General features: G+C 47.6%; 47 protein-coding genes and 2 tRNA genes (1 of these 49 cut by a window edge). 9 read left to right on the forward strand and 40 right to left on the reverse strand.

From position 1 onward, the window contains the following. The 5 genes from ispG to MKY42_RS26290 all read right to left on the reverse strand — a co-directional run. On the reverse strand, positions 1-650 hold the 5' portion of the coding sequence (gene ispG / locus MKY42_RS26270) for a flavodoxin-dependent (E)-4-hydroxy-3-methylbut-2-enyl-diphosphate synthase (RefSeq protein ID WP_090904393.1). Its footprint begins 448 nt before the window's first position; only the first 650 of its 1,098 coding nucleotides appear in the window; its start codon is at positions 648-650; the stop codon falls past the left edge of the window. Between the two features lie 123 nt (positions 651-773). Then, positions 774-2,027 (reverse strand): ATP-dependent protease ATP-binding subunit ClpX, encoded by a 1,254-nt coding sequence (gene clpX / locus MKY42_RS26275; RefSeq protein WP_063566713.1) that lies wholly within the window; start codon positions 2,025-2,027, stop codon positions 774-776. Positions 2,028-2,039: 12 nt separating this feature from the next. Then, positions 2,040-2,630 (reverse strand): ATP-dependent Clp endopeptidase proteolytic subunit ClpP, encoded by a 591-nt coding sequence (gene clpP / locus MKY42_RS26280; protein WP_024633993.1) that lies wholly within the window; start codon positions 2,628-2,630, stop codon positions 2,040-2,042. Between the two features lie 377 nt (positions 2,631-3,007). Further along, complete coding sequence (gene tig, locus MKY42_RS26285; protein ID WP_090904394.1) at positions 3,008-4,348, reverse strand: trigger factor; 1,341 nt, start codon at positions 4,346-4,348, stop codon at positions 3,008-3,010. 135 nt (positions 4,349-4,483) lie between these two features. Next, positions 4,484-5,326: a hypothetical protein gene (locus MKY42_RS26290; RefSeq protein WP_090904570.1), complete on the reverse strand. Its 843-nt coding sequence runs from the start codon at positions 5,324-5,326 to the stop codon at positions 4,484-4,486. 325 nt (positions 5,327-5,651) lie between these two features. Between MKY42_RS26290 and MKY42_RS26295 the strand changes: the two genes are divergently transcribed. Both MKY42_RS26295 and MKY42_RS26300 read left to right on the forward strand, forming a co-directional pair. Beyond that, positions 5,652-5,725 (forward strand) — tRNA-Arg (locus MKY42_RS26295). Positions 5,726-6,282: 557 nt separating this feature from the next. Continuing rightward, positions 6,283-7,515 (forward strand): MFS transporter, encoded by a 1,233-nt coding sequence (locus tag MKY42_RS26300; RefSeq protein WP_090904396.1) that lies wholly within the window; start codon positions 6,283-6,285, stop codon positions 7,513-7,515. Between the two features lie 279 nt (positions 7,516-7,794). Here the strand turns inward: MKY42_RS26300 and MKY42_RS26305 are convergent, their stop codons facing one another. The 3 genes from MKY42_RS26305 to MKY42_RS26315 form a co-directional block, all read right to left on the reverse strand. Further along, the gene (locus MKY42_RS26305; protein ID WP_339845904.1) at positions 7,795-11,784 is read right to left on the reverse strand and encodes a S8 family serine peptidase; all 3,990 of its coding nucleotides are present in this window, start codon (positions 11,782-11,784) and stop codon (positions 7,795-7,797) included. Positions 11,785-12,166: 382 nt separating this feature from the next. After that, on the reverse strand, positions 12,167-12,976 hold the full coding sequence (locus MKY42_RS26310) for a methyltransferase domain-containing protein (RefSeq protein WP_339845905.1): 810 nt from the start codon (positions 12,974-12,976) through the stop codon (positions 12,167-12,169). Positions 12,977-13,254: 278 nt separating this feature from the next. Next, positions 13,255-13,328, reverse strand: a tRNA-Arg gene (locus MKY42_RS26315). Positions 13,329-13,611: 283 nt separating this feature from the next. Between MKY42_RS26315 and MKY42_RS26320 the strand changes: the two genes are divergently transcribed. After that, on the forward strand, positions 13,612-13,905 hold the full coding sequence (locus tag MKY42_RS26320; protein ID WP_053783120.1) for a DUF4870 domain-containing protein: 294 nt from the start codon (positions 13,612-13,614) through the stop codon (positions 13,903-13,905). Positions 13,906-13,981: 76 nt separating this feature from the next. On the opposite strand, the gene MKY42_RS26325 is transcribed toward MKY42_RS26320, so the two are convergent. The 3 genes from MKY42_RS26325 to MKY42_RS26335 all read right to left on the reverse strand — a co-directional run bounded on the left by MKY42_RS26325 (position 13,982) and on the right by MKY42_RS26335 (position 14,883). Continuing rightward, positions 13,982-14,110 (reverse strand): hypothetical protein, encoded by a 129-nt coding sequence (locus MKY42_RS26325; protein ID WP_256222456.1) that lies wholly within the window; start codon positions 14,108-14,110, stop codon positions 13,982-13,984. 91 nt (positions 14,111-14,201) lie between these two features. Beyond that, the gene (locus MKY42_RS26330) at positions 14,202-14,558 is read right to left on the reverse strand and encodes a hypothetical protein (protein WP_064635807.1); all 357 of its coding nucleotides are present in this window, start codon (positions 14,556-14,558) and stop codon (positions 14,202-14,204) included. 25 nt (positions 14,559-14,583) lie between these two features. Further along, positions 14,584-14,883 (reverse strand): hypothetical protein, encoded by a 300-nt coding sequence (locus tag MKY42_RS26335; RefSeq protein WP_090904398.1) that lies wholly within the window; start codon positions 14,881-14,883, stop codon positions 14,584-14,586. Between the two features lie 195 nt (positions 14,884-15,078). Between MKY42_RS26335 and asnB the strand changes: the two genes are divergently transcribed. After that, positions 15,079-16,923 carry an asparagine synthase (glutamine-hydrolyzing) gene (asnB, locus tag MKY42_RS26340; protein WP_090904399.1) on the forward strand — a complete coding sequence of 615 codons (1,845 nt, stop codon included), beginning with the start codon at positions 15,079-15,081 and terminating at the stop codon, positions 16,921-16,923. 103 nt (positions 16,924-17,026) lie between these two features. Here the strand turns inward: asnB and MKY42_RS26345 are convergent, their stop codons facing one another. From MKY42_RS26345 to MKY42_RS26385, 9 genes are all read right to left on the reverse strand, one after another. Continuing rightward, entirely contained in the window at positions 17,027-18,724 is a 1,698-nt protein-coding gene (locus MKY42_RS26345; protein ID WP_339845912.1) for a methyl-accepting chemotaxis protein, read from the reverse strand. 256 nt (positions 18,725-18,980) lie between these two features. Next, positions 18,981-19,844, reverse strand: a complete 864-nt coding sequence (locus tag MKY42_RS26350) for an STM4011 family radical SAM protein (RefSeq protein ID WP_339845914.1) — start codon at positions 19,842-19,844, stop codon at positions 18,981-18,983. Further along, a complete protein-coding gene (locus MKY42_RS26355; RefSeq protein WP_339845917.1) occupies positions 19,841-21,238 on the reverse strand; it encodes an STM4012 family radical SAM protein in 1,398 nt (465 codons plus the stop codon). The genes MKY42_RS26350 and MKY42_RS26355 overlap by 4 nt, the downstream gene beginning before the upstream one ends. Before the next feature lie 53 nt (positions 21,239-21,291). Beyond that, positions 21,292-22,077 (reverse strand): STM4013/SEN3800 family hydrolase, encoded by a 786-nt coding sequence (locus MKY42_RS26360; protein WP_090904403.1) that lies wholly within the window; start codon positions 22,075-22,077, stop codon positions 21,292-21,294. After that, positions 22,074-23,423: an STM4014 family protein gene (locus MKY42_RS26365; RefSeq protein WP_257031864.1), complete on the reverse strand. Its 1,350-nt coding sequence runs from the start codon at positions 23,421-23,423 to the stop codon at positions 22,074-22,076. The genes MKY42_RS26360 and MKY42_RS26365 overlap by 4 nt, the downstream gene beginning before the upstream one ends. A gap of 12 nt (positions 23,424-23,435) precedes the next feature. Beyond that, a complete protein-coding gene (locus tag MKY42_RS26370; protein WP_179263230.1) occupies positions 23,436-24,278 on the reverse strand; it encodes an STM4015 family protein in 843 nt (280 codons plus the stop codon). Positions 24,279-24,643: 365 nt separating this feature from the next. Continuing rightward, positions 24,644-25,267, reverse strand: a complete 624-nt coding sequence (locus tag MKY42_RS26375; protein WP_179263228.1) for an XTP/dITP diphosphatase — start codon at positions 25,265-25,267, stop codon at positions 24,644-24,646. Between the two features lies 1 nt (position 25,268). Continuing rightward, complete coding sequence (rph, locus tag MKY42_RS26380) at positions 25,269-26,027, reverse strand: ribonuclease PH (RefSeq protein WP_090904406.1); 759 nt, start codon at positions 26,025-26,027, stop codon at positions 25,269-25,271. Positions 26,028-26,173: 146 nt separating this feature from the next. Beyond that, positions 26,174-27,229 carry a GerMN domain-containing protein gene (locus MKY42_RS26385; RefSeq protein ID WP_063566699.1) on the reverse strand — a complete coding sequence of 352 codons (1,056 nt, stop codon included), beginning with the start codon at positions 27,227-27,229 and terminating at the stop codon, positions 26,174-26,176. 214 nt (positions 27,230-27,443) lie between these two features. Between MKY42_RS26385 and MKY42_RS26390 the strand changes: the two genes are divergently transcribed. Then, complete coding sequence (locus tag MKY42_RS26390; RefSeq protein ID WP_076290808.1) at positions 27,444-28,010, forward strand: phosphatidylglycerophosphatase A; 567 nt, start codon at positions 27,444-27,446, stop codon at positions 28,008-28,010. A 129-nt stretch (positions 28,011-28,139) separates the two neighbouring features. Here MKY42_RS26390 and MKY42_RS26395 read toward each other — a convergent pair whose 3' ends face one another. From MKY42_RS26395 to MKY42_RS26415, 5 genes are all read right to left on the reverse strand, one after another. Further along, positions 28,140-28,793, reverse strand: a complete 654-nt coding sequence (locus MKY42_RS26395; RefSeq protein ID WP_339845930.1) for a ferric reductase-like transmembrane domain-containing protein — start codon at positions 28,791-28,793, stop codon at positions 28,140-28,142. 33 nt (positions 28,794-28,826) lie between these two features. Beyond that, positions 28,827-29,873 carry an FAD:protein FMN transferase gene (locus tag MKY42_RS26400; RefSeq protein ID WP_179263224.1) on the reverse strand — a complete coding sequence of 349 codons (1,047 nt, stop codon included), beginning with the start codon at positions 29,871-29,873 and terminating at the stop codon, positions 28,827-28,829. Further along, positions 29,870-30,265, reverse strand: coding sequence for a hypothetical protein (locus MKY42_RS26405; protein ID WP_179263222.1), 396 nt, complete (start codon positions 30,263-30,265; stop codon positions 29,870-29,872). Before MKY42_RS26405 ends, MKY42_RS26400 begins: the two co-directional genes overlap by 4 nt. A gap of 171 nt (positions 30,266-30,436) precedes the next feature. Beyond that, the gene (locus MKY42_RS26410) at positions 30,437-31,426 is read right to left on the reverse strand and encodes an MBL fold metallo-hydrolase (protein ID WP_090904412.1); all 990 of its coding nucleotides are present in this window, start codon (positions 31,424-31,426) and stop codon (positions 30,437-30,439) included. 18 nt (positions 31,427-31,444) lie between these two features. Continuing rightward, positions 31,445-32,188, reverse strand: a complete 744-nt coding sequence (locus tag MKY42_RS26415; protein ID WP_339845933.1) for a methyltransferase domain-containing protein — start codon at positions 32,186-32,188, stop codon at positions 31,445-31,447. 313 nt (positions 32,189-32,501) lie between these two features. Between MKY42_RS26415 and MKY42_RS26420 the strand changes: the two genes are divergently transcribed. Next, positions 32,502-33,377, forward strand: coding sequence for a DUF72 domain-containing protein (locus tag MKY42_RS26420; RefSeq protein ID WP_110001408.1), 876 nt, complete (start codon positions 32,502-32,504; stop codon positions 33,375-33,377). Positions 33,378-33,502: 125 nt separating this feature from the next. Here MKY42_RS26420 and MKY42_RS26425 read toward each other — a convergent pair whose 3' ends face one another. The 7 genes from MKY42_RS26425 to MKY42_RS26455 all read right to left on the reverse strand — a co-directional run bounded on the left by MKY42_RS26425 (position 33,503) and on the right by MKY42_RS26455 (position 46,429). Further along, positions 33,503-35,680, reverse strand: coding sequence for a glycoside hydrolase family 88 protein (locus MKY42_RS26425; protein ID WP_339845936.1), 2,178 nt, complete (start codon positions 35,678-35,680; stop codon positions 33,503-33,505). Positions 35,681-35,736: 56 nt separating this feature from the next. Further along, entirely contained in the window at positions 35,737-36,561 is an 825-nt protein-coding gene (locus MKY42_RS26430; protein ID WP_339845939.1) for a polysaccharide deacetylase family protein, read from the reverse strand. A 170-nt stretch (positions 36,562-36,731) separates the two neighbouring features. Continuing rightward, entirely contained in the window at positions 36,732-40,082 is a 3,351-nt protein-coding gene (locus MKY42_RS26435; protein ID WP_339845942.1) for a glycosyl hydrolase, read from the reverse strand. Positions 40,083-40,314: 232 nt separating this feature from the next. After that, positions 40,315-41,820, reverse strand: a complete 1,506-nt coding sequence (locus MKY42_RS26440) for an extracellular solute-binding protein (RefSeq protein ID WP_090904418.1) — start codon at positions 41,818-41,820, stop codon at positions 40,315-40,317. Between the two features lie 18 nt (positions 41,821-41,838). After that, positions 41,839-42,726: a carbohydrate ABC transporter permease gene (locus tag MKY42_RS26445; protein ID WP_024632531.1), complete on the reverse strand. Its 888-nt coding sequence runs from the start codon at positions 42,724-42,726 to the stop codon at positions 41,839-41,841. A 38-nt stretch (positions 42,727-42,764) separates the two neighbouring features. After that, positions 42,765-43,694, reverse strand: a complete 930-nt coding sequence (locus tag MKY42_RS26450; protein WP_090904573.1) for a sugar ABC transporter permease — start codon at positions 43,692-43,694, stop codon at positions 42,765-42,767. Positions 43,695-44,026: 332 nt separating this feature from the next. Further along, a complete protein-coding gene (locus MKY42_RS26455; RefSeq protein ID WP_339845944.1) occupies positions 44,027-46,429 on the reverse strand; it encodes an AraC family transcriptional regulator in 2,403 nt (800 codons plus the stop codon). 230 nt (positions 46,430-46,659) lie between these two features. Between MKY42_RS26455 and MKY42_RS26460 the strand changes: the two genes are divergently transcribed. Then, positions 46,660-48,015, forward strand: a complete 1,356-nt coding sequence (locus MKY42_RS26460) for a dipeptidase (RefSeq protein ID WP_339845947.1) — start codon at positions 46,660-46,662, stop codon at positions 48,013-48,015. Between the two features lie 631 nt (positions 48,016-48,646). Here the strand turns inward: MKY42_RS26460 and MKY42_RS26465 are convergent. Further along, complete coding sequence (locus MKY42_RS26465) at positions 48,647-49,018, reverse strand: hypothetical protein (RefSeq protein ID WP_053783145.1); 372 nt, start codon at positions 49,016-49,018, stop codon at positions 48,647-48,649. A 188-nt stretch (positions 49,019-49,206) separates the two neighbouring features. Between MKY42_RS26465 and MKY42_RS26470 the strand changes: the two genes are divergently transcribed. Beyond that, the gene (locus tag MKY42_RS26470) at positions 49,207-49,419 is read left to right on the forward strand and encodes a hypothetical protein (RefSeq protein ID WP_339845954.1); all 213 of its coding nucleotides are present in this window, start codon (positions 49,207-49,209) and stop codon (positions 49,417-49,419) included. Positions 49,420-49,499: 80 nt separating this feature from the next. Here MKY42_RS26470 and MKY42_RS26475 read toward each other — a convergent pair whose 3' ends face one another. The 7 genes from MKY42_RS26475 to MKY42_RS26505 all read right to left on the reverse strand — a co-directional run bounded on the left by MKY42_RS26475 (position 49,500) and on the right by MKY42_RS26505 (position 56,697). Beyond that, positions 49,500-49,718, reverse strand: a complete 219-nt coding sequence (locus MKY42_RS26475) for a hypothetical protein (RefSeq protein WP_090904421.1) — start codon at positions 49,716-49,718, stop codon at positions 49,500-49,502. A 48-nt stretch (positions 49,719-49,766) separates the two neighbouring features. Continuing rightward, positions 49,767-50,942: a Ger(x)C family spore germination protein gene (locus MKY42_RS26480; protein WP_090904422.1), complete on the reverse strand. Its 1,176-nt coding sequence runs from the start codon at positions 50,940-50,942 to the stop codon at positions 49,767-49,769. 18 nt (positions 50,943-50,960) lie between these two features. Continuing rightward, positions 50,961-52,076, reverse strand: coding sequence for an endospore germination permease (locus tag MKY42_RS26485; RefSeq protein ID WP_339845959.1), 1,116 nt, complete (start codon positions 52,074-52,076; stop codon positions 50,961-50,963). 40 nt (positions 52,077-52,116) lie between these two features. Further along, a complete protein-coding gene (locus MKY42_RS26490; protein ID WP_090904424.1) occupies positions 52,117-53,523 on the reverse strand; it encodes a spore germination protein in 1,407 nt (468 codons plus the stop codon). A 363-nt stretch (positions 53,524-53,886) separates the two neighbouring features. Next, on the reverse strand, positions 53,887-55,104 hold the full coding sequence (nagA, locus tag MKY42_RS26495; RefSeq protein ID WP_339845962.1) for an N-acetylglucosamine-6-phosphate deacetylase: 1,218 nt from the start codon (positions 55,102-55,104) through the stop codon (positions 53,887-53,889). Next, complete coding sequence (gene nagB / locus MKY42_RS26500) at positions 55,101-55,829, reverse strand: glucosamine-6-phosphate deaminase (RefSeq protein WP_179263208.1); 729 nt, start codon at positions 55,827-55,829, stop codon at positions 55,101-55,103. Before nagB ends, nagA begins: the two co-directional genes overlap by 4 nt. A 4-nt stretch (positions 55,830-55,833) precedes the next feature. Further along, positions 55,834-56,697, reverse strand: a complete 864-nt coding sequence (locus tag MKY42_RS26505) for a MurR/RpiR family transcriptional regulator (protein WP_090904427.1) — start codon at positions 56,695-56,697, stop codon at positions 55,834-55,836. Between the two features lie 242 nt (positions 56,698-56,939). Between MKY42_RS26505 and MKY42_RS26510 the strand changes: the two genes are divergently transcribed. Beyond that, positions 56,940-57,293, forward strand: coding sequence for a hypothetical protein (locus tag MKY42_RS26510; protein WP_090904428.1), 354 nt, complete (start codon positions 56,940-56,942; stop codon positions 57,291-57,293). Positions 57,294-57,671: the final 378 nt, after the last annotated feature.

Genomic DNA, 57,671 nt, shown 5'->3' on the forward strand with positions numbered 1-57,671 from the left:
GCCGAGCTTTTGATTGTACCAGAGAACAACGTCCCCGCCTCAGTAATGCCCAGATGCAAAGGATATTTGATGATTTGAGCCGCTTTGGTATACGCTTCAATCGCCATCGGTACATCCGAAGCTTTGAGGGATACAATGATATCATGGAAGTCAAGCTCTTCCAGAATACCAATGTGATACAATGCACTTTCTACCATAGCATCAGCCGTTGGATACCCATATTTCTCAAGCAAATGGTTTTCAAGCGAACCCGCATTTACCCCGATGCGAATCGGAATACCTTTCTCTTTACAAGCCTTGACCACTTCTTCCACTTTGGATCGTTTACCGATATTGCCGGGATTAATCCGTACTTTATCGATGCCGTTCTCAATCGCAAGGAGCGCCAGTTTATAATTAAAATGGATATCCGCTACGAGCGGAATATGAATCCGTTTCTTGATTTCCTTGATGGCTGCGGCAGCTTCCTCATTGTTCACCGTTACACGCACTACTTGGCAGCCTGCTTCTTCCAAACGCAAAATCTCTGCCACGGTTGCCTCAACGTCTGCCGTTTTCGTTGTACACATGCTCTGGATGATGACCTCGTTGCTGCCACCAATCGTTAAGTTTCCCACTTTTACGGGTCGTGTATCTTGTCTTAAAAACATGAGTGATTTCTCTCCCCACAACGTCAAAGCTCCACCCTGACAGAGACATGAATTCGCCTTCTGCCAGGAGTGGAGAACTGACAAGTCTATATTTCAGTGTTGAAACGGAATATTACCCTTTAGTTAGGCACTTTCTTCCTGCTTGTCGTCCTTGGATTGGCTCAGTTCAGGCACGACTCTCTTCTCAACGACCTCTTCGGTAATGACACAGTTCGTAACATCATCACGGGAAGGTACTTCATACATAATCTCAAGCATAATGCCCTCGATAATTGCACGCAGTCCACGTGCACCCGTGTTACGTTTAATGGCTTCCTTCGCAATCGCAAGCAATGCTCCTGGTTCGAACACCAGATTTACATTATCCAGCTCAAGCAGTTTTTGGTATTGTTTCGTAAGCGCATTTTTTGGCTCGGAAAGAATCCGTACCAATGTGTCTTCGTCCAGCGGCTCCAAAGTGGAGATAACTGGCAAACGGCCTACAAATTCCGGAATCAGACCGAATTTCAGCAAGTCTTCCGGCAATACCATACCCAGATATTCACCTGGTTTAAGATCTTTTTGTTCCGCAACGGTGTTAAAGCCAATGACTTTTTTACCGATCCGGCGTTTGATCATTTGCTCCAGACCATCGAAGGCACCGCCGCAAATGAAGAGTATGTTCGTAGTATCGATCTGGATGAATTCCTGATGTGGATGCTTACGACCACCTTGTGGTGGTACAGAAGCAACAGTTCCTTCCAGAATTTTCAGGAGCGCCTGTTGAACACCTTCACCCGATACATCACGTGTAATGGATGGGTTCTCGGATTTACGCGCTACTTTATCAATTTCATCGATATAAATAATGCCGCGCTCTGCTTTTTCCACATCATAATCAGCAGCTTGAATCAGCTTGAGCAGAATGTTCTCTACATCTTCGCCGACATAACCTGCTTCCGTCAATGAAGTTGCATCAGCAATAGCAAAAGGAACATTAAGGATTTTGGCCATCGTTTGCGCAAGCAACGTTTTACCAGAACCCGTAGGCCCTAACAGCAAAATGTTACTTTTTTGCAATTCAACGTCCTCAATCTTGCTTTGCGTGTTGATCCGTTTATAGTGATTGTAAACCGCTACAGACAAAGACTTCTTAGCCTGATCCTGTCCAATAACGTACTGGTCAAGAATATCGCGGATTTCTTTCGGTTTTGGAATATCTTTGAGGTCCAGTTCTTCGTCATGACCGAGCTCTTCCTCTACGATTTCAGTGCACAGTTCGATACATTCATCACAAATGTAAACGCCCGGTCCAGCGACCAGCTTGCGCACCTGTTCCTGAGATTTACCGCAAAAAGAGCATTTCAATTGCCCTTTCTCATCGTTAAATTTAAACATGAAACCACCCCTTTAGGAATTGATCGGTCTGCTGAGCACCTGGTCAATAATGCCGTACGTTTTGGCTTCTTCAGCACTCATGAAAAAGTCACGGTCTGTGTCCCGCTCGATTTTCTCAAGGGGTTGACCTGTACGATCGACGTATATTTGATTCAGTTTCTGACGTGTTTTAATAATCCATTCTGCGTGAATTTTGATATCCGCAGCCTGTCCTTGAACGCCGCCAAGCGGCTGATGAATCATCACTTCGCTGTTTGTCAGCGCATATCGTTTGCCAGGAGCACCTGCTGTCAGCAATAACGAGCCCATGCTTGCTGCCATACCTACGCAAATGGTCGATACATCCGGCTTGATATATTGCATCGTATCGTATATACCCATCCCTGCGGTGACAGAACCACCAGGTGAATTAATGTACAAGCTGATATCCTTCTCAGGATCGTCGGCTGCCAAAAACAAAAGCTGAGCTATGACAAGATTGGCTACATCGTCATCAATCGCACTGGTTAGAAAAATAATGCGATCCTTCAGCAAACGCGAATATATATCGTAAGAACGCTCGCCTCGATTGGTTTGTTCTACAACCATTGGCACCAGACTCATGAGACCAACCTCTTTTCTACATGTAATTAGACATAGGCTACCTGTAAAGCAAACCCAAATTCATTCTAACACGTTCCTGTGACAATGTCATTTTTCACAAGTGGTGTCAAGACGGGGTGAGTTTACTTTTTAGCCTGATCATATTTAACCATGTTTTCTATGTATGTGCAAATCGGAGCAATCCTATGCCGTTTCACCTTTTTTTTATTTGCAGGAGAACCATAGCACGTTGGATATGCATAACCAATTCCGCAACAAATCCCATCCATATTATTACTGAATCCTCTATAAAATGGATGCCATAATTTAAAAATAAGGCACGCAATGATTCACGTGCCTTATCGTTTATTCAGCTGTTCATTACATAACAGCTTGTCTTATTTTTCGTCAGCTTCTGCAGCAACTTCTTCAGCTGGAGCTTCAACAGCTTCAACGACTTTGCTGTTCTCAACGAGAACATCGATCGTTTTACGCAGTTTCACTTCATCACGAAGGCTGTCCAGGGAACCATTACCCTCGAGAATGCCACGAATCTCTTCAGCAGGACGCTTGTAAGACTCAGCCATTTTTTCGAGTTCTTGGTTAACTTCTTCGTCAGACACTTCAATGTTCTCCGCTTTACCAACTGCTTCAAGAACCAAGTTGTTACGAACACGTTTGGAAGCATCTTCCTGCATTTGTCCTCTCAGGTCAGCTTGTGTTTGACCAGAGAAGCTCAGGAACATTTCCAGGTTCATACCTTGGTTGCGCAGACGGTTGTCGAAATCACGCATCATGTTTTGTACTTCGCTCTCAACCATTGCAGAAGGAATGTCCACTTCAGCATTTTCAGCCACTTTTTCTACAACAGCATTTTCTTGAGCTGCTTTGGCTTCGTCTGCTTTACGGGATTCCAATTGTTTTTTCAGATCAGCTTTGTACTCTTCAAGCGTATCGAATTCACTAACATCTTTAGCAAATTCATCATCCAGCTCAGGAAGCTGTTTACGTTTGATTTCATGTACTTTCACTTTGAAAACCGCTTGTTTGCCAGCCAGTTCAGCTGCATGGTAGCTCTCTGGGAAAGTCACTTCAACGTCTTTGAAGTCGCCTGTGGACAGACCCACAACCTGCTCTTCAAATCCTGGGATGAACGTGTTGGAACCAAGTTCCAGGGAATAACGTTCAGCTTGTCCGCCTTCGAACGGTACACCATCAACGGAACCGTCAAAGTCGATTACAGCAACGTCGCCGTTTTGTGCAGCACCTTCGTCGATAACAACGAGTTCTGCGTGACGTTGTTGAAGACGCTCGAGCTCTTCAGTCACTTCAACATCAGTTACTTCATGTTTGGCTACAGCAACTTCAACGCCTTTGTAGTCACCCAGTGTAACTTCAGGTTTAACGGTTACTTTCGCTTTGAACTTGAAAACTTGTCCTTTAGCGAATTGTTCGATATCTACATCAGGACGATCAACCGGGAAGATGTCCGTTTGGTCGATTGCTTCTGTGTAAGCTTCAGGAAGCAAAATGTCGATTGCTTCTTGATACAAGCTTTCCACACCAAAACGAGCTTCGAAAATTGGACGTGGAACTTTACCTTTACGGAATCCAGGTACGTTTGCTTGTTTAACTACTTTATTAAAAGCTTTGTCGAGTGCTGCAGTTACACGATCTGCACCCACTTCAACCTCAAGAACCCCAAGGTTCTTCTCTATCTTTTCCCAAGTTGCTTTCATTGTATACTTTCCCCTCCAAAATTCACATGTTCACGTAGGCAATCACGTACAAAATAACCATTTTAGTATAAACAAGATTAGATTCTTTTTCAAGGGGAATCCCTTGATACGGTTTGAGGAAAACGTTTCCGGCTCCTATTGACCGTCCAAACCGGCAGAAACAAACTGCTTCATCGATCGATATGCTTGCTCCAGACGAAAGCGCATCGCCCCTGTCACAGCATACATTGAGCGAGTATCTTCCTCGTCATGCGAACCGCCCAGACTGTCTGCTACGGTCATATGTAGAGCGGCTGCCCAGATATCTGTCATGGAATCATTTTCTTCCAGCATGGACATGTAATCACGGGTTCCGTACACGGCCATGACATATTGAATCCACAGTTCTTGTGCAAAATAAAAGAGCGTAGGTTCATGAACCTCCGTCTGATCTGCCACTCTTTCAAGAATCTGAACGATCTGAATCGGGAAATCCTCAGGTCTAAGCGGAACGGTATCAATTTCCACTTCAACCGGCTCTTCCCCTCGAGTAAACGCAATATTGCCTTGGACACCTCGGCGACGTAATGTTTGAAGCACACGGAACTGAAGCAATGGATGCAGTGTCTTGTCTTTGAGCCAACCGGTAAGCGAATCATCAATTTCTGGTCGTTCGAGATACGCAAGCTGCTCCAGCGCCAGCATCGTTTGTTCAGATAAAGGTTCCTCCATCACGGTACGAAGCAGTTTATCCGCATAGCCGTCATCCTGCTCGAGCTTGGACCGGGCATGTTGGCGTGCCATGTCCTCTTCACTAATGTCCTCTTCCTCACGCTCTTCACGAATCTCGGGCAAATCTTCCCCATAATGAGGGAAAGCAGCTTCAAGCCATTCGAGCAAGGCTCGCCATTCGTCGTAATGTCTTTCTTCCTGCCCTTGGCATTGCAGCAAAAAGCGAAGCAGGTCCATCGCTTCACCATATCGTTCATTTTCTAGCATAACCGTCAATTGAATCTGGTAATAGTCCAGCGTCTTAGGAAACAGCACGATATTGTTACTGTGCTCGGTTTCCGGGGTCGTGGATTCCTTAATAGGAGCACCTCCTCTGTATCCTGAATCTCCAGTCGCAATCAACCATAAATAGATGTATATTAAACGAAAGTCGATCTATTTTTTGAGTTCTTCTGATATTCTAACATAACCTTAATTATAATGAAAAAAACGTTACCGCCGCCAAATATCATATACGAAAAATAGTTTAAAATAAAATGTTTGATATTCATCATTATTTATGATAAAATCAATTTTGCTTGAAAAATTTCATGTCTCAGTAGCTCAGCTGGATAGAGCAACGCCCTTCTAAGGCGTCGGTCGGGGGTTCGAATCCCTCCTGGGACGTATTAAAAAAAGCTTCCTTCGGGAAGCTTTTTTTGCGTTCTGGGGATGAGAACCCCAATGGTTCGTCGGAGCATAAGCTTCGGGAGCACTACTTCGCAGTCTCGACGGCAAGGAGAGTATCCCTCCTGGGACGTATTAAAAAAAGCTTCCTTCGGGAAGCTTTTTTGTGTTCTAGGGATGAGAACCCCAATGGTTCGTCGGAGCATAAGCTTCGGAGGAAGCACTACTTCGCAGTCTCGACGGCAAGGAGAGTATCCCTCCTGGGACGTATTAAAAAAAGCTTCCTTCGGGAAGCTTTTTTTGCGTTCTGGGGATGAGAACCCCATTGGTTCGTCGGAGCATAAGCTTCGGGAGCACTACCTCGCAGTCTCGACGGCAAGGAGAGTATCCCTCCTGGGACGTAAGAAAAAAAGCTTCCTTCGGGAAGCTTTTTTTTGCGTTCTAGGGATGGTTGAATACGTTAATCGCCTGATGTTGACACGGGATGTTATGCTTGTTTATGTATAGGTATGTATCAATGCATACATATTAGACAAATAAACTATAGGAGATTTACCATGCCATCATCTTTACATCAAAACTCACCTGACCGCTCTGCAATCGATAATTCATCGTCAGCATCCATGAAACTTGGGCTTTTGCTGGCAGGCATTATCGTTATCGCAGCAACAATGCGTTCACCTATTACGGCAACAGGTCCAATTGTGGAACTGATCCGTACAGATACAGGAATAAGTCATACAATGGCAGGCTTGCTTACTTCTCTTCCTTTGCTTGCCTTCGCGGCAATTTCTCCGTTCGCTCCACAATTGGCGCGAAGATTCGGACTAGAAACCGCTCTGTTAACCGCCATAATTCTCGTGACCATAGGTGTATCCCTAAGGTTTATGCCCTCTGTTCCCGTTCTCTTTGCAGGAACAGCGATTCTTGGATGTGGCATTGCCCTAAGCAATGTATTGCTGCCAAGTCTAATTAAACGGGATTTCCCATTGCGAGTGGGACTTGTTACCGGTCTCTATTCCGTATCCATGAATATATGGGGCGCCATCGCTTCAGGAATCAGTGTTCCTGCTGCAGGTTTAACTTCCATGGGATGGCACGCTTCACTGGGCATGTGGGCTATACTGTCCATTCTAGCCCTGATTCTCTGGCTGCCTCACGTCCGTTCTGGACGTCGCGGCGAAGTTTATGTGGCTTCGAGAACAGAAGCGAAGCCGGTTCGTCTTATTTCCTCTTCCTTAGCCTGGCATGTTACGTTGTTCATGGGACTGCAATCTTTAATTTTTTACACGACAATTACCTGGCTGCCCGAGGTTCTATCTGATCAGGGTTTCAGTTCCTCTTCAGCGGGCTGGATGTTATCCCTGATGCAAATGGTTAGCGTTCCGGTAACGTTCATCGTTCCCATTCTCGCTGGACGAATGAAGGACCAACGTAAGCTGACAGCAATTACTGGCTCATGTCTGATTCTGGGATATGCATTCCTTTTAAGCGGCATTCCCTCTCTCGTAACCGTCGGTGTTGCTTTGGCCGGCGTTGGAGCCGGGGCTTCGTTCGGGCTTGTAACCATGTTTTTTGTACTGCGTACGTCCGATGCAAGACAGGCTGCTGGTCTCTCAGGTATGGCTCAATCCTTAGGATACATGCTGGCGGCGGTCGGACCTTTGCTGTTCGGCGTGCTTCATGATTGGACACAAGGATGGACCCTTCCCCTGCTGGTACAGGTTATCCTTGCGGTTGTTTTGCTGATCGCAGGTATCAAGGCCAGCAAGAATCGAGTGATCGGTTAGTTTCAATAAAAGGATAACTTCTGATCATATACGAGACTTTTAACTTACGCTCTCCTTATGGTGGTGACAGGCTAACAAAACCTGTCCTCCTCCTAAGGGGAGCGTTTTATTTATGACGCACTTTCATACGAACTATGTTCAATTACAAATTAACAGGACCACGAGCAGTCATCCATCACAAGACAGAAAAACAAAATAAAACGGCCTCCATCCCGTGAGTTCAGGATGAAGACCGCATATACGAAAAACAATTCCTTCAATAAATTAGTGCCGAAGAACTTACTTCACTTTTACCGTGATCTTGTCCGTGCTGGTGACACCAGCTGCGTTGAACAACTCAGCCCGGTACGTATACGTACCCGAAGCGCGCCCAGTCAGCGAAGTAACAGCACTTTGCGCATTAGGCGTAACCGCCTTGAGTGCTTGGGTGTCGATCAACTTATCATTTTCGTAGAGCCGGTATTCCGTGGCATTGGTTCCCCACCACAAGTTCATAGTAACCTTATAATTGCCGTCGCCATCCCAGTTATCTTGAGAGAGAACTGCTTTGCCTGGCGATGCGTTGGTAACCTTGACTGTCAGTGTCTGACTCCGCGTGGTCCCTTTGTCGTTCGTTAGCTCGGCTACGTACGTATAGGTGCCGTTGGCTTTGCCTGTGATCTTCGTTTGGGCAAACTGTGCCAGAGGCGCATTGTAGGTCAACTTCTGCGTATCGATCAAAACCCCGTCCTCATAAAGTTTGTAGCTGGTGGCGTTCTCGCCCCACCACAGGTTCATGGTAACGATATATGAGCCTTCGCTCAGGCCATTACCAACCCAATTATTATGAGACAACACAGGTGTTCCAGGCGCTTTGACAGCTGGAGTTTCCGGCTCAGTCTCCTTGGATTTCAAACTCAGGGCCGTAGTGGCTTTACCAGAAAGCCCTTGTTGGTCTTTTACCGTAAGTTCAACAGCATATTCACCTGCTTGGATGCCTTCTAAAGGAAGTGTGAAGCTACCATCAGGTTTTACTTCAAATACACCCTCCTTGTAAATCGAACCATCCTCTTTTTTCAGGACGTACGTTGCTTTCAAGGCAGCCGCTGGATCAAACTCAATGTTCCAGTTCTCTTTAAGTGAAGGAGCAACACGGAAGTACAAATCATCCACGCTGCCATCAATAACAACAGATTCATCTTGCTTGAATTCCAACTTATCCGGTGCTGTTACAACCGGCGCTGCTTTTTTCACCAAGAATGGAGAAGTATCTTCGATATACGTTTTGCCATCCACACCGATTGTAGTGATGTCAACCGTATAAAGACCATCTGGAATTGTCGTTACCTCGTCGGTAGTGTAGTCAGCATACTGTCCATCCCAAGCCAGAGTATATCTTGTGTTGGCAGCGAAATTGTAGTAGTTCCCAAAAATAGATCCAATATATCCATCACCATAATAGCCCCCCTCAGGGTTAAGGCCATCAAAGATCTCAATAAGGGCAAAATTCATCGGATTGTAGAATTCCATAGCTACATTAAGTGTATCCAGGGTACCATCCGACTTCAATGGATAATGGAACGGGTTCTTCTCTGTACCTTTGACAGTCTCAATGTATTTAACGCCTGCAAGGGTAAGGTTGAAATGTGCGACATACGGAACCGTAAATGTGTCCGTTCCATTAGACAACTGAAGGTATCCTTGCGCTTCTGTTACCGCAGTAACACCTTTTGGAACTGTAATGGTAACCTGCAACTCTTCCTCACCATTCAGTGTAAAAGAGCTCTTGTCCACCGCAACGGATACACCAGGTACCGTACGTGTTGGATTCACGCTTACAGTGTAGTTTCCACCACTGCCATTCTGCGACTCCACTTTGATTGTTTTGCTGACTGTTTTTTCGTCCGTGCTCAGGAAGTTGCCGAAATTGACACTACCTGTAACATTAGGCTTCTCAACAGCCACACCATTCTCTGTGTACTTCGTTACGTCCAATACTTTAACAAATGCAGCAGGATCAATCGTTTTTACTGCTTGAATACGTCCTGCACCTTGATCAAACACATCATATTTTGTTGTGTCGAGCACTTTACTATTGTTCATGAGTGCAACTTTAATATCAAATGGTGTCCAGTCACTGTGCTTCTCAATCAACAGGGCAACCAGTCCGGCAACATGAGGTGTAGCCATACTTGTACCTGATTTACGATCATAAGCCTGTGAATAATCTGCTCCAGGCTCGTCCTTGCCATAGGCAGGAACTGTAGACAGAATGCTGGTCCCCGGTGCAACTACATCCGGTTTGATATCCAGAGTCACCTTGGCTGGTCCGCGGGAGCTGGATGCATTCATTTCATCGCCAGCCGTTTGACCTTTAATGAAGTCACTGAAGCTTACTTCAACACGTTGACCGGCATCCAGTTCAGCCTTGATACTTTCTCCATCTTCCTTCGACATGCTCAAGGTTGGAATAAGTTCAAAATTATCTCCCAAACTTACGCCGATCGGGCCTGGAATATTGTTATATACGATAATAGCAACTGCACCAGCAGCTTTGGCATTAGCTACTTTCTCCACAAATGCCAACTCACCGCGCTGCACAAAAGCCACTTTTCCTGTAAAATCCTTGCCTTCAAAGTCGGTCGGTTTACCCAACCCTGCAAATAAAAGATCATATTGATCCGTCAAAACCGATTCGGGATCAGCTGAAAGACTCCAGCCCATTACATCAAGTCGGTACACCGACTCAGTAACAGCCAATGGATTTTGCTCCGTTTCAGTTGGAGCAATCGCAGGCTCTTCTTTCACAGGTGCAACCTCTGGAGAGGTTTCGACTGGTGCCGAAGGCGATGCTGGCTGAACACTCTCTTCTGACTGGCTGGCTTCCACATCTAAATCTGTAGCATCGTCAGATGCTGATTCAGACAATGCAGCTTCGTTTGTTGATGAAGCTTCTTCGCTTGTCGCGTCTTCCGATGTGGTTGATGGTTCGCCTTGAGTCGGAACTTCAGACGTATCCGTACCCGGTGCTGTACCCAGTTCAGGAGACGGCTCAACCTCAGGGACAGGTTGTTCTTCAGGTAGCGTACCTTCACCTTCCTCACCAATCCAGAAATGAGTGTTGGCTGTTATACTCTGGCTAGGCCCTGTGGAGTTACCTACAGTGATGGCCATAGCAGATGCTCCTGGAGAACCTAATGTATAACGATTTGGACCATCATTTCCGCTTGCCACAACTGCAGTCACGCCAGACAGCATGGCATTATTAAGTGCAACTGAAGTGATATAACTTGGATCATTGGCAGCGTTACCCAACGAGAGATTGATCACGTCCATACCATCGGCAACGGAACGGTCAATTCCACCAAGCACCCATGAAGTTTGACCACTTCCGTAGGGCCCAAGCACACGATAGGCATAGATGTCAGCTTCGGGTGCAACGCCGACAATGCCGTAGTCCCCTGCTTCACGAGCAGCAATGGTACCGGCTACATGAGTACCGTGGGATGTGTAATAGGCGCTTCCATTGGCATTAAATTCAGGTGCGCCAGATACTTTCCATTCTTCACGTGTTGTCTCATAAGGATCATTGTCATTTGCAACGAAATCCCAACCACCTTTGTAGGCGTCTTGCAAATTAGGATGTTCATAATCGATTCCTGTATCAATAACACCAACTTTGACGCCTTTTCCTTTGTAACCCAGATTCCATACTTCAGGGGCGCCAATAAATGGTGCAGTATCTTTCATATAAGGGTTCACTTCATCTGTTTCCGGGGCTACGGTAATTTCAAGGTCAGGGTATACACTGACTACGCCCGGAATGCGAAGCAACTGTCCCAATTGGTTGCCCTTAAGTTCGATGGCTACACCATTCAGGGCATATGTGTAATTTTCCAATACTTCGTGTTTGATTTTATTCTGAGTGAGGCTATGTACAAATGACTGTTGTTGTTGCTCGACTTGAGTCACAGCCTTTGTTTCCATAGAGGAGGTAAAAGATTTTCCAGAGAGGGTAGATTCGCCTTGAGCAACTGCAACTGGTTTATTGGAGAGCTCAACAATTACTCTTGTTTTCTCTCCCCCAAGACCTTCCAGGCTCTTGTCCAAAAATGGATCTGCTGCAAGCTTTCCTTCCCGCTGGGCAAGAATCTCTCTCCATTGTGTGGCTTCGCCCTTGCTTAACGAGTTCTCAAGCTGAACACCTACAGGAGCGGCTCCGGCCGCTGGCATGATGATAGAAAAAGTCATAAGGATACTTAACAATATGGATATCAATCGTTTATTCAAGGCTATGCCCCTCCTTCTCAATATGAAAGTACCTCACCAATCGCTTGGGTCCTGCTATGACAAGTACTGCAATACCTGTGACAACTCACCGCCCTATCTGCAAGAAGATTGACCCTTGGTAAATTATTCTACTAAAATAGCACATTTCCCTTCTAAATAATTACAATTATGATATAAAAATTACTTATATGGTTCTTGAGTAAGAGAACCGTGTGAAATTGTATTTATTTGTCGATTGAATAATTCAATTTCTAAATACAACATAGGAAAAAAGACCAAGAACCTCTTCATTTCGAAAGAGATCCCCAGCCTATATGTGATCAATGGATTTCATGAAAAATATGCTATTGATTCATTTAACAAAGATACATCTCTTGATTATTTAACTTCCCGGCTTCACTGCTTCAATTCGAAGACGCTTATAATCGGCATAGATTGCATCTTCTTCCCAAAGTTTCGGCACAACGATTTGGCTGGTTTCACGACAGATTTCCTGAATTTGCTCCTGACTCAAACCATCAAAATAGTCCCCTCCGAAATGGGCCAACCAGCCCTCTATACCCTGTTCACCATCCGTCAGTCTGGTAGGACGGTCATAGTGGTAGGCCTGCCGCACCAAAAATCCACATTGTTCCAAAATGTTGCTATATTGTCCGATCGTCGGGAAATACCAAGGGTTGCGTTCCGATCCAGGAATGCCAGTGTGTCGTTCAAACACTTCTTCTAATGCATTTACAATGATCTGCACATTTCCTTTGCCACCGAACTCCGCCACAAAACGTCCCCCAGGCTTCAAAGACTTCCATATACTATCCACTACAAGTCGTGGACTTCGCATCCAGTGCAGAGCTGCATTGGAAAAGACGGCATCATAAAGCTTGTTCGTCGCAAACTGATGGCCGTCCCCCTCCATGAACTCAATATCGGGAAACTTCTCTCTTGCACGACGAATCATGTCCGGTGATGCATCCATGCCAACTACCTCAGCCTGTGATATAGAAATTTCGTACGTCAAATCCCCCGTCCCGCAGCCCAAGTCAAGGATGTATTCCCCTTTTTGAGGTTGAAGCCATGAGATTAAACTTTTACCGTAACCCGATACAAAAGCCAGTTTGTTGTCATACTCATCCGCTTGCCATTGATTAATCGATTGCATGGATACCACCATCGCTTTCATGATTGATATCTTCATTGTGTCATAAGATGGTTTATTAATTAAATATATAAATTCTATTCACTTGATAGTTTATACCTATAAACGCTCGTCTCTTTTCCATAAACACAAATCATTTAACTCAAAGGCCTCCCTCTACTGCCCCTCGGGGAGCTTTTTTTGATGCCTGGAGGAAATTCCACTCTCCTTGCCGTCGAGACTGCGAAGTATTCCTACCGAAGCCTATGCTCCGACGAACCTTTGGGGTTCTCTTCCCCTGTACGCAAAAAAGCTTCCCATAAGGAAGCTTTTTCTAACGTCCCAGGAGGGATTCGAACCCCCGACCGACGGCTTAGAAGGCCGTTGCTCTATCCTGCTGAGCTACTGAGACAAATATGTATAATAAAAATACCGCGCGATTCCTATTATACTCTCATTTCTATATTTTTCAATAGTTTTATAAAAAAATTAATAATTGCATCGTTCCTCATGACTTGAACGTATTATTTTCATACTCAGGACAGCTACAGAATATGAATGCTTTAAGCAGGCAATATTGAGAATATTAAGCTCAGGGCGTTTAGAACATGGGCAGATATATTCAGGATGAGACCTGCTGGGTAATCATTTGGATACATATATTCTACTGAACCAAATAAAGGAGAGAAACCGATATGAGACAACTTTTATCAGCATTATCCTATTTTAGTATTTTCTTTGCCCCGTTCCTGTTCCCCATCATTATTTGGATTGTGGCCAAGGACAACTATATTGAGGGACATGCGAAACGAGCCTTATTCTCGCATATATTCCCGTTTCTTGCGGCAATCCCGCTGCTGTATTTCTTCGTTACCGCACACAGTCTGGGTTCCGCTGTCGGATTTGTAATTTTGTTCTTTGTCATTTATGCATTAAGTTTTGTGTACAATATTGTCAAAGGTATTCAAGTACTGCGTGAATATGCCTGAGCAAAGCTTCCAATCACGTTCAATTAAACATTCAAAAACCCGCCTTTCGAAAGAAGGGCGGGTTTCTGCATTCCGGTTACTTGTTTCCCTTAAGCCACGGATTTTTCTGGGCAGGACGCTTGCTGTTAATGGCGAGCACTTCCTCGGCAAACTCGGTATGATGTGCATAAAGGTTCCCTTTGTTTTTCTTGAACTTGGAAGCCATTGCTATCACCTCCCCGGAACTTGCATATAGTATGGCTCCGGGTAATTCCGCTTATCCTTTGCCGCTATCGGCATTTGTTGGAACGCCTAGCTTAACCTTGACCCACCAAATAGCGTTGAAGCGTCGGCCCCAGTAATCCAAAAGCAAGGAGCTCACTCTGAAACCGGGCTTTATCTTCTCCTGCTGTAATGCCTTCACTGTTCTCAAACGCCGTTTCCGTAGCATCTTCAAACGCTGTGTGCATATTGTTATTGTACCAATCCAGAACTGCATCTGAATGATTGCGTACAATTCGAACGACTTCAAGCGAATTCCCAGGCTGGGTAGCCGCAACGTATACAAGCAAAGACGGATCACCTGTATTTCCTGGCTGTACCTCAACTTCTGCACAAGACAATCCATCCACTTCGGTTAATCTGCGTATTTTGGCATCCTGAATGGCATACATTTTTTATCGCACTCCTTTGTCCATTTCATATACTTTGTTCGATCTGGTATCGGGTCTCTGGTGTTCCCAAGCGATAAATTTCCCGATACACCTGCTGTAATACAGCTTCATATGCGCGGTTTACAGACTCCTCCGGCGTATCCGGCCAAGGGAATACCATTCCTGGAAAGGCCTCTTCCTCTTTTTCCTGCATCAGATTAAGCAATCCCAGTAATTGTTCCGCCTCCTGAGGCGTTGCCTGGATCACCCATTCATACGACGTTACGTGCGGGTCAGGTATAACAGAGCGCCCCATGACAGATACATAATAGGTCATACTGTCCATTTGCAAGTTCTCTCCTTCACAGGCATGTTGAGGCCGTTGTCCCTAGATATAGTTTCCGAAGAGGACAGACATTTTATGCCTGCTTTCGGCATATATTTGTTACGACTTCTGACGAAAAAGACAACATTTGCTGGCTGTTAGCAACTCAAGCAGCCATACGGATGAATGACTCGACTAAGAAAGGATGAACAAACCATGTGCGGTATAACCGGCTTCATACAGTGGAATCGGGATTTGACCCAGGAATCAGAGCTGCTGGTCCAGATGACGGACAGCTTGTCGAACCGGGGGCCCGACGCTTCAGGTACATGGATCTCCAATCCTTGTGCGTTCGGACATCGGCGTCTCAGCGTTATGGACCCGGAGAATGGGGCACAGCCCATGCATGCGTTACAGGGAGACACCTCCTATACCGTCGTGTATAACGGAGAACTATACAATGCACCCGAGTTGAAAAAGGAATTGCTCCAACGCGGACACCATTTCCGCACACAATGTGATACGGAAGTGCTGCTCGCCTCTTATATTGAGTGGGGACCGGCCTGCGTTGACCGGTTTAACGGCATTTTTGCTTTTGCTATATGGGATGGCGGACGCGAACAGGTTTTTATCGCCCGTGATCGGCTGGGCGTCAAACCCCTCTTCTACAGTCATGCAAAGGATGCACTCGTATTTGGCTCAGAACCCAAAGCACTGCTCATCCATCCGGATGTTGAGGCTGCTGTAGGACCCGAAGGTTTGGCAGAAGTATTTATTGTCGGTCCTGCCCGGACACCTGGACACGGCGTATACTCCTCCCTTAATGAGCTCAAACCTGCGCATGCGCTTATCTACAACCGAAACGGCATTAAAACCTATGCTTACTGGAAGCTGGAAAGCCAGAATCACGAACATAATTTGGAGGAGACAGCTGCCGAAGTACGCAGACTGTTGCAGGATACATTAGAACGCCAATTGGCTTCGGACGTTCCGGTCTGCTCCCTTTTGTCGGGGGGATTGGATTCAAGTGCTCTATCTGCGTTAGCCGTGGATTATTACAACCGTACAGGTCAAGGCCAGGTCAGCACATATTCTGTCGACTATGTGGATAATGCAAAGCATTTTCAGGCGCATTCCTTCCAGCCTGGTGCAGATGGACCCTGGATTCAGCGAATGGTGGATGAACTGAAGACAGATCATCACTGGATTGAGATTGAAAACGGAGAACTGGTTCATGCGTTGACTCAGGCGATGGTCGTAAGGGATTTACCGGGTATGGCGGACGTAGATTCCTCTCTCTATCTGTTCTGTAAAGAAATCAAAAAAGGAGCCACCGTTGCCATCTCAGGCGAAGCAGCAGATGAAGTATTTGGCGGTTATCCCTGGTTCCATCGGGAAGAGATGCTGAACTCCGGTACATTCCCATGGTCTGTAGCACCTGATATGCGAGCAGGATTGTTATCCCCGGACATTCGGGAATGGATCAGACCACTCGACTATCTCGCAGATCGTTACTCGGATGCTGTAGCAGAAGTGCCTTTACTCGATGGGGAGACCGGTAAGGCTGCCCAGATGAGAGTCATGTCCTATCTGAACATCACCCGGTTCATGCCTACACTACTGGATCGGAAAGATCGGATGAGTATGGGAGCCGGGCTTGAGGTTCGGGTACCTTACTGTGATCACCGTTTGATTCAATATGTGTTTAACGTGCCTTGGGACATGAAAATGACAGGCGGACGGGAAAAAGGCATTCTGCGTAAAGCGCTGGAAGGTGTGCTGCCTGACGATGTGTTGTACCGGAAAAAGAGTCCGTATCCGAAAACACATAACCCGCAGTATCTCGCTTCCGTTAAACAGCAGGTGCTTGATATTCTGGATGACGCAAGTTCACCGATCTTGCCATTAATCGACAAAGCTCAAATTCGCAAATTGGCCTCCTCACCGGATGCTTCATCGAACCTGCCCTGGTTTGGACAGTTAATGTCGGGTCCACAGCTATTTGCTTATCTGACACAGATTAACTCGTGGTTGCGTACGTACAAAGTGGCCATTCGATAAACAAAGCTATCTTTTCTTTCTTAAAAGGGGTGCCGGTGAGCAGCATATCAGCTGTTCATCAGGCACCCCCCTTTGTCATACTCGATTTAATTATGTCTACACATCATCCCACTTTAAAATGACCCAGAGACTGCTGTAATTCTTCCGCCATGGACGAAAGTTCATTGGCAGCAGAAGATATCTCCTGCATAGCAGACAATTGCTCCTCAGACGTCGCGCTGACCTCTTCTGTGCCTGCTGCTGCATTCTGTGTAACATCCATGATTGTTTTCATGGATACGTTGATCTGTTCCACCCCGGCCGCCATCTGCTCAATAGAAGCGGATACTTCCTGGGTCTGTCCTGCTACCTTGCTGACAGCTGCACGAATTTCTTCAAAACTGTCTCCTGCTCTATGCACAAGGCTGATCCCTGCCTGAACCTCGGCAGTCACTTCTCCCATGGATTGGGCGGCATCACTCATGCCTTTATGAATAGAGGCTACCAATGTGCCTATTTGTTCTGCTGACCTTGCCGATTGCTCCGAGAGCTTCCGCACCTCGGTAGCAACCACCTCAAACCCGCGTCCATGTTCTCCAGCTCTTGCCGCTTCAATGGCTGCGTTAAGCGAAAGCAGATTCGTTTGCGCCGATATTTCGGAAATGGTTTCCACCATCGAACCAATAGATTGTGAGTGGTTACCCAGCTCTTCAATAACCGTTGCAAGACCCTGTACGGTCTGATGGATGGAATTCATTTGTTCCACAGCCGATTGCACCGAGTCATTGCCAGCTAAGGTTTTAGCCGATGCGTTCGTAGCTTCATCAGACATCGTTTGCGTATTCTCAGTAATTTGCCGAAAACCTGTGGATAGTTCATTAATCGTATGGAACCCATCGCTAACCATGCTCACTTGTGTATCCATACCGGTAGCAATCTCTTCCATTGTAATGGCCACTTGTTCTGTCGCCGCCACAGTCTGTTCCGTACTAGCCGTTAGCTCTTCAGATGAGGCGGCTACCCGATCCGCGTTATTACCCACCTGATGAATCAACTCGCGTAAATGAACCGACATCGTATTAAAGGATTGGGCCAACTCGCCAATTTCATCCTTATTTCGTACAATGATCGCCTCGCCAGTCAAATCACCTTCAGCTATTTGTCTTGCTGCTCTAGCAACAGAAGCCACCGGTTTAGAGATCAATCTACCCATAAGTAAAGCAATGGCAGCTCCCACAATGATCGAAACAATACCGATGATTACAATTGATCGGATTACCTTTTGAATCAGCTGATTGGCATTCACGACCCCTGTGTCCAATAAATCTTGCTGAACCTGCTCCATCGATGCCATGGTTTCTTCAAATTCAGATACGATTGCAGGTCCTGTGTTGAGCAGCAACGTTGTAATTTCACTATTTCGATCCTGTTTCTTTAATGCAATAACATTCTGCCCAAAGGCTAAGTAATCTTTCACACGCTGGTCGGAACGGTCCAGAAGGTCAATCATGGTTTGTGTTTTAAGACCTGATCTTAATTCTTCACTTATTTTACGGTAATCTTCATAAGACGATTGAAACAGCTGCTCATTAGCATCACTGGCTTCGGTCACATAGTTTCGCAATGCAACCTGCTGAGATTTCACATCAATAATCATGTTTTTAATCGTAAGCAGTTTATACGTACGTTCCTTGATGAGATCTGTATATGTTTTCTCTACGGAGATAAATTGAGTATACGAGATGACGACAACTGCCACCAATAAAATCAATACAGCTACAAAACCTAACAGTAATTTGCGACTGATGGATACTCTCTTCATGTGAATTCCCCCATATGTTCAGATGTTTTGCAATTATGTAGTTTTACTCCCGTGCCCTCCATTCTTCTAAAATTAAACTAGGACTTTTGTCGTTTTTTCTCCCGAAATTATGATTCCCAATGCCCCCGAACGACAATTTCTCCTAAGCCTATTAACCTATATGCCAGTAGCATGAATCTCCTATTTTTAAATAAAAAAAAAGACCTTACACCAGCACATTTTCTGGTGTAAAGTCTGTCAGTTGGATGACCGACATCTATTGATTGATCAGTGCCGGATTACGTTCAAGCAATCCACGGCCAAAGATATCCCTGAACGGAGAATCCTCCATATGAATATAACCGATATAACAGCCGCACTTCTTCATGCCACAAGGCCGATCTGCGGCCAAAGCCTGCAAACCATCTCGGTAGAGATGCCCAATAATTCGACGATCCTTGTAACACCTTTTTACATGCCCTGACCCTTGAACATAAAATACCTCCGAACCAGCGGAACAACGCTTGCCCAGACTCTCATAATCCCGCAGGTTCCCTTCAAACAGCGGATCAACGGATCGTAAAAATTCGACCTCTTCCATACTGTAATATTGGGGTCGATCTTTAAATGCATTGATCCACATATACACGTCATCAGGTAAAGCCTGCCTCATCGATTCAATAGCAGGAAATGCACTGCGCAATCCAACCGTCCCCACACTGAAAGCAAGCCCCATCTCTCGTAAAGTCAAACATTGTTTGACGAAGGAAGACTCCTTCGTCTCACGCGTGTGATAGGTCGCCCAGAATGCCGCTTTATCCCGATTTAATTCACGGGCCCAGTCCAGTTTGACAGACAGGTTGGTTTGAACTGCAATTTTGTCCACATGTGGCATATGAGATAGCTCAATCATCGCTTCACGATACCAGCGTCGTACCAGAGCTTCTCCATACGGGTTAAAGAAAATCGAAAATTGATGTCCAGCACTCTCCTGATCCCTCACCCAATTCACAAATTGACGCAGTTGCAGTTCATCCACTTCCAACGTCTCCTTGGAATCTACCGTTTTGCTAAACGGACAATATGGACAGTCGTAATTACAGGACGACAGCTTCCCCCGATAATACAAGGTTGCTCTCATGAGAACACAAACCCTTCCATTTGTTCACGAACCTCAGCGGAGATGAGCCAATCTCCAATAGCATCCGAGTAGCCCAATCCCTCTTCTGTCAGACGCAGCACCCGGTTTCCTTTATCGTCCTGCTTCAGCTCAGCCATGCCCTCAGACAACAGTTCACTCAACCAACCGTAGTCTGACAGGACTCCCGTTCCGAATCGCTCATCATAATCCGATAGCGCCAAGCCTTCCCGATGCAGCAGAGCTTTCAGAATAAAGCGGCGCTTCTGCTCCTCCCGGCTGAGTATAATGCCGTAATCGGCCACATCATAACGCTCGGTTGCCACATAATCGGCGATGATGCTTTGTGTAGCCTTATAACTAACACCATACTTGGAAGCATAGTGTACTTCACGGGTATAAGAGCGTGCACCGCAACCCAGACCAACCATGCCTTCTTCCTGACAGCTGTAGGGTAGAAGCTCTTTGCTTCCCGAAGAAGATTGTTCTTTGGCAAATCTGCGCATGGAATACTGGACATAACCCCGGCTTTTCAAAGTTTCACGCGCAGCCTTATACAGCTCCATCCGAATATCCGGTCCCTGACGCTGAATATCACCGGGTTTCACAATGGTATTCTCGCGAGTGTACAGTGGGTAAATGAATATCTCACCCGGTTCATATGAAAGGACACGTTCCAGCGAATACAGCCATGATTCCACCGTTTGTCCCGGCAGACCATAGATCAGATCCAGATTCAACAAAGGGAATTCATACTGTGTAAGCTTCTCAAGCGCTCGTTCCACTTCCTGTGGTTTCTGCGGACGGTAGATGGCTGAGGCTTCGGCTTCGATAAAACTTTGGATGCCCATGCTTACCCGGTCCACGCTCCGTTCTTTCATGATGGCCAATTTGGCTTCTGTCACAGTATCCGGTGACGTTTCTACCGAGATCGAAGCTTGCGTCGGATCGAGCCCCATCACCTGTTCCGCGATATCGAACAAGCGGTTCAACTGAATTTCATTTAATAATGTGGGGGTCCCACCACCGATGGCAAACCTCGAATAGGGTCTGCGTGATGTGAGCGGTGCCCACTGCTTGGCTTGCCGTTCCAGCGCATCCACATAACGCACATGGGTGTCATCACGACGATCCGGCAACGTAAACAGGTTACAGAATCCGCAACGAGCGGCACAAAACGGAATGTGCATGTATAAAAAATACGTTTCTGTATTCTCACGTTCCCACAATGGACCGAGTGGTAAAGGCGGGTTCAACTCCCGATATGCGGTCTTGTGGGGATACGAATATAAATAAGAGCGATAGGGGGAAGTAACCACTTCTCTGAGACCAGTAGTTGTATTGGGTCCGGACTCTGCGGAATGACCTACTGTCGTATGTTGAGATTGATCGTCCATCGGTTTCCTCCCTGTATCCGGTTTGTAGTTGTTGATGATATGAATCAATTGTTCTATAAAATAAATTCACGGTAAGGCACATTCCAGACAACATCATGCGCCAGCCTGTGCCCCTGATAACCATCCTCACCATACGCCGTGCCATGATCGGAAAAAGCTAAACAAAACGTAGGCCGTGAACGCTGCCTCATTGCATCAAACAATGGCCCAAGAGCCTGGTCCACATACCGAAGGGCTGCTCGCTGTGTTTCTACGGAGTCTTCTCTTGCACCCTCCACAAAATAGCGATTGGGCCCATGGATGGCAGACACATTCAGGAACAAAAACAGCTTTTCATCCGGTGTGATTTGCTCCAGCAGCTTCAAGGCATGCTGAACCTGATGCTCGGTCGATTTGGGGTTGGTTACGCCAAAATTCATCCGCCAGTAGCTTTGCTGAAAATAACCCGGCAGCACTTTGGCGAGTGGATTTTTCTTGGTGAAGAAAATGACCCCGCCAATACAAATCGTACGGTATCCTTCCGCTGCTAACCCGGATACGATATCCGGAGTGTCGAACAGCCAGGTATGCGGATGTGTCTTTAATCCGGTATTCCGGGAATGAAAAAGTCGTACGTGGGAGGCTTTGTCCGTATTGGCAGGTGTAGGCATGAAGCCACCAAAAAAAGCATGATGTGCCGCATAGGTAAAACTTCCCGGAGTATGACGCTTCTCCCAAGGACCCGTACCGCACAGGTTGGGGCAATTCTGTTCCTCCAGCTTGGCCACGTCATACCTTAACGTGTCCAGCGTAATCATTAATAGATCATGGGAGCCTACGATGGTGTTCATATCAGTCATGGTTGTAAGGGCTCCTTTCGCAAAAGTTCCATTTGCCATTCATAGGTTCCAAGTCCGTTATGCTGTACTCTGTACAACAAATCTCCGAACGGATTCACATCCAGAATATAAGCACGCGGTTCAGTTCCACCACTGAGCATCACATCAATCCCGGCAGACCATGAGTTGGGAAAGGCAGCCATTGCTGCTTTCGCTGACGTCTGAACCCCATCCATCTGCTGTTCATCCAGCCCCGCTTCTGCGGGCAGCAACCGCTCATTGCGCAAATGCAGATTGGTGATCGGTGTCTGACTAACCCGTACGATGGCATGACCTGCTTGTCCACCTGCCACAAGCTGGCGAATATCAAACACGCTTGAACCAAGGGATGCTTTTGCCATCCAACGTTCAATCTGGGCACCTTCAGCGCACAACCAATCCATGAGCACCGAAATTTCCGAAGTACGTGTGTACCTGCGCATCCGACCTTCATTATAAAAAATGAGATTTCCCTGAATCCGCTCCATTCCCACAGTGGTTATAGCGATTTCAGCACCCGTTCGCGGATTAATTTGATAGGCAACAACGCCTGAAGCCCCGGAGCCACACGCAAGTTTCACGAAAACCCGATTCATACCGGCTGTTTTCATCGCTGTACGTAGATCCGCATAATTGCGGATCGGCTCCGAAGATTGGAGCGTTGGGGGAACGTGAACGCCATGGGCAGTTAGTTGCTGCTGGCATCTCCTTTTATCAAACATGATCGCAATATCATTGGGATCATTCGTAAACCGGGCATTGGGCCAATACTCCAAGGCTTCATAGCGAATTCGTTCCAAACAAGCCTTCCAGCCACGAAACCATTGGTTGGGCGCGTAGATCCGCCCCCACTCCTGTTCAAGAGTGAGTGTCTGCGCTGCCGGAATCATTCCCGCAGAAGGGCCATCGATTAACGGAGATACATCATTCACAGCTCCAAGAAAGAGCAGCTCACACTCTACTTCCCATTCCTCACCAGGGGCATCCAGTCGAATAAGAGGTATACTATTCACTCCGTCAACTGGATCATGATTGGCATATGAGATCGACGCTGGTGAAGATATCCACGACGCTCCGTGCGTGTGTGTAGCCACTCGCCCTTCCAGACATTGCTGTACGGCATCCGCAATAGTTCCACCCCTTCTCCAGGTCTGTAGCAAACGGATATAGGGCAGCACAAGTGCAGGCTGTAAACCAAGGCGCTGTCTTGCCTCCTGTAGTCCAAGGGTACGGCGATTATTCGGGTTTCCAATTAACAATAAGGGCTGCTCCAGCGTCATATCCGAATCCTTAACTGGGCTTTGCAAATTTCCTTCCATTTCCGTCATGCCTGATATCATTTATTCCGTTAACGACGGATAACGCCAGTCATCTTCATCACTCTGTTGTTGCTCACTAACATCCACAGATATACCGGAACGTTTCCAGCGAATAAGCATTTCGTCCGTCATGTAGTGGTAACTAAGATTGAGATGTTTCAGTTTTTTGATCTTGTTGCTGGCAAGCAGCGCCTCCGCCCCTTCATCAGACAGCGTGCCCTCTGACAGATCCAGGATTTCAAGTTGATCCAGAATTGGTGCCTCAGCTGCAGCCTTTGCAATCTCATCCTGAATTTCACTGTCTTTCAGACCCAGGTATACAAGCTTTGGAAATAAGCCCTGTTCCAAAAGTGGAAGTACATCTTGCAGTGAGCCGTCGAATCCATAATCATCCACGCCCAGATACAGCTCAAGCTTACGCAATTCAGGCAACTTTGCCCGGGCAATTGAAGCTAACACGCTTTTGGGAAGACCACCGCAAATAATGATTAATTCTTCAAGCTTGGCATGTTCGATGGGTTCCAGACTTAGTCCGCTGCTGCCCTTCACTGTGAATGACTTCAATTCAGGGAAAGCAACCAATAGGGGTGTGAGATCCGTCTGAATAATCCATGAAACCTCGCATTCTTCAAAGCCCATATCTCCGATGAACAGTTTCTTCAAAGATGGAAAGCTTGGAGCCAGCTCGATGAGTGTGCCCATAAATTCTTCCGGCGAATTTTCATAGGCCTGTCCCCAGTCTCCAATAATCAGGCTCTCCAGCGAACCCGCCTCCGGTTTGGCAGCCAATTCCCTGATCAGTGTTTCCATGCGAATACCGTCCTCATAATCATCATAAGACACCGTAAGCTTCACTTCTTGCATAAGCAAATCCCCTCCGTTTGAGTTCATTGATGATTCGTTAACTTGAATGTTAACCCATACGGTACAAGACTTGCAACTTCTTCCAACCCCAGTCCTAATGTGCTGCTCAAACGTGAAATCCCTGTATTTTCTTTATAGGTACAAGAACGTACGTTCCTATAGTTCCCCCTATAGAAACGGATTTTATTATAGGTCTCACGTACTGGCTTCATTAAGATTGCTTAGTCATGCAAAAATAAAAAAACGCTAATGGTTGGTGGGCCATTCCACAGGAATGACACTTACCTTCCATTAACGCTTTGATATTTAAGCAAGGCCATAATTCACCTTATAACATTCATATTCGCATAAGCCAAGTTTGAATCTCAGCCTTTCAGACTGGATACGAGCGCTCTCAGGGCATGCCCCCGGTGACTGATTGCCTGCTTTTGCTCCAGCGTAAGCTCGGCCATTGTCATCTCGTATTCAGGCACGTAGAAGAGTGGGTCATATCCAAAACCGCCACCACCGGCAGCTTTAGCTGTGATCCAGCCTTCCACCGTGCCCTCTGATTCATACTTGTCTCCGGTTGCCGGGTCATACAGCACCAGTGCACAGACGAAACTTGCTGGACTCAGAAGCGGTTGCTCCGTATCCTCACCGGATTTGAGTGATTCCAGCGCCTCAAGCAGTTTGGCATTGTTCTTCGCATCGGTAGCACCTTCGCCTGCATATCTCGCAGAGTACACTCCCGGGTCACCGTCCAACAGATCCACACACAATCCCGAATCGTCAGCCAGAACAGGCAGACCCAGAGCATCGCCCACTGTTTTGGCTTTCTTCCAGGCATTCTCCGCAAAGGTTACGCCATCCTCAACGACATCCGGCAGCTCCGGATAGTCGAACATGCTTTTGACCTCTTTGCCCAGCGGAGCGAATGCATGAGCGAATTCACGTACTTTTCCTGCATTACGGGTTGCGACAATGATAATTGGGCTATCCAGACTCATGTTAGGCTTCTCCTAATCCACGAGCACCGATCTTGAGCGCAATGGGACCGAGGACTTCTTTTTGACGCTCAATCATCTCCAGAATGCCCTGCTCACCCAGCTCCAGCATCGCGTTCAGCTCACGACGGTCAAAGGGTGCTTCTTCACCTGTTCCCTGAAGCTCCACATATTTCCCGCCGCCTGTCATCACGAGGTTCATATCTACCTTGGCTTTGGAATCTTCATCATAGTTCAGATCCAGCACAGGCTGTTCTCCAACTACACCCACACTTACTGCTGCAATGAAATCCGTAATCGGGAATACTTGCAATTTATACTGTTGGGCAATTTTGTTCACCGCGAGCGCCAGAGCTACAAACGAACCGGTAATGGACGTTGTGCGTGTACCTCCGTCGGCTTGAATAACATCACAGTCCAGTGTAATCGTACGCTCGCCAAGCGCCTGCAAGTTAACAACTGAGCGCAGTGCACGGCCAATCAGACGCTGTATTTCCATGGTGCGTCCAGTCAATTTGCCGCGGTTCGCTTCACGCTGATTACGGGTATGTGTTGCACGTGGCAGCATGGAGTATTCAGCCGTTACCCAGCCTTTACCCTGCCCTTTCATAAAGGGAGGAACACGCTCCTCCACCGTAGCTGTACAAATAACCTTGGTATCTCCCACTTCAATCAGTACAGAACCTTCGGCGTATTTATTCGTGTTAATTGTTAAATTCATCGGGCGCAGCTGGTCGCTGGTTCGTCCGTTAGATCTCATCATTTCTGCCTCCTACGACTTAAGCATCCTGTAATGTCGAGCTTGTTCACACTTTTACTAATCCCTTCTATTTTACCAAAGAGTTCACTTAAAAGCATCCTGTCCACCAAAGAGTTCTGTCAACCGTACATCAGACCGCTCTTTGTGACTTAAATTGGAATTTCATTGATATATTCAGGCTTCGATACTGGGGCACTGTAATCCCGGTTATCATCACTCATGACCGTCTTTTGCCCATTCCATTCGATCTGGACTTTAGCTTCCTTGCCAGCTGTGTTCTCGGCCGTAGTCAATACGACGGATTGCAGCAGTTCACTTGGCACGACGTCCCCCTCGGTGAACATGTCGTCTTTGAGTGCAACCGTTACGGTTCCATCCTCGGATGTTTTGACCGATTGCAGCTGCGTTCCACCTGTCATGACCTCTTCCAGCTCGCCACCTTTGGCTGGCCCCTTGATCAGTTCATTCAACGCCGCCTGCACCCGGTCTCCACCTGGTGTCACTAGACGCGTAACCGGGACATAATATTGAATGCCTGCTGGCGAAGCGGCTGAGAAATAAACGGTTACTGGGCTGCTGTTGGTCGTGAATGTATCACCCAAATCGAGATTAATGCCCACCGCCCGATTCAACGGTTCCGGCAGGGGTGTGCTGTTTACTGGCATTTGCGTTAACTTTTTGCCGTCTACCCATATCTGTACGTTCTGCACATCCGGTGTACCCGTGAGTGTCCAGGTGACTGCCTCCAGCATTTTTCGCTCGTTCTTGGCATCATACTTGGCAAAATTGCCGGAGAACTCCACGACTGCCAGCTTGTCATCCGAATGAATCGTTACGTTCTGAACAACGGTCCCCTGCGGGAGTACGCCCTGAAATCCTTCAGGCAACATACCTGCATATGGACCACCCGTCACAAGTGTATCCAGGGCTGTTTTGGGACTGCTAACGTCCGTGCCTGACGGGAGTGTCATGGATACCGGAGCTAGCAAACCTTGTTGATCCTGCAGATACACGGTTGTAAGTGGCAGCTTGGCAAGTGAGCCATTGCCTTCAGCCGCCTGAATCATGGCCGCTTCCTGAATCGGCGGCGGTGGATCAATGGCTTCGGAGGACTGTGCCCCAAACATGCCACATCCGGATAACACCACAGGAATACTCAACAGAGCAGCTGCAGAAGCTGTACGCAAATAACGGATCTTACTCATGATCACGTTCCCCCTCATCATTTTTACAGTTTGTACTACCATGTATACGAGCCTTTGCCCAAAAAATAACTACTTTTTAAACAAGCTCACCATGCATAAAGCTGAAAACAGACTTTCCATCCCCGTCGAAGGATAGCAAAGAAACCCAAAACGGTTAATAACGTATTAGGATACAAGTGTAGGGACATTGCTAACTTCAGAGGAGGAATCGCCCATGGAACATCCGGAGCAAGAAAAAATCCCTTACAGCCTGAATAGCCGCAAAGTGGCAGAGGCAACAAGGGAATGGCTGCACAAGCGGGGCGTTACGATCCCTGAGATCGCAGAACTGGTCATGATGCTGCAGAAAAAGTATTACCCGGGTCTTACGATGGAAGAATGTATCGACAATGTGGAGAAAGTATTACGCAAACGTGAGGTGCAGAACGCAGTCCTGACAGGCATTCAACTGGACTTGCTGGCAGAGCAAGGCAAACTCATTTCTCCTTTGCAGGAGATGATTGAAAATGATGAAGGGTTATATGGCGTGGATGAGATTCTCGCATTCTCCATCGTCAACGTATACGGAAGTATCGGATTTACGAACTACGGCTATGTAGACAAGCTCAAACCCGGTGTGCTTGAACGTTTGAACGACAAGAGCCTTGGGCCTGTGCATACGTTTCTGGATGATATTGTGGGGGCCATTGCCTCAGCGGCCAGCAGCCGGATTGCGCATCGCAAACAATCGGAGCTTGAAGAGGCTTTGGGAGAAAAACCTGTCAGCGATGATATCGTATAATTGGCATGTGTAACAGGAGTTGGAAATAACGAACCAAGTAAATTCAACAATCAGACTTCTTCTGATCATGACAAAAAGGCGGCCACCAGGCCGCTTCTTTTGTGTTGATTCACTTATTTTTGTAATACACTATTTCAGATTCTCCTGTCTTCCCGCTCCCGCCAATCGATACACCTCAGCCCATTTCTGTTCCGCTGCTGGCTTAGGCTGTACACGACTGGGTCCAATTGTAATTTCCGGGCCTTTGCGTTCTCGCAGCATGCCTCGAAGTACCGTGATACCAAGAACGCTCAAGCCAGTAAACACGTACATCAGACGCATAAGCACATTGCCTGAATCAGAGCCGGTAAGCATACCATGGAATAGTAAACCGATGAATACGGGATAAGACAACATATGGAACATAAACCACCATTTACGGCCAAGCTTGTTACGCAAATCACTGGATAGCAGTACGATCACCAAACCATAAAAGGATAACGTGCCCAGTCCGCTGCCAATCGGATGTACTGAAGCCGTAAACGGAATGAGCAGTTCACTCCATGTAAATGGACTATAGTGATCAATATATAGGGTTAACGCATGCACAAGTCCAAGTCCAAAGGCGAGCCAGGTCGTTCGGGTATGCCATTTAAACATGGCCGCTTTAGGTTTGCCTTTAGCCATGGGCATCCCTTGGGCAATTCCCAGAAATACCCCCGCAAAGAGCAGCAAATAAGCGGCGATCCCACTAATTCGAATGATATTCCACGTCGGCAGGTAATCTACAATCCATTGCGCCATAACCGGCTCCCCCATATCTGATAGACTTGTCGTTTATATAAGACTGAAGCGGTGATCCGGATCGAAACCAGGCCAGCGTTCAGCGAGCGTACCGGTATTTCCTCTAAAATAAGTGCTCCCATCCCGGGTCATCCACAGGACGTCATGACGATCGTAATGACGGTTTAACCAACCTACTGCATCGGCACTTCCCAAAATGCATACGGTCTTGGCAATAATCTCACATTGCGATGTATGCTGGCCCAGAACGGTACACTGTAGCACATCCGTATCTGCTGGCTCCATCTTCCGGGGATCAATTAAGTGATGTGAGAGGCTTCCGTCCGTATTCTGCCACTGTCTTCGTATCACTCCTGAAGTGGCCACCGCACCTTTCCTCAATTGAATTCTCCCTATCAGATCACGCTTCTCCTCATACGGGTCAGTGACTTGCACGGACCACATCGGATGAGATGTTGTTCCCCATGCCTGAATATCTCCACCTGCATTGATTAATCCGGCCGAAATATGAAGTGTACGTTGCAGCCAATCGGCGATACGCTCAACGGCCCAACCCTTAACAATGCCTCCAAGGTCCAGCTCAGTCCCAGGGTCCTTATGAACCATTCGGCTGCCTTCCCTTTGAATCCATCGTGGGCGGCTATAGTCATATTCGTCTCTCAGCATATCTGCTATTTTCAATTTTTTAATGTCCAATCTGCGTTCGGTTCCTGATTGAGGAAGTCCTCTTCTTTGTTGCAGCTGTTCGAAGCTGACATCATAACCAGAAGCCCGCAGAGCCTGAGAAATACCCGGCTGAAAAATCCCTTCCGTCTGACCAATATAACCGTATGCCAAACTTAACACTTCGTCCATTGCTGCGGAGATGGGCATCCACCCTGTGCAACGATTCAGACGATTCAATTCACTGTCTGCCACAAATCGGCTGAAACGCTGTTCCTGCGCTTCGAACCAATTCTTCACCATGGCTGCCGCATGCTCAGCCTCTTCCCGTCCTGCGGCTAACTGAACTTCCACGTTCGTGTTCATCGCCCGGAAGCGGAACTTGAGAAGACGGGAGACTTGCTCCGTGCGGCTCATGACGCACCTGTGCGTGACTGATAATTGCCACGACTATATCCGGAGTCAGTATCCTGATTGCTGTTCTGATCTGTTATCCAGCCACCCGACGACCTGCCTTGATTCGAACCGATGGCAGTGCTTCCATCCGTCGTTCCCTCATCCAGGATGTCACCCTCATTGGACGATGCATCGGAATTGTTATCTGTGTTGTTCGTCCATTCGTCCATGACATCATCCTGAGCATCTATCTGGGTAGAAGCTGTACTGCTTATATCGGTACCATTAGCCGCCGCATAAGCGACATCAAAGGCATCAGAAGTTCTTACATATTGAAAGAGTGCAGCCACGGTCAACGTTGCTGCCGCTGAGGCTTGCCATTTTCTCCATTGATTTCGTTTTTTCCTGGTCATCGCTCTTCCCTGCTTTCTCTGGCGAAGTTCATGCATTTATCATAGAAGTGCTGCCTTAAAAGAAGATGAATGAACGGTTAAGAGAGACTAAAGCTTTCATTTATTTGAGTCGTTACACGCAAAAAAAAGACTCTGAACAGGCAGTTCTCCTGGTCAAAGTCTTGTCATCCTCTAAGTATTTTCGATAAAAAAGAACACTCCGTCGGGCTGCTGCTCCTGTACAATATGCTCTCGCCGGATCAATTCTTGCAGATGCGCCAAAGTTTCGCTCATCGCAAAACGAAGCTGATGTGTTCCCAATCGGTCACCAAACATAAACACACAGATATCATACGCATTCGTCGGTGCTTCGCGGATTTGCTCCATCATCTTCTGTAGGCGCTCTTCATGATGAGTGAGCAGATGAACCGTTCGATCGGCAAAATGACCAAACGGATTCCGATGCCCTGGATATGCCACTTCTACATCCAAAGCCCCCAGTCGATGCAGCCCTTCCATGTAAGATAATAAAGGTTGATCGTCACTTCCCGGCTGCAAGCTGATATTCGGTGAAATCTGCGGCAATACGGCATCTCCACACAAGATCTCTCTGGAGTCCGGCGCATAGAAGGATAGATGCCCTGGGGCGTGACCACCGGTTTCTACAGCAAGCCACTTTTTCCCGCCCATAACCAGCCATTCACCATCTTCAATCGGTGTCACTACCGGAAGTGGCGTAATCTGTGAGATGAATCCCCCCATATGTTCGCGGATCTGCTGCGTCTTGTCTTCCGGCATGCCATGGCGACTATAATATTCAGGTAAAACTGTATTGATGGTTGCCTCTGTTCCCCACATGTAATCCGCTTCCTGGCGGGATCGTGTGGACATTCGAACAGGCACACCCGTTTGCTGCTGTATCCAGCCGGACAACCCCAGATGATCGGGGTGATGGTGGGTCAGTACAATCTGACTAATATCCTGAAAAGTTAAATTGAAATCTGCAAGTGCTTCGTGCCACTCCTGTTCCGTCTCAGTACTGCGTGGTCCCGGGTCAACAATCGTTATTGTTCCATCCGGTTCATGAAGCACATAGCTGTTCACCCAACGCAGTGGAAAAGCCATAGTAATCTTGACCCGATGCATGCCTGCTGGCATGGAAATGGATTCCGTTTGCTTCATTAATATTCTCCTCCAACTCTACTGCTCAGGCCGATGACCGACAAAAATCATCCGCGGCGATGCCTGCTCATCGTACTTTTCTTCATCATAACCGCCATGTACCTGATCCACCACGAGTCCTGCCTCGTGAAGCAGATCACGTAGTTGTTCGCGAGTGTACAGCTTGACGCGTTCCTGATAGATCCGCGGTTTTTGGCCCAATACGGTATCGGAGATGTGAATTTCTTTTTGCACAAATCCATTCTCGATCTTGCGAAACTCCTCAATATTCTGTCCTTCGCTTTCACGTGTTGAATGCTGCACCAGATGACGAGTCACATAAGCCGTGTTCATAAAATCAATAATATAGCTGCCACCTGGCTTCAGCATCCGATGAATGGCGCGTAACACTCTTAGTTGCTCTCCATCCTCTCGGAAATAACCAAATGATGTAAACAGATTGACCACGGCGTCAAATCCGCCTTTCAACGGAAGCTCACGCATATCGGCGTGATACCACTCTACACGATGTTCGGTGTCCATATTGCGTGCTTCACGCAGAAGCACATCAGACAGGTCGATTCCGGTCACCTGGAAACCAGCGTCAGCCAGGGCCAGAGAATGTCGACCCATACCACAGCACAGGTCAAGCACCTTGGACTTTGGCTCAAGCTTTAACCAATTGATCATTTTATGTACTTCCTGATATGCGCCTTGCACATCCCGATGTTTGTACACAAGAAGGTAGTCTTCTCCAAAACTCTTTTCATACCATTCCGTCATTACGTATCGCCCTCCACATGGTCACTGGCCCAACTATCCGTAATAAGCTGTTCTATCAGCCGGATCATATCTCTATAGCTTTTAGCCATTGTATCGTCTTTATCCTTCAAACTCAAAAATTTCCAAGGATCGTCCACATTGAACGGCCGGAAACCACACGATATAATGTTAAACATAGTCAGGCCCACGTAAATCGGTTAACTATACATAGAAGATTGATACAGAACCACTATGGCATTTTCACTTCATGAACAACATGAGACAACTGAAACATAACGCTAACATAAGAGGAAAGCAGCAGGAGGTGTTATTTATGATTCGGATTGGACTTACGGGCTGGGGAGATCAGGAGGATTTGTACCCCAACCGTACCAAAGCGAAAGACAAGCTCCGTCTGTATGGACAATATTTTACGACCGTGGAGGTAGACAGTTCCTTCTACGCCGTTCAGCCTCGGGACCGGATGGCACGCTGGGCAGCGGAAACGCCGGAATCCTTTGCTTTTATCGTCAAAGCCTATCAAGGGATGACCGGACACCTGCGAGGAAAACCCTATTTCACAAGCACCTCAGAGATGTATAAGGCCTTTCGCGAATCCCTGGAGCCTGTCATGGAAGCAGGCAAGATGCAAGCGGCCTTGTTCCAGTACCCGCCGTGGTTTGAATGCAATCGGGACAACGTCAATGAACTGCGTGAAGTAAAACTGAGAATGGAAGGCATCCCTTGTGCCCTCGAATTTCGTCATCGCAGCTGGTATGAAGAGGGCATGCGTGAACGGACGCTGGCATTTCTAAAGGAACAGGGCTGGATTCACAGCGTCTGTGATGAACCTCAGGCGGGTCCAGGATCTATCCCTATTGTACCCGAAGCTACCGATGCCGAAATGACGCTGGTGCGTATGCATGGGCGCAATGTATCAGGCTGGCATCAGAATGGTGCACCCAATTGGCGCGAGACCCGTTATCTGTATCGCTACAACCAGGAAGAGCTGCTGGAGTGGAAAGGTTATCTGGAGCAATTGCAGGAGCAGAGCAAAGATGTCTATGTGATTTTCAACAACAACTCGGGCGGCGATGCGGCTGCAAATGCTCAGATGATGATGGAGCTGCTGGAGCAGCCCGTGAAGCCCTTCCCTGATCGTACGGAGCCGGAAGAGGAAGAGGGTCCGGAGCAATTGGAACTGTTTTAACAACACGTTTAATTTGGAATCTTAATTGAATATTTCCATTCATAACGAAAAAAGCGGTAAGCCATTAAGGCTGTGCCGCTTTATTTGTCGTTAGGTTATATGCAGATGAACTCATGATTGCTGTACTAGCGTTGTGCAGCTGTAACCGAAGAGTCGAACGAAATCCGGCTCAGCTGCTGGTTCATTTTATGCACCTCAATCCCGGCCAGAAGCACAATGCCGATACCGTGCGTATCGTTCAGAATCCATCCCAGATCATCCCGGTAATAGAGTGCGGTAAAGGAGTAACCGGAACCCCGGCATACACCGTACACATTGCCTTTGTAATCAATGGACAGATGGGTCATACCCTCCCATCCTTTGCGTACCGCATCCAAGTAGGCCGCTGGCTGCTCCAGCCAGCCTTCACGAATACCGCGGGCATAGGCGTAGATGAACATGGACGTGCAGGAGGTTTCCTCATACGAATCCGGGCGGTTCAGCACCTGATGCCAGAGACCATTTTCACCTTGCAGCGCCAGATACCCCTGAGATAGATCCCGGTAGAAGCCCAGCAGTTCCGGCCGTTTGACGTGATCGCTTGGCAGAATCGACAGTAGTTCGGTTAGCGAAAACAGAACCCATCCGTTCCCGCGCCCCCATGGTATACCTGTCGCCCGTCCACGCACAAAATCATACACGTGGGACATGATCTGTTGTTCGGGAATATACAGATATTTGCGAAACATCAGGAACTGGTTGATCGCATCATCCCAATAAGAAGTATCTCCCGTCAACTGACCGTACCGCATCAGGAAAGGTGTGCTCATATACAGATCATCACACCACATCGTTTCCTGGCGCATCTCTCCGCTGCCACGAACACGGTAAAAGGCTCCGTCGTCCAGACGTTCCTGTTCATCCGTAATATAGCCCGCAATACGATCTGCGGTATCTCTCCCCCCACGAATGTCGCCGAGTTCCATCGCTGCCAGCAAAGTAGATCCAAACGAACCACAGTCATCCAGACTGTCGATCGCAGACAACTGATTATTAATTCCCGCGGCGCCGTACCCTTCCCGATCCCATAGACCATAACGGTCAAACGACGTACTCAGGCCGATATGGTCACGCACATACTGAACATAGTCATCACGTCCCAACTCCTGGCCAATCTGAAGAAGTCCAAGCAGGGTGACCCCGAGTGGATAATTCCATTTGCCATAATGGTTATTTTCCAAATAGGGACGGACACTCGTTTCAGGAAGATCCACATGCCAGTATACGCCTTGGGCTCCATCATCAAATACGGTATCTTTTACCACAATATCTTGGGGAGATGGTTCAGATCCTGGGGAAAATACACCCGTAAACAGCCACGCATCGTGGCATCCTGCAACCGGATGAGGTGGTCTTAATCTCCAGCCTTTCGTCCCTGAGGTCTTCGCATCTTCCAGTGTGAATCCCCACAACTCGCTCCCAGCCTTGGTTTCACCTTTCGCTACCAGATCAGAGCCACCGTATCGGCGAGGCAGTTCAACGCGGAAATTACCGCTTTGCCCAGCGGAATATATCTCCTTGCCATCAACGTACAGGGTGAGGGCACCTTCATGTTTTCCTTGCAGAAGAACAGGTGTCGATCCCGGTTGGATGACATCCAGTTTGGACCATGCGTACGCAACAGCAGGCTGCTCTGTCCCAAAGATTCTGGCGAAAGCTCCAGCCTTCTGTTCCCCTTCTGTCCAGTCCCTGCGCGGATACCAGGAGAGGCCCGTTTCTGCTTCAGTCATGCCATCACGAGGGAGTGATGATAAAGGTTCATCGACTGGTTCCGAGTACAGCCAACCCTCCTGTCCTTGGCGGTCCAAACCAGGTGTGAGGAAGTGCAGCGGGAAGTTTTTAAATGAGGCTGTTCCGTAGATCCCGCCGAATCCCACCTCTGTTTTTACAAAACAAAGCAGCACATCGTTCCAGCCATATTTCACGGAAATCGGAATCTGGGTTCTTCGCTCGGGAAATAACTCCTGCAACAGCTCCGATTTGAAAATCTCTTCTCCGTTCACATAGACCGTCACCGGACTATAACAGTTCAGTCCCGTATTTAACGTAGCCTCCTGTTGGCTCCACAACTTGCCCCATACGTACACGTACTGGCCTGCACGAGCCTCTTTCCACTTGGCATCCAGATTCAGATCATAACGATAATCCCCAAGTCTGCGGAAGCCTCCATGATGGTACGCTCGGAACAAAAAGGAGTGTTTCGGATGGTCCCCAATATAACGCTGTGCCACGGTAGTCAAAATATCCGGAATTGAATCATACACCTTGCCTGCAATCGCCTCGTTCTCATGAAAATAACGAATGATCTTCAGCTCCCTTCCTATACCTTAATTCGTTCGGTTAGTCGCAATGTCTCGCCAGCCTTCACTTCAACCACCTGCTGATCCGCCGTAAACCAGACAGAGATAGCCGATGGATTGTGGATAATCGACCGGTCTGCTGAACATTCCAGGCGTTTGACCGCTTTCCAGTAAGCAATCACTTCGATGTTTGTGGCGTACCAGATGTCATCCCGGCCGCCAATCTGCTCAGCAAACTGTTCAATAATCTGCCAATTGTCGTTATCATTGAATTCATAGCTGTGACCCCATACATATAACAGGAGTGGCGTACCTGTCTTCGTATGCTGGATAAATCGTTCGGCATGGGTTGCCAAATCATGGTTGTGGTGGCAGGTTGGATGCCATTCGAGCGGCCGCTCAGGCAGTGTGTACCTGCCGTGGGATTCAACCGTGCGTGCATAATCGATGCCAAGCCATTCGAGCTTGGTGCTGAGTGAACGGTCATAACCCCCATTCGGGTAGGCCATACCTCGCACCGGATAACCGACCAGCTGTTCCAGCACTCTCCGATCTTCCATGATCTCTTCGGTCAGCAGCTCATCCGGGACATAGGGCAATGTGGGATGGGTGACCGTATGTACAGCCACTTCATGCCCAGCATATAAATCCGCAACTTCTGTCGTCTCAATTCGGCCAGGCTTGCTCAGCGTACCGGAATTCAGATTGAATGTGCCCCGCAGTCCATGTTGATTGAAAATTTCCACCAGTCTGCGATCATGTACCACACCATCGTCATAACTGAACGTCAAAGCCTTCATCACGCCACCCGGGTAGCGGTCAAACTGGATACGATGTCCCATCATTTCTCCTCCCACTTGCTTCTTCAATAGCGAATGAATCACACTGTTTCTTCGTTATCGTGTAAATGTACGTTCAATTGCTTTTTTCCGGCTTTTCATTATCCTTGCTGTAGAACAGCAGATCAACGATCCTTCTAACTCCTTAAGGAATAAATCCGTTTATCTTGTGAGGTTTATTCTTCAGCTGATACATGACCAGCTTCCAGCAAACGGTGGCTACCCGAGTCAAAATACGTACCTTCCAGCAGTCCGATTAATGTATTGGTAACGCGTACTTCAATATCGTTATCCCCTGCTCGCAGCCAGGAGACTTCTCCCCTCCAGCGATATGGAGACCAGCATCGAACGCCCAGACTGTGACCATTCACCCGTACTTCTACCACATCCTGCACCTGCCAGTCGCTGAATTCCAGTTCAAAGGAGGCGACTTCTTCAGTAGGCTGATTCACCCAGAAGCTGCGTTTGTAACTCATCTCTCCTGCAAAATGGGGATAAAACGGCTGTGGCTCAGGTCCAATTCGAGTCGCCGTATCCGGCTCACGAACGAGAGAGACCATGCCTTCATGATGGAATTCCACGCCAAACCTCCCTTGCAGATACAGCGGATCAACGATACCTTCTTCATCCCTCGTAACCTGTATGGTAACGGTCATTTCATTCAGGCCGTTGCGCAACAACGCAGTTATATTGCAGCCAATATTATGGTGATCGGTAATTTCAATTGGCTCAAATTGATCGGGTCCAATCGGTTCTCCGTTGATTTCCATGATCCAGTCACCTGATATCGCCGCCCTGTCCATGAATAACAGACATTCTGCCAATGCCGTTCTCAGCTCAAATGTAGTCGTATACTTGCACTGGATTGGGTAGGCAACGGATGCTTTCTTCGGTGTGCCAAATACCTGATTAAACTGGAGCGGCAGATGATGGTTCTCCGATAATTCCGCCGCCTGGTCAATAAACGGTTTGACTGCAACATGATTACGTTCAAAAATTACACCGTTGTCATTGGAAGCTGTTACGTTGAACTGCCCCATGCGAAGTGTGTTGGACTGTACGCTTTCCAGTCGCCATGGCCCTTCCGAAGGAAGCTGAATGGTATAGGGTTCGTTCTCAGTCTCAGTAACTAAACGACCCGCGCCAGACTTCGTCCCTGTTTGATTCAGAGCAAAAGAATTCTCCTCTAATGCCTCTTGGGCATGTTGTAAAGTAAGCCTTACCGCATGTGCTTCATAGGGAGCAAGCTTTAACGAAATGCACCATTCACCACCACTGCTGGTAAACGGCAATGGTTCACGCTGTCCGTTCTCCAGATTGAGCCGTTCCGCCAGCAGAGTTGTACCCGCTGAAAGATCCACATCCGTCCATAAGCGCTTGGCTACCATTTTCAATTGCCCTTCAAGTTGTTGTCCTTCCTGGTTGGACAAAAAGATCATAAACTCTCCGTCCGATAATTGACGGGTCTGCATAAGCAGCGACGCACTTTCTTCTTCCATGATCCAACAGATCGGTTCGGGCAGTACCTGATCCAGCAGCAGGGAGATCAGTTCCAAGGAGAAGTCATCCCCGCGACCTGTTCCCGCAGGTAGAAAATAGGCATTTCCCTGTCCCTGCTGCCACATCAATTCGCTGCTGTCATGACCTGTTTCGTCCGCATTGCCCCAATATGCCTCATGCGGCTGGTTACCTGCACCAAAGAATTGGGCGGCCTCATTTCCTACAGGGCTTCCTGGCTGGATGGCTACATACGGCGGCATGCCTACAGATATAACCGTTCCTCCCTGTTCCACGAACTGCTTCACCTGCTGCCAGGCTGCTGCCTCCAGGTTCAGCATCGGTGGAAGAATCAGCACTTCATAACGTGCAGCGCCAATCTGAATCGTGCCCTCTGCCAGCACAGCTTCCGCTAACAGCTCGGGGTCCAGATGATCATAGTCACGTCTGTTTTCGAGCAGATGCGAGGTGATCCGCATCCAATCGTTCGTGAGACGATCCAGCTGCGTCCGTTCTGCTTCGTCTTCTCCGCCATATTCGAACCCGTGTAACGGATTTCCCATCAGGCTCCAGAACGTGGTCGTTGGATCAAGCACGGCAATTCGAATGTCCGCTGTCCCGGTGCTCATCAGATAGCTTAAACGCCCCGCGTAATCTCCCAACTGCCGGAAATGACGCCAATACGGGTTCTGTATAAACTGGGATGGCGGTGCATCATGCTTGGCAAGTCCGTCGATGGTATAGAAGAAGGCGTGAAAATTAAAAAAGTTGGTACCCATGGCTGCCATCCGGTCAATCATCCATTTGGCATCCTGTAAGGTCATCGACCAGCCTACACTGTGGAAACACTCAATCAGATTACGGCTTCGTCCCAACTGTCTGGCAAGTGAGCTGACCATCTTCGGATTGTCGCGCATTTTTTTGCCATACCGTTCCAGAATCCAGGATAAGGGGCGTCCGATTTTCTCGTGCGCGGAATCTCCACCTGGCATATGGCTAAACAACTGCGTGGTCATCCTTACCCCGGGCACTTCTGCCGCATACTGAATCCCTGCTTTTTCGCACCAGTCATGTACCTGTTTGTGATACGACTCCCTGAGCAGCAGATGTAACGACTGGTAGAAGTCATACCGAATTCGTTCTGCATCTGGGACATCGCCATGCAGCAGACCGGGTAGCGACTCGATCAGACTGTAACCGCAGCGTTCACTGAAATAGTGAGGAAGCTGTGGAGACCAGGGGATACGCCCAAGCGGCGCAATTTCATCGGAGAACATACCTTTAATTACGCTTTCAAACTGTTCTCCAACGGCTTCCTTATACCGTTCGTGGGTCAGTTCAATAAAACGGCTCATCGCTTCTTTGTGACACGGGTCTACAAAGTTGCCGTAATATTTGAAATCATGCATCTCTTCTTCCTGAAATATAATCACGTCCCATTCCCCAGCGGGAGCTTTCCACAACAGGCGAAAAGCCGTTCGGTATGTAAAAAACCGCTTGCGATTATACGACGTGAGTCCTGTCTCCTGATACACCTGATCAGTCTGGATATTGCCGATGTTACTGCGCAAATCAATGGATTCATGCCACAATCTTTGGCCCTGCGCATCCTTGGGTATTGCCTTCGCCACTAAAATTCGACCCCACGGCAACTCATGATCCACTGTTTCTCCGCCATGAACACAAATATGCTGATGTACAAGCTGGCGCTGCTTCGCCTCAGGAAAATCAAGTGTCACCTCACCGCCAGCCATCCCGCTTGGGTAGGGATACTCGTCATATAACCATACCTGCATGCCGCAGGCGGCCGCCGCTTCCACTGCAATCCGTACTTTGTCAAACCATGCTTCGGACAGATAGGGAATCTCCAGCCCCTGACGTGGACAGATGAAAAAACCACCTACGCCCTGTGCGGACATTTCGGCTATTTGCCGTTTGATTTGCTCTTCTTCCATATCCCCATTCCAAAACCAAAAGGGATGAACCCGGTACTGCGCCTCGGGATTTTCAAATGCATCCCCGTTCCACATGTCGCTTCCTCCCTGTATGTGCAAGAGTGGTCGTCCATCTACCGAAAACGTTCATTTAAGTTCAAATAGGTTTGTTTCGCATTGATTATACATCAAAATCCAAAGACTGGAAGCTATAAATCACAAAAACAGAGATGAAGATGGTTTTAATTGTCCTGAACTATGCATATACGGAAATGCCCGGCTGCTCCTTTGCACTACAAGCAAGGCTGCCGGGCTCTGGAACATCAAACTACTTCAGTGCAGCGTACAGCTCATTCACTTCTTTGACATAGTCATCGCCGCCACTGCTTTTCCACAATGCAACAGCATCCTGGAAGCCTTTTTCATCTATCTGCCCCACGATGAATTTGATACGGGCATCATTAATGATGTTATCCAGCTGTGGTCCTTTCTGCGCATACACATCGGAAATCAGCGGTTCGCCAGGATTGGCAATGACGATCTCCTCATTGGCTTTCTGCACCTGTGCAACCTTTTCACGAACAGGGGTCTGCTGCACACGAAGTGTTTTATCCTCTGGAATAAACATGAGGATCTGGTTCAAACCCTGTACATCTCGTAGCGCCAGTTTGTCCGTGGTCGGAATGATGTAACCCTCTTTTTTCTCATACTGCTTGCCTTCCAGTCCGTTCCCCAGCAGCGCCTGCAATTCAGGTTCATTTAGTTGATCCAGGAAACTCAACACCTTTTTCAGATCTTCTTCCGTTTTGACACTGCTTTTGGAAATGGCGATCATGCCGGAATAGCCGGATGTTGGCATATCGCGCAATCCCTTTGGACCTTCCATCGCTTGAAGCACATCCACGTGACCGGTTGCTGACGGATCTTTCTCCAATATTTTCTGATCCATACGCTGTGCGTTATCCGCCACATCCACCATCACGCCTGCTTGCCCGTTCACAAAAGGATCAGGCAGTTTCGTCGCATCCATCACGGCAAAGTCCTTGTTGACCAAACCTTCGCTATAGATTTGGCGGAAAAATTTCAGAGCTTCCATATACTCTGGTGTCTCATGCGCCGGTATCAAACCTCCGTTACCATCCTCGCCCCACTTGTTGGGTGCACCAAACCATATCTGCATGTTATCCCAAGGACCCGTGAACTTGCTTGCCACCAGACCGTAGGTGTCGTCTTTGCCGTTGCCGTCCGGGTCATCCTTCGTGAACGCTTTCAATACGTTGTAGAACTCGTCAATGGTCTTTGGCTCTTCCAGACCGAGCTTCTCCAGCCAATCCTTGCGGATCGTGACACCGTTACGTCCCAGAGCACGTGCGCGGTAGATGCCATAGGTTTTGCCATCGATGGAAGCATTGTTGGTAATAATTTCATTCATCTGGCTCAGGTTCGGATAGTCTTTCAAATAAGGTCCAAGCTCCCAGAAAGCCCCGGTACGAGCCGCATTAATGAAACTTGGGGACTTGCCCAGCACAACCATAACATCGGGCAGCTTGCCCGAAGCCAGCGTAATATTGAATTTGTCCTCATAAGAGCTGCTCGGTACCCATTGCAGATTCACATCCATCTTGGTCAATTCCTCAAGCTTCTGAATCACAGGACTGTTATCCGGCGGATTCTCCGCTTCAAAGTTCGGAAGCATGATCGTGATCTGATTCGTGCCACCCGCAGCTGTTCCTGAACCTGCTTTGTCCGTGGAGCAAGCTCCCAGAATCGTACTCAATACCAATGATGCAGAGAGTAGCAATACGCCTTTTTTGAATCCCGTCTTTTGTCCCATACGTTCTCCCCCTTGGCTTTAGCCTTTGATTGAACCTAACATGACACCTTTGGCAAAATGCTTCTGCAAAAACGGATACACCAGCAAAATCGGAATGGTACCGACCACAATAACCGCCATTTTAATGGACTGCTCTGGTGGCTGTACAAAATTGGGGTCCATGTTCGCCATATCTCCGACACTGGCCTGCGAGAGCAGAACGATCTGTCTCAACATGACTTGCAATGGCCATTTGTCACTGTCGGAAATGTACAGGAGTGCCGAAAAAAAGTTATTCCAATGCCCTACGGCATAGAATAACGCAAATGTGGCAATCACCGGTTTGGATAATGGCAGAACAATTCGCCACAGTACCCCAAGATCCGAACAGCCGTCGATGCGGGCCGCTTCCTCCAGCCCTGGCGGCATTTGTTGAAAAAAGTTTTTGACAACAATTAAGTTAAAAGCGCTAATCGCGCCAGGAAGCATGAGGGCCCAATAGGAATCCAGAAGTCCAAGTCCACGAATGACGAGATAGGTCGGGATCATCCCGCCGCCGAATAGCATAGAGAAAATTACCATGTTCATCATGACATTCCGGCCCCAGAAGTCACTTCGGGACAGCGGGTAAGCCATCGTCAGCGTGAAGAAGAGATTGACCAATGTACCTGCAACTGTAACAAATATTGAAACCCCTATACTGCGGAAGATGGTGGACGAGGAAAAAATATACTCATACGCACTGAATGAAAACACCTTCGGAATAAGGAAAAAACTGCGTTCGGTTATCTCGGCTTCAGTCGCGAATGAATTTCCTATAATATACAGGAAAGGAAGGACGGTTAATATGCCCAGAATCCCCAGCATGACGTAATTGAAAATATCAAACACTCTGCCGGCAGGGCTGTTGTATAGACGGCTGTTCATGGGCGATTTCCTCCTTATGAATGGATCTCAACACACGTTTAATAGATTCCGGGATGCCCGAATTTCTTGGCCAGTTTGTTGCTGCCCAGCACCAGAATAATGCCGACCACAGACTTGAATAACCCGACCGCGGTACTGTAACTGAATGCCCCTTGCGTAATCCCAACGGTGTATACATACGTATCAAATACATCTGCCACATCACGATTCAGCGAGTTGGTCATCAGATAGATTTGTTCAAAGCCGGTATCCAGGAAGTTCCCCAGCCTGAGAATGAGCAAGATAACAATGGTCGTGCGGATCGCTGGAAGCGTGATGTGCCACATGCGCCGTAATCGACCTGCACCATCCACAATTGAAGCTTCATACTGCTCTGTATCCACACCTGCAAGTGCTGCGAGGAAGATAATCGTTCCCCAGCCCATCTCTTTCCACATCATCTGAACAATAATGAGCGGACGGAATGACCCCGGACTAGCCAATACATCGATCGGTTTGCCTGTGATCCAGGAGATCAGGTCATATAATACCCCGCCTTGCGGAGTCAGAAATACATAAGTGATACTTGCGATAATGACCATGGATACAAAGTGAGGTACATAAACCAGTGTCTGAATCGTTCTTTTGAAGAATGCGACCCGGATTTCATTGAGTAACAAAGCGATGATAATCGGTGCCGGGAAAAAGAATATAAGATCATATAGGGCAAGGACGAGCGTATTCCTTAGCAAACGGAAGAAGTCCGGATTGGAGAAGAAATTCGTAAAGTTCTCCATGCCCACCCATTGACTGTCGCGAATGCCCAGAAAAGGCTGATAATCCTGGAAGGCAATAACGATCCCCCACATGGGCAAATATTTAAAAATGACAAAGTACAAAAATCCGGGAAGCACAAGCACATACAGCCATCTATTTCGTTTGATCTGCCTCTTCCAGTTGGACTCCCGCTTCATGGGCAATGCGGCCATTTCCACTTGAGCTGCTGTAGCGCCATTTCCATTCCAGTCCGTCTTCCCGTTCATAAATGTCTCCCCTCCCTATTTATGTAAGCGTTATCAATCGATCTGTTATTCAGACTATACAGCTGCCCTGTTTCCGGCAACCTTCATTTTTTGCATGGTTGTGCAAAGCGGCCCGAAAGCCCGCTATAACGCCATTTCTAATTCAATTTGGACATATTGAGGTAGAGGTTATTGCACATTTTTGCAGGATTATCCTTCTTTGTTCCCAAGGTGAAACATGAAAAACCGGAGTCCCCTGAAGCGGGATTCCGGTCCGTGATGAACTCTGATAAACAGGTTTATTTACCCTGCCATTGATCCCGATACTGGCTCGGCGTTAAACCTTCCTGTTTCTTAAAAATCCGATTAAAGTAACTGTGCTGGTATCCAACAGCGCCTGCGATATCATTGATTTTCATCGTGGTCTCACGCAGCATTTGCTTCGCCGCATCCATTCGTACCCGTGTTAAATAATCAATGAAATTCATACCGGATACCTGCTTGAACGCCTTGCTTAATGTATAAGGGGTCATCTGCTCCGCATCTGCACAGCCTTCCAGGGAAAGTTCGTTTCTATAATTCTCATCAATAAACAACATCGTACGTTCCACTACCTGCTTCAGAGGCTCCTGGGATCGCATCTCAATCTCCTGCACATATGGCAGCAATACTTCTCCCATCATCCATTTCATCATTTGTGCAGGTTCGCGAATCGTGGACAAGCGCTCATACATGTTGCAGCCACCAAACAGCTTGTAAGGCGTTACTCCGGTCTGCAGCATCATATGCTGAATACTTCCCAGTAATTGAAGCATCATCTGCTGCACCTGGAATTCGGAACTGCCCGCTCGGGTGATCTCGGTCATAAATTGCTCCAGTACACGCTCAGACTCTTCCTTCTTCCCAAGCCTGATTGCCTGAAGAATCTCACGTTCCAGCCCCAGCGGATACGAGGCTTCTTCGGTTCTGCGGAAACATTGCTCATCCTCCAGATCGAGGATCTGGCTCCCGTCTTCCACGCTGCGATAAGCAACCGCCTGCTCCATCTCCATGAATAATCCCGGTAATTCCTGAGGAGAAGCAGCCGGGCGGCTTACGATTACCGTCACGTTCATTTTCAAAGTCTGACCTATGACCTCCACCAGCTCTTGTCCCCATAATAACGCTTGTGATTTCACTGGCTCGTCATTGGGAGCAATCACAAGCATGGCTGAAGACAGGTCGTGAAAGTTCATCACACTAAATTGACTGAAAACATTTTTGGCCACTTCTTCAATGATATTCACTGCCGCAAAGGTAACCAGCCCCGTATCCTGGCTCCCAAATCGACCCTGTAACTGGGCATAGCCCGTAAAATACATCTGAAGAAGCAAAAACTGCTGGCCTTCCACCTCAAAGCCAAGATTCCTCATCCGCTGCTGGAGATCCTGCTCGTTATAGGCATACAGATGCCCCTGCACCAGTTGTAATACAAAGCTGTCCCGCAAATGGGGAAGCTGCTCCTGCAACTGCCGACGGGCGGTCAGACTCTGCGAAGTCAATTCGTTCCATTGCTGTTCCAGCAGCTGGAATTCATCCAGCCTGGTATCTGTTGTTGCTTCATTTCTGCCCGGCGTCAATAGATGTAACATCCTTGCTACGGGGGAATATATTCTGCGTGAAGCAAACCAGGATAATACCAACCCCAGGATAAGACTGCCTGCACTCGCAATGACAATAATTTTGGATACGAGCTTCACGGGCGAGGTCACCGATGTCAGCGGAGCTGCGGAGACATATGTCCAGTCCGAATCAATCCGACTCAATGATCCATAGGACACCGAATAAGTTTCGTCCTCATATTTGAAAAGAAAGGAATGCGCGTCTGAATTCAGGGCAATTTCTTCTTTGAGCTGCTGCTCAAAAGCAAGGTCGGCCTTCCCTGCTGCCGGATTACCGGTAACCAGTGTATTGCCCTGCTGGTCCATGAGAAAGGTTACCCCTTCATCATATGGAGTAAGCGTTTTCAACAAGCTGGCGACTTTGTCATTATCCAGTATAATAATTAGGGCACCAAATGGATTAATGCTTTCACCCGGAATCTTATGTACAAGAACCAGTGCATTACCCGGATCGGTATGCAGGATACTACCATTTGCTTGAGATGCCTTATCACTACTCTGGCTCGCAATCCAGTCTGTCCAATACACATGGTTGCCCATCGTCAGATAGCGATCATAGGCCTGTATTTTGGCTTTATCCTTCAACGCGTTATAATCCCGGTTAAACAAAATCGGTTTCGGTTCCTGTAAATATAGCTGCGCGGATTTGATGAGCGGATGAGAGCCTTGCAGCACGTACAGTGTGGTGACGATCTCCTGTGTTTCGTTGAAATAATACACAAAATCCAGCGTTCGCAGCGCATTGCCAAACCTGGGTTCAAAAGCCCAATGGGACAAGGTCATCTCCAGATAAGCGAGTTGGTCGTCCACGTTGCGCGCCCGGTTCTCAATCTGGCTTTGGTGCATCTGATTAAATTCATTTTCCATCCGGCCAACGACCAACTGGTACATCACGATGCCTGTAATCAGTCCGGGAATGCTGGCAATGAGCAGAATAAGCATCAGACTATTTCGATAAAAACGCCCTTTATGTCGTCCTGTGGTTAACCCTGGCCAACGCGTGAGTATGCCGGAGGACCTTCCCTTCCTAACTGGTTCCATCTGCGCTCACCTGCCTGCTTGCGTATGGTCTGACTGTCATGGGAACTCCCTCAACTCCCCTGCTGAATGGTTTACATGAGAATATATGGATGAAATCGGTTTCTTGTATTATACGCATAATTTCCAGGGGAATGAAACGGTATGCAGCAGAGCATTTTTTAACCAATGTTTTATTAACGCATCGAAATGGATTACAATAGGATAAAGCAAAACATGAAGGAGGCCTTTTAATGAAGGAACAAACTTATTTTCAAGAAAATAGAGAGAAACATCTGGCAGAATTAAACGAATGGTTGTCCATTCCAAGTATTTCAGCCATTTCGGCACATAAACAGGATATTAACCGTGCGGCACAATGGGCTGCAGATGCACTCACTCGTGCAGGTATGGAAAATGTAGAGGTTATTCCAACAGCGGGACATCCGATTGTATATGCAGATCACCTGCATGCACCCGGCAAACCAACCGCACTGATCTATGGACACTATGATGTACAGCCTGTCGATCCGCTTAACCTGTGGGAAACACCTCCATTCGAACCTACCGTTCGGGACGGCAAGCTGTTTGCACGCGGTGCTACGGATGACAAAGGACAAATCTTCATACATATCAAGGCGGTTGAAGCTCTGCTTGCCGAAAACAAGGAACTTCCCGTTAATGTGAAATTCTGCATCGAAGGCGAAGAGGAAATCTCCAGCCCGAACCTGCCGATCTACCTGAACGACAATACAGACAAGCTGCGTGCAGACATGGTACTGATCTCGGATACGTCCTTGCTCGAAAAAGGAAAACCGGCCATTTCCACGGGTCTGCGTGGTCTTTGCTCGCTCGAAGTGGATCTGAACACAGCCAACACGGACCTGCATTCCGGTTCATTTGGAGGCGGTGTACCGAACGCCCTGCACGCATTGGTGTCCCTGCTCGCTTCGCTGCATGATGAGCAAGGCCGCGTGAGCGTAGATGGTTTCTATGATGGCGTTTTGCCGCTCTCTCCTGAGATGAGAGAAGAGTTCGTGAAGCAAGGCTTCAATGAAGAACAGCTTCGTCAAGACCTTGGACTGGAGCAATTGTATGGGGAAGAAGGTTACTCGTTCGTGGAACGTGTTGGCGCACGTCCGACCCTGGAACTGAATGGCGTATGGGGCGGATTCCAAGGTGAAGGCACCAAAACCGTTATTCCGAAGGAAGCTCATGCCAAAATTACCTGCCGCCTTGTTGCGGATCAAGATCCACAGCATGTGCTGGACCGTATCGAAGCACATCTGCGCGCTCACGTCCAACCAGGCGCAACGCTGGATATAAAACAGATTGAGAAAGCCTTTGCTTTCAATACAGATCCTTCCAATCCATTCCTGCAAAAGGCAGCCGATGCTTATGAGCAAGTGTACGGTGTTCGTGCCCTGTTTACGAAAGACGGCGGGTCCATTCCGATCGTGGAGAAACTTTCACGCGTGCTTGGTATCCCGGCTGTTATGATGGGCTTCGGTTTGCCAGACGAGAATCTGCATGCACCGAATGAGCATTTCAACCTGGAGAACTTTGATAAAGGGTTGTTGACGATTGTTCAGTTTTTAAAAAGTTTGTAAAGTATAGTTCATGTGAAAAATAAGTATTGGAAAGCGTGCAAGTGGCCGTTACGGATACGAATCGTTCTTTCGATCGCTGTTATCGTCGGATTTTTTGGATTCCCCTTCTCAAAGGGTAAAATCCGACGATAGCATATGCTTCCGAAGTAGCTTTCTTGCAGAAAGCTTTTAGGCAAACGCTCCGCTTCTACAGAATCGATTTCGTCTCCTTCACTACTTTGCAGCTTTCCATGAACTTATTTTAAGACTGAGCTTACTTTACAAATGATGGGTAGTGGGTAGTTATATAAATAGGGGTGTGCCGCCATAAATATGGACGGCACACCCCTTTTGTGATTGGTAGATCTGGATACATTCGCAACGGCTCGTTATTTACCTTTTAACGAACCTAGCACGTGCTATTCGACGTAAATCCGCAGTTTCGGCGAATTAACGAATCGTAGACGCTTTATTCCCTTGTTTTGCATGTCATTCATCAGGTTTTTACTGAATTAACGTGGCTGACGTTCGTTAGCCATTCCGATCCAGACTAATCCTCACAATAAGGTGCGACAGATTCATTAGCGTTGTGTCCAGTTGAAGCAAACCAACTTCCGGAGACATCCACCAGATTCTACTCTTGTATCTCCACTTATGAACGGAAGGTTGTGAAATTTAACATATGCACAAGCTGCATCATGTGCGTAATTTCCTGCTGGACTTCGGAGGTGTCCGTACCTGCCATCGCCAGATTGGCCCGAAGCGTTCTACGGGTGTTCAGCATACCGTCGATTAATTTCATAACCGTGTTGCGTCCACGGTGATCCACAATCATATACTTTTTGCGTGCATCCAGCTCCACCCATACGATATTGCTGAATGAGGTGAATAGGTGTCTGCGGTACTGCTCCATATCGGTCTCATTGTAGTGCTCGCCATAAAAGGCATAATATCCGTGTACGTGCAGCTTCTCCGCCAGCTCTGTGATGAACGGGTCGAATTCGAGCATAGCGTTACGTTCCATGTTTCACGCCTCCGTAATGCGTGATCCGCAGATCCCGGCTTTTTTGAGATCTATTTTATCACATTACAGAGTTTCACGTATAAATACAGTGTTTATAGTTTGAAATATTGTGTTTTAAATGGAATAACTAGGAAATCTAAATGCGTTTATAACGCAATTCAGTGCATGAATATAATCTACATGGGTCCATGAGGCTATTCAACTTGCTAAGTGTGGGTGTCCCTAAACAAAAGCTCCTGCGTCGCAGTCTGAACAGTGAAACCTCATCCTACGTAGACGATAAGCTTGGCTTGGCCAAACGTTCTGATCTTAAGGGAGCGCCTTTCTGGAGATTAGGGATTTTCCGCTTGTATGATGCCGAGATGGAAGAAGCCATTAATACTTCCGTCATCAAGGAATAGATTGGTTCGTTTATCTTATTCAACATGTCAAAACAAAGAAGAACCACATTACCCGGCAACGGAGTGTGGTTCTTCTTATGTTATTTCATCATCTGATCCACACGTCCAAACAGAAGCTTAACCACATCACTTGGTCCTGGCAAGTTCGAATCAAAAAGCAGCACAATGCCAATCAACGCACTCACAGAAGTGAATCCTGCTGAGAGCCACTTGGCTCTCTTCTCCTTACTGTAATTCCACTCCACATAGATGATTGTTGCAGCGAGTATCAGTATGCCCAGAACGGACGCCAGCTTCATAAAATTCTCCTTCCGATTGCGTATTTACGTGCCTGAAAATTTGACCGTTCAATGCTCATCCTCATCAGGAATGCCCTGCGGTCCAGTGGACTTGCCAGTACGTACCACATGAGCCTTCACCTTTATCTTCACGTCCAGTTCGGAATAGATCGTTTCCCAGTTTTTCTGCTGTTCTTTCCACTGTTTCGGGTAATATCTGCGAAATTCCACCGCAAATTTGTACAAATCGGTATGCATCTCCTGTTGGGACATGCGCAAAGCATTTTCAGCCATTTTGGAGAGTTTCTTGCACCATGCCTGTTCCAGTTTTTTCAGCACCGCAGGGTCGGTAAGGTTCTCATCTGTCGTGTTTAACACCACTTCGCCCCGTGTCTGAATGTCAACTGCCATGCTCCAGCGTCCGCCCGAAATTTTCGGCTTATATTTCGTTTGAATGTCAAGAGGACGTATCGAAAAAGAACCCTTGGACTGCTCAAAATCTACAGGCATAATGATGTTGTTCAATTCTTTGGCGAGCAATAGTACACCAACCGATAGCGGTTCAGTAACGGTTCTGATGTAACGATCATTTTTGTAGAGACTTAGTCCCTTGATATAAGGCGTGGTTGTCAATTTATCCTGATTTTCTTCCGGTGGCAGAATCAACATGCGCGACAGGATGGCGGAAGCGCCAGGTCCTTCGATGGATTTGGCCAAGTCAAGCACCGTTGTACGTGTACCCAGTTTCATATTGGCCATTTCACGCAGAGATTCGGCAGAACTCCTCTCTAGTGGATCAAGCAAGGCAAGGATATCTTTCGCAGCTTCTGTGGTGGAAAATACATAAGCATGTTCCCTAATCTGCGGATAACGGAGGAAAAAATCAATATATTCACGGATTCCGTGTTTGCCCGCAGCTTCACTAAGCACAATGGCTTCACAATGTCCCCAGAACATATTTCGGGCAATTTTACGTTGCAGCCGGTTAAGCGATTCTGCAATGGTACGCCCTTCTGCTGTGCGAATTAATGTGACACCGCTCGGACTGCCGCCTCCACCTGTGCTTTCTCCTCCACCGGCTTTACGAGGAATGAAGATTTGTGCGGTCAGTTCAACTTTATCGTCTTTATAATCCACGCCTGTTGCCAACACGATGGCCAGATCATTAATCTCGGTACGGTCCCAGCACCCGCTTAACAGGACACAGCAGAGTGCAGTGATCAAGATACGCTGCCATATTTGCATCAGCCTGCCTCCATCCGATCAGGTATTCGTCCTTTTCTTCCGCACATGTAACCATCCCTTCTTAAGCCATGCTAGCCCATAGGTGAGGGCCGGAAAGATTAACAGTATACTGATGGTATAGAGGTTGGCTGAAGCTGTGATTAAACCGGATATACCCGACCCGCCTGTTGCTACCCAGTAAGCAAATATCAAAGACATGAATGCCAGCGGTCCAACGAGAGGTTTATAATCTTTTATACCGCACCATTCCGCAGTGGAAGTCGCGAAGATGTACAGAAACACGGAGATTTTGACAAAGATACCGAATATCCATATCGCAATAATGATTGATTCAATATGTTGTAGAAAATCCGCAATCGTAATGTACCTTGCAGCAATCATGACCGGAAATACAAAGGTATCTGTCAGATCCCCAATCAGGAACAGACAAAATACATTCGTGACCGTCATAGCCATCGTTGTCAGAAAGAGCGAGCCGAGCATAACACGAACTGTCCGCTTTTGCTGATTTGCATATGGCAGCAGAAAGGCCAGCACGATGTACTCACTGAACCATGCAGCTGGAGCCAAGCCTCCCTCGATAACGGGCAACAGACCGTTTTCCATAAACGGAAACAGTTCGACGGGATGTAACTCTCCAATCAGCAATATAAAAATGAGTGCTAGGAGCACGATCAGCAGCGTCACAAAAACCTGGGCGGTTCGTCCGACAACTTCGATGCCTAGTCTGACATTAATGGCACACACAATAACCATAGTACCCATGATGACAAACATCGGGGTGCGCGGAAGAGCATTATTGGATATGAACTCGCCGTATTCACGGATAATTAAACCAGTGATATGAGGCAGGTAGAAAATATAGACCAGCCCCAATACCTTTCCTGGGATTCGTCCAGCAATCAGTACGCTGGATTGTATAAGCGTTTTCCCCGGATACATCCGATGCAGTCCAAACGATATGCCTATTGCAGCAATCCCAAAGATCGATCCCAGAATCGGAGTCATCCACATATCATGACCTGCATAATGCATCGTGATTCCCGGTACCGACAAAATCGATGTCGCCAGGATAGCCGGGAAAATCATGTAAGCCAATTGTGTCACGGATATTTTTCCTTGATCGGTTAACATGATGACCCTGCCTCCTTCATGGCTTGAGATTGAAAATAAATTAACGCGGCTTGTTCCATGGCGATGGACGCCACCATACATCTTTGACTTCATTCGCTATTGTGGGTGCAAGCGGTGACAGATACGGTGTGCCGAATGAGCGAAGACTGCTCAGATGGATGACAACTAGAATGATTCCCAGCATAACACCTGTCAGTCCGAGCGTACCTGCGAGGATCATGATTGGGAAGCGAAGCAGACGCGTCGCGATGCTGGCAGCATAACGCGGAATCATGAAGGATGCGATTCCGGTGATGGCAACGATGATAATCATCGGAGCTGATACAATGCCGGCTGTCGTCGCCGCTTGGCCAATAATCAGGGCACCGACGATACTTACCGCAGAACCCACCTGTTTGGGCAACCGCACCCCTGCTTCACGCAAAGCTTCAAAGGCAATCTCCATAATGAGCGCCTCCACCAAAGCAGGGAAAGGAATCTCCTCTCTGGCCTTGGCGATACTGAGCAGCAGCACTGTCGGAATCATCTCCTGATGATAAGTCGTAATGGCTACGTAAGCCGAAGGAAGCAGCATGGACAGGGCGTAGAACAGATAGCGCAACCAGCGCAAGAAGACGCTCATAAACACATATTGATAATAATCCTCCGGAGACTGCAGCATGGAAAATAGGGTTACGGGAGCAATCAGCGTAAAGGGGGTCCCATCAACCAATATGGCAAAACGACCTTCAAACAGGTTCGAAGCGACTACGTCCGGACGCTCTGTGGCTATCATCTGCGGGAATGGTGACAATCGCTGATCCACAATATCTTCTTCGATATATTGACTCTCCAATATGTCTCGGACCCTTAGCTTATCAAGCCGTTTTTGGACCTCTTCTACCAGTTTTGGATCAATAATGCCTTCCATATAAGCAAGAGTGATGCTCGTATTCGATCGTTCCCCAACCGTGCGGGTAAGAAGTTTCAACGCAGGTGTTTTGATGCGTTTGCGGAGCAGAGACAAATTCGTGGGCAGAGATTCCGTGAACCCATCACGTGCACCGCGGACGGCTGATTCAGCGAGCGGCTCTTCCGTAGAGCGATTGGCCGCTTTGTAGAGCGGATAGGTTACGCCAACGGTTGAACCTTCCAGTAGCAGCAGCGCCTCCCCTTCCAAGATGGCTTGGACAGCCTGAGAGGGTGTTTCGACCGTTTTGACTGATGCCATCGGAACCTGGGCCGCTTCGATTCCGACTTCCTGCAAAGGCGTCAGCACTTGACGTTCCAGCCGCTCCGTGTCGCATAAACCCACACAGTACACGCACATTGCCGAGATAGAGCACGCGGTGTCAAACGGATGAAATACGATATCTGCGCAATCGGCAAACACGGAGCGCAATGTCTCCTCATCCATCACAAGGCGGCCGCTCAAAGGCAATTCCTGCTGTTTGGTTGTAGCGTCCATCGTTTCTGCCTCCTTGGCATGCTCTAATCTCGTCCATTTATTCTCAGTAAAAGATATCATTTGCTTCCGCTCCGTGAAATATACGGCAGACATCACGAAAAGAGCCGCTCTATGAGTGACTCCGATTCAATAAATATCCTGGCTATCCTTTTGCCGATAATTTGTTTGAAGAAGACGAAGAATTATAGTCCCTGTGAACAAGCGCGACCAGAACCGGAAGCTGATACTGATCCAGACATAAAATAACACGAGCGGTCTTTCATTCATCTCAAAAGAAGCACCTTCTTATTATACAAGAAGGTGCTTCTTTTCATGTTACTGACGAACCCAGCCGTCCGGTGTACCTGTATTTATCAGATAATTCTACATAAATTTCAAGTTATTCCCTTTCACCCACACTTCCTCGATTTCCAAATCACCATTTAGCAAAACGACGTCCGCCTGTTTTCCTTTTGCAAAGGAACCGGTCCGATGATCAATGCCGAGCAGACGTGCCGGCGTCAGGCTGGCTGCTCGTGAAGCTGCATTCAGACTCAGGCCTACTTCCTGTACCAGGTAGCGGAAACCGCGAATCATCGTAAGCGTACTTCCGGCCAAGGCGCCTCCGTCTTTCAAACGTGCCACACCTTCCGTAACAATCACAGGCAGATCGCCAATTTTGTATTCACCATCATCCAGCCCGGCAGCAGACATGGCATCCGTGATCAGTACGATTTGATCGGTAGATTGCTTCAATTGTGCGATGAGGGAGATCGCCGCTGGATGCACATGGATACCGTCTGCAATGACCTCTGCACTGATGCGGGAATCACTGAGCACCGCTCCGGCAGCTCCGGGATTCCGGTGATGCAGCGGTGTCATCGCATTAAACGTATGCACTGCATGGTGCAGCCCTGCTTCGACTGCAAGCTGTACCTCTTCATAGGTCGCATCCGTATGCCCTAATGCCGCTGTAATTCGCTGCTCGCGCAGCCACGAAATGACTTCCAGCGCTCCCTCACGTTCCGGCGCAAGGGTAACTTGACGGATCAGGCCAGGATATTGTTTTTCCCACGCCTCGAGCCAGGAGACATTAGGCAATACGATATGTTCCGGATTTTGTGCGCCAGGCCACTTAGGACTGAAAAACGGGCCTTCCAGATGTACGCCTTCCAACTGTGCAAAAGGCATGTCACCGGAACGGTAGCTGTCCACTTCAGCCAATACCCGATCCAGACTGTCTTTGGGCGCTGTCATGGACGTTGCCAGCATTGCAGTGGTCCCCTGTGTGCTGTGGAATGAAGTAATTTTATCCAACACTTCCTTACTCGCGTCCATAAAATCTTCTCCATTACCACCATGTACGTGGATATCTATAAACCCAGGGACAATGACACCATGCTTGGAAACAGGCACAGATAAGGCTTCACGGCGAATCTGTTCAGATAGTCCCTCAGGTGCGCCAGCATAAAGGATTTTCCCCTCCGTCCATACAAGTACACCATCCTCCATTACACCATCAGGCAGTACGATTTTACCTCGAAGCAGGAAAATGGTTTTTTCACTCTCTTGCTCCTGGTTTTCCATAGGTTCTACGTTCATTTCACCAACCTCCCGGCAGCACGATCCAGCAATACCACCACATTGGGATGACACTGAAGCAGCGATGCTGGACATTGTGTTGTAATCGGCCCCATAAAGGCTTCACGAATAATTTCGGCTTTCTCCTCACCACGGGCGATCAGCAAAATTTGTTTGGCTTTTAGAATCGTACCTACACCCATGGTGATGGCCTGAGTTGGAACTTCATCAATACGATTAAAAAAGCGGGCGTTTGCTTTTCTTGTCTCTTCTTTGAGATTCACCACATGTGTCCGTCCTGTGAGTTCGGTTCCGGGTTCATTGAAGCCAATGTGACCATTATGTCCGATACCCAATAGCTGCAGATCTACAGGCCCCCGATCATCAATCCGTTGTTCATAGGAAACACATTCCTCACCCAAATCCGAAGCCTGCCCGTCCGGCACTTGGGTTCTGGCGAGATCGATATCAATATGGGAAAACAATTGTTCATTCATAAAGCTGCGGTAGCTTTCGCGATGCTCTACAGGAAGACCGACATATTCATCCAGATTGAAGGAAGATGCCTGCGCAAAGCTGACCAGACCTTTCTGATACAAAGCAATAAGCTGTTTATAGATACCCACAGGAGAACTTCCCGTCGCGAGTCCCAGTACAGCCCGGGGTTTCGTCTGTAGCAAACTGGCAATCACACCTGCACCCGTTGCGTTCAAATCTTCTTCATTTTCAAAAATACGTATATTCATCTTCTTAGGCACCTCCGTTATGTTGGACTCGATAAGACTGTACATTGTGATACGATTGTTCCAATTTGGGGATAAAACGGTCAAAGTCGGCACTAACCATGCCCGTGAACAGAATATCGACGACATGCAGCAGTGCTATACGTGAAGCCATATCCCCCCGCCTCATGCCTTCTTCCAATGAAGACGTAAAGAGCGGAATATCCGACACCGCCGCAAGTTTGTTATTGCCATAGGATGTCAGTGAAATGGTGGAAGCTCCCGCCTGTTTGGCACAATGCAAGGCATCGATCGTCTCCGGCGTTTCCCCCGAATAGGATACCGCCATCGCCACATCTCCCTCCCCCAGTGAAGAAGCCGACGTAATTTGCATATGTGAATCTGAGAAGGCGGTACAGCTTTTGCCGATCCGTACAAGTTTCTGATAGAAATCCTGCGTAACAATGGAAGAGGTGGCAACACCGTAAAGGTCAATACGACGGGCTTGACATAATAACTGAACTGCATGCTCCAGCCTTCCTAAATCCAGCAAACGAGTGGTATCCGCAATGGATGCAAGATGATTGGCTTCGATAGCTTCCACAATTTTGGACAAAGGATTGCCTGCCACGATATCCTGATATGCTGTTTCATTGGTGGAATGAGACAATTCTGCGGCCAGCTTCATTTTGAAATCAGGAAAACCTTTGAAATGGAATGATTTGCAAAAGCGGGTTACCGTAGCCGCACTTGTTCCGCTTTGCTGCGCAAGATGGTTAATGGTCCAGCCAGGAATATCAGATGGGGACTGTAAAATCACCTCTGCAATTCGTCGTTCCTGAGACGGAAGTTCATTCAGCTCTTGCTGCAACGCATGTAGTATGGCTGCCATGAGTTCTCCTTTAATGAAAATTATTTTTATTAATTTATTATAAATAAAGAAAATTATTTTTATATTTTCATTTTAATCAATACGTTGTTGCAAATCAAGAGGATTTTAACCATGTATTCACGGTATGTATGATGAAATTTTGAGAAGTCATCTTCTTGATTAAGGAATGGGATTCCGCTTATATTGGAGATGAACTTGAAGCGAATGTGGACATTTCATTTTTTAAGGAAGGAGCACACTAAATGAATCGGCGACAACGTCAAAAAATGATTCCTTCCACCTGGATTATTGCCATAAAACAGTCCGAATCTCACAAATACTATGTCCTGTATGCCATCGACTGGAAACGCGGAGCACGATTGAGCTGGGAAGGTTGGAATAACCTCGCAGACTTGCTGCAGTTTCATATTCCAATCAAACGTAAAACTGGCGGTACAAAATCTTCCTCCCAACCAGCTGCCAAAATCGCGAAAAAAGCAATCTATCTGCACCTAGATGAGACACAATACGGGGAATTGGAGCAGCTCTTCTATCAGCCTTTTTCAAAGAAAAAATGGAAGTCCTTTATTGAGGAGCATTTCAATAACGATATGTAGGTGAACCCTTATGCCATATACGATTACGATTATGGTTGTGAATCGCATCACGCTCTGCCCGTAGCAATCTGTTACCCTTGGAATTTCTGCGGGCTGAGCCTTTTCCCAAGGGAGCGTGATGATCCATGAAATCTCAGCAAAGAAATCAAGCCTATTACAGGCACCACAGAAAGCGTGTTATTCAACGTAAAAAACAGCTTGCTAATCGGTACGGTTGGTCCTACAAGTTCGAAGGAATTTTTGCCAAAGGCAAAATCCATTGTTCCTGTAGTTGGTGCTGTGAAAAGACAAAACGGCTAGGCTATCCAAAATCTGAGCTAATCCGAATAGCGGACTGCGATGAGCAACTTCTGAATTTAGATTTCTAAGAATGACTAT

It is taken from the genome of Paenibacillus sp. FSL W7-1088 (genome assembly GCF_037969855.1).
GTDB lineage: Bacteria > Bacillota > Bacilli > Paenibacillales > Paenibacillaceae > Paenibacillus.

What these genes read in the sequence shown, in the direction of transcription:
- MKY42_RS26365 (WP_257031864.1), bottom strand. Translation starts at nt 23,423, where the DNA reads ATGACGGAAATGGAAGGAAATTTGCAAAGCCCAGTTAAGGATTCGGAT.
- MKY42_RS26430 (WP_339845939.1), bottom strand. Translation starts at nt 36,561, where the DNA reads ATGATGGGACATCGTATCCAGTTTGACCGCTACCCGGGTGGCGTGATG.
- MKY42_RS26475 (WP_090904421.1), bottom strand. Translation starts at nt 49,718, where the DNA reads ATGAAGCTGGCGTCCGTTCTGGGCATACTGATACTCGCTGCAACAATC.
- nagB (WP_179263208.1), bottom strand. Translation starts at nt 55,829, where the DNA reads ATGAATATACGTATTTTTGAAAATGAAGAAGATTTGAACGCAACGGGT.
- MKY42_RS26350 (WP_339845914.1), bottom strand. Translation starts at nt 19,844, where the DNA reads ATGAGAGCAACCTTGTATTATCGGGGGAAGCTGTCGTCCTGTAATTAC.
- MKY42_RS26395 (WP_339845930.1), bottom strand. Translation starts at nt 28,793, where the DNA reads ATGGCGCAATGGATTGTAGATTACCTGCCGACGTGGAATATCATTCGA.
- MKY42_RS26445 (WP_024632531.1), bottom strand. Translation starts at nt 42,726, where the DNA reads ATGAACAGCCGTCTATACAACAGCCCTGCCGGCAGAGTGTTTGATATT.
- MKY42_RS26410 (WP_090904412.1), bottom strand. Translation starts at nt 31,426, where the DNA reads ATGAAGCAAACGGAATCCATTTCCATGCCAGCAGGCATGCATCGGGTC.
- MKY42_RS26435 (WP_339845942.1), bottom strand. Translation starts at nt 40,082, where the DNA reads ATGTGGAACGGGGATGCATTTGAAAATCCCGAGGCGCAGTACCGGGTT.
- MKY42_RS26440 (WP_090904418.1), bottom strand. Translation starts at nt 41,820, where the DNA reads ATGGGACAAAAGACGGGATTCAAAAAAGGCGTATTGCTACTCTCTGCA.
- MKY42_RS26355 (WP_339845917.1), bottom strand. Translation starts at nt 21,238, where the DNA reads ATGGACGATCAATCTCAACATACGACAGTAGGTCATTCCGCAGAGTCC.
- MKY42_RS26460 (WP_339845947.1), top strand. Translation starts at nt 46,660, where the DNA reads ATGAAGGAACAAACTTATTTTCAAGAAAATAGAGAGAAACATCTGGCA.
- MKY42_RS26450 (WP_090904573.1), bottom strand. Translation starts at nt 43,694, where the DNA reads ATGGCCGCATTGCCCATGAAGCGGGAGTCCAACTGGAAGAGGCAGATC.
- MKY42_RS26465 (WP_053783145.1), bottom strand. Translation starts at nt 49,018, where the DNA reads ATGGAACGTAACGCTATGCTCGAATTCGACCCGTTCATCACAGAGCTG.
- MKY42_RS26325 (WP_256222456.1), bottom strand. Translation starts at nt 14,110, where the DNA reads ATGGCTTCCAAGTTCAAGAAAAACAAAGGGAACCTTTATGCACATCAT.
- MKY42_RS26310 (WP_339845905.1), bottom strand. Translation starts at nt 12,976, where the DNA reads ATGAAGATATCAATCATGAAAGCGATGGTGGTATCCATGCAATCGATT.
- MKY42_RS26335 (WP_090904398.1), bottom strand. Translation starts at nt 14,883, where the DNA reads ATGGACAGTATGACCTATTATGTATCTGTCATGGGGCGCTCTGTTATA.
- MKY42_RS26390 (WP_076290808.1), top strand. Translation starts at nt 27,444, where the DNA reads ATGGAACATCCGGAGCAAGAAAAAATCCCTTACAGCCTGAATAGCCGC.
- MKY42_RS26470 (WP_339845954.1), top strand. Translation starts at nt 49,207, where the DNA reads ATGAGGCTATTCAACTTGCTAAGTGTGGGTGTCCCTAAACAAAAGCTC.
- MKY42_RS26420 (WP_110001408.1), top strand. Translation starts at nt 32,502, where the DNA reads ATGATTCGGATTGGACTTACGGGCTGGGGAGATCAGGAGGATTTGTAC.
- tig (WP_090904394.1), bottom strand. Translation starts at nt 4,348, where the DNA reads ATGAAAGCAACTTGGGAAAAGATAGAGAAGAACCTTGGGGTTCTTGAG.
- MKY42_RS26375 (WP_179263228.1), bottom strand. Translation starts at nt 25,267, where the DNA reads ATGAGTCTGGATAGCCCAATTATCATTGTCGCAACCCGTAATGCAGGA.
- MKY42_RS26300 (WP_090904396.1), top strand. Translation starts at nt 6,283, where the DNA reads ATGCCATCATCTTTACATCAAAACTCACCTGACCGCTCTGCAATCGAT.
- MKY42_RS26330 (WP_064635807.1), bottom strand. Translation starts at nt 14,558, where the DNA reads ATGTATGCCATTCAGGATGCCAAAATACGCAGATTAACCGAAGTGGAT.
- MKY42_RS26480 (WP_090904422.1), bottom strand. Translation starts at nt 50,942, where the DNA reads ATGCAAATATGGCAGCGTATCTTGATCACTGCACTCTGCTGTGTCCTG.
- MKY42_RS26490 (WP_090904424.1), bottom strand. Translation starts at nt 53,523, where the DNA reads ATGGACGCTACAACCAAACAGCAGGAATTGCCTTTGAGCGGCCGCCTT.
- MKY42_RS26485 (WP_339845959.1), bottom strand. Translation starts at nt 52,076, where the DNA reads ATGTTAACCGATCAAGGAAAAATATCCGTGACACAATTGGCTTACATG.
- MKY42_RS26415 (WP_339845933.1), bottom strand. Translation starts at nt 32,188, where the DNA reads ATGACGGAATGGTATGAAAAGAGTTTTGGAGAAGACTACCTTCTTGTG.
- MKY42_RS26360 (WP_090904403.1), bottom strand. Translation starts at nt 22,077, where the DNA reads ATGACTGATATGAACACCATCGTAGGCTCCCATGATCTATTAATGATT.
- MKY42_RS26385 (WP_063566699.1), bottom strand. Translation starts at nt 27,229, where the DNA reads ATGAGTAAGATCCGTTATTTGCGTACAGCTTCTGCAGCTGCTCTGTTG.
- MKY42_RS26455 (WP_339845944.1), bottom strand. Translation starts at nt 46,429, where the DNA reads ATGGAACCAGTTAGGAAGGGAAGGTCCTCCGGCATACTCACGCGTTGG.
- rph (WP_090904406.1), bottom strand. Translation starts at nt 26,027, where the DNA reads ATGATGAGATCTAACGGACGAACCAGCGACCAGCTGCGCCCGATGAAT.
- asnB (WP_090904399.1), top strand. Translation starts at nt 15,079, where the DNA reads ATGTGCGGTATAACCGGCTTCATACAGTGGAATCGGGATTTGACCCAG.
- nagA (WP_339845962.1), bottom strand. Translation starts at nt 55,104, where the DNA reads ATGAACGTAGAACCTATGGAAAACCAGGAGCAAGAGAGTGAAAAAACC.
- MKY42_RS26370 (WP_179263230.1), bottom strand. Translation starts at nt 24,278, where the DNA reads ATGCAAGAAGTGAAGCTTACGGTGTCTTATGATGATTATGAGGACGGT.
- MKY42_RS26400 (WP_179263224.1), bottom strand. Translation starts at nt 29,873, where the DNA reads ATGAGCCGCACGGAGCAAGTCTCCCGTCTTCTCAAGTTCCGCTTCCGG.
- MKY42_RS26320 (WP_053783120.1), top strand. Translation starts at nt 13,612, where the DNA reads ATGAGACAACTTTTATCAGCATTATCCTATTTTAGTATTTTCTTTGCC.
- clpP (WP_024633993.1), bottom strand. Translation starts at nt 2,630, where the DNA reads ATGAGTCTGGTGCCAATGGTTGTAGAACAAACCAATCGAGGCGAGCGT.
- MKY42_RS26510 (WP_090904428.1), top strand. Translation starts at nt 56,940, where the DNA reads ATGAATCGGCGACAACGTCAAAAAATGATTCCTTCCACCTGGATTATT.
- MKY42_RS26290 (WP_090904570.1), bottom strand. Translation starts at nt 5,326, where the DNA reads ATGCTAGAAAATGAACGATATGGTGAAGCGATGGACCTGCTTCGCTTT.
- MKY42_RS26405 (WP_179263222.1), bottom strand. Translation starts at nt 30,265, where the DNA reads ATGACCAGGAAAAAACGAAATCAATGGAGAAAATGGCAAGCCTCAGCG.
- MKY42_RS26345 (WP_339845912.1), bottom strand. Translation starts at nt 18,724, where the DNA reads ATGAAGAGAGTATCCATCAGTCGCAAATTACTGTTAGGTTTTGTAGCT.
- MKY42_RS26505 (WP_090904427.1), bottom strand. Translation starts at nt 56,697, where the DNA reads ATGGCAGCCATACTACATGCGTTGCAGCAAGAGCTGAATGAACTTCCG.
- clpX (WP_063566713.1), bottom strand. Translation starts at nt 2,027, where the DNA reads ATGTTTAAATTTAACGATGAGAAAGGGCAATTGAAATGCTCTTTTTGC.